This is a genomic window from Streptomyces sp. NPDC006384 (assembly GCF_042870695.1).
In the GTDB taxonomy this organism is placed as follows: domain Bacteria; phylum Actinomycetota; class Actinomycetes; order Streptomycetales; family Streptomycetaceae; genus Streptomyces.
This window is the reverse complement of the sequence record NZ_JBIAHR010000009.1, coordinates 132,350-180,680: the sequence shown is the minus strand read 5'-3', so window position 1 is coordinate 180,680 and position 48,331 is coordinate 132,350. Positions and strand designations below refer to the sequence as shown.

General features: G+C 72.0%; 41 protein-coding genes. 6 read left to right on the top strand and 35 right to left on the bottom strand.

The features are described from left to right. Nucleotides 1-225: 225 nt before the first annotated feature. The 7 genes from ACFYOJ_RS14690 to ACFYOJ_RS14660 all read right to left on the bottom strand — a co-directional run bounded on the left by ACFYOJ_RS14690 (nucleotide 226) and on the right by ACFYOJ_RS14660 (nucleotide 7,289). Nucleotides 226-891 (bottom strand): 1,4-alpha-glucan branching protein, encoded by a 666-nt coding sequence (locus ACFYOJ_RS14690; RefSeq protein WP_356551033.1) that lies wholly within the window; start codon nucleotides 889-891, stop codon nucleotides 226-228. Between the two features lie 268 nt (nucleotides 892-1,159). Beyond that, on the bottom strand, nucleotides 1,160-2,131 hold the full coding sequence (locus tag ACFYOJ_RS14685; protein WP_356551034.1) for a fumarylacetoacetate hydrolase family protein: 972 nt from the start codon (nucleotides 2,129-2,131) through the stop codon (nucleotides 1,160-1,162). Between the two features lie 108 nt (nucleotides 2,132-2,239). Beyond that, nucleotides 2,240-3,172 carry a VOC family protein gene (locus ACFYOJ_RS14680; RefSeq protein ID WP_356551036.1) on the bottom strand — a complete coding sequence of 311 codons (933 nt, stop codon included), beginning with the start codon at nucleotides 3,170-3,172 and terminating at the stop codon, nucleotides 2,240-2,242. Between the two features lie 4 nt (nucleotides 3,173-3,176). Next, nucleotides 3,177-4,184, bottom strand: coding sequence for an amidohydrolase family protein (locus ACFYOJ_RS14675; protein ID WP_356551037.1), 1,008 nt, complete (start codon nucleotides 4,182-4,184; stop codon nucleotides 3,177-3,179). Next, on the bottom strand, nucleotides 4,181-5,311 hold the full coding sequence (locus ACFYOJ_RS14670) for an FAD-dependent oxidoreductase (RefSeq protein ID WP_356551038.1): 1,131 nt from the start codon (nucleotides 5,309-5,311) through the stop codon (nucleotides 4,181-4,183). Before ACFYOJ_RS14670 ends, ACFYOJ_RS14675 begins: the two co-directional genes overlap by 4 nt. Before the next feature lie 23 nt (nucleotides 5,312-5,334). Beyond that, nucleotides 5,335-6,297, bottom strand: coding sequence for a cyclase family protein (locus ACFYOJ_RS14665; protein ID WP_356551039.1), 963 nt, complete (start codon nucleotides 6,295-6,297; stop codon nucleotides 5,335-5,337). After that, on the bottom strand, nucleotides 6,294-7,289 hold the full coding sequence (locus ACFYOJ_RS14660) for a fumarylacetoacetate hydrolase family protein (protein ID WP_356551040.1): 996 nt from the start codon (nucleotides 7,287-7,289) through the stop codon (nucleotides 6,294-6,296). Before ACFYOJ_RS14660 ends, ACFYOJ_RS14665 begins: the two co-directional genes overlap by 4 nt. A gap of 127 nt (nucleotides 7,290-7,416) precedes the next feature. Here ACFYOJ_RS14660 and ACFYOJ_RS14655 point away from each other — a divergent pair, with 127 nt between their 5' ends. Continuing rightward, on the top strand, nucleotides 7,417-8,331 hold the full coding sequence (locus ACFYOJ_RS14655; protein ID WP_356551042.1) for a LysR family transcriptional regulator: 915 nt from the start codon (nucleotides 7,417-7,419) through the stop codon (nucleotides 8,329-8,331). A gap of 79 nt (nucleotides 8,332-8,410) precedes the next feature. On the opposite strand, the gene ACFYOJ_RS14650 is transcribed toward ACFYOJ_RS14655, so the two are convergent. Next, on the bottom strand, nucleotides 8,411-9,436 hold the full coding sequence (locus tag ACFYOJ_RS14650; RefSeq protein WP_356551044.1) for a LacI family DNA-binding transcriptional regulator: 1,026 nt from the start codon (nucleotides 9,434-9,436) through the stop codon (nucleotides 8,411-8,413). Between the two features lie 125 nt (nucleotides 9,437-9,561). Between ACFYOJ_RS14650 and ACFYOJ_RS14645 the strand changes: the two genes are divergently transcribed. Beyond that, a complete protein-coding gene (locus tag ACFYOJ_RS14645) occupies nucleotides 9,562-10,629 on the top strand; it encodes a C45 family peptidase (RefSeq protein WP_356551045.1) in 1,068 nt (355 codons plus the stop codon). A gap of 140 nt (nucleotides 10,630-10,769) precedes the next feature. Beyond that, nucleotides 10,770-11,963, top strand: a complete 1,194-nt coding sequence (locus ACFYOJ_RS14640; RefSeq protein WP_356551047.1) for an MFS transporter — start codon at nucleotides 10,770-10,772, stop codon at nucleotides 11,961-11,963. Between the two features lie 60 nt (nucleotides 11,964-12,023). Here ACFYOJ_RS14640 and ACFYOJ_RS14635 read toward each other — a convergent pair whose 3' ends face one another. The 20 genes from ACFYOJ_RS14635 to ACFYOJ_RS14540 all read right to left on the bottom strand — a co-directional run bounded on the left by ACFYOJ_RS14635 (nucleotide 12,024) and on the right by ACFYOJ_RS14540 (nucleotide 33,095). Then, nucleotides 12,024-12,644: an MBL fold metallo-hydrolase gene (locus ACFYOJ_RS14635; protein WP_356551049.1), complete on the bottom strand. Its 621-nt coding sequence runs from the start codon at nucleotides 12,642-12,644 to the stop codon at nucleotides 12,024-12,026. A gap of 246 nt (nucleotides 12,645-12,890) precedes the next feature. Continuing rightward, entirely contained in the window at nucleotides 12,891-13,901 is a 1,011-nt protein-coding gene (locus tag ACFYOJ_RS14630) for an aspartate-semialdehyde dehydrogenase (protein ID WP_356551051.1), read from the bottom strand. A 29-nt stretch (nucleotides 13,902-13,930) separates the two neighbouring features. Then, nucleotides 13,931-14,437, bottom strand: coding sequence for a flavin reductase family protein (locus ACFYOJ_RS14625; protein WP_356551052.1), 507 nt, complete (start codon nucleotides 14,435-14,437; stop codon nucleotides 13,931-13,933). After that, nucleotides 14,421-15,734, bottom strand: a complete 1,314-nt coding sequence (locus ACFYOJ_RS14620; RefSeq protein ID WP_356551054.1) for a methylaspartate mutase — start codon at nucleotides 15,732-15,734, stop codon at nucleotides 14,421-14,423. The genes ACFYOJ_RS14625 and ACFYOJ_RS14620 overlap by 17 nt, the downstream gene beginning before the upstream one ends. Before the next feature lies 1 nt (nucleotide 15,735). Further along, nucleotides 15,736-16,230 carry a cobalamin-dependent protein gene (locus tag ACFYOJ_RS14615; RefSeq protein WP_356551055.1) on the bottom strand — a complete coding sequence of 165 codons (495 nt, stop codon included), beginning with the start codon at nucleotides 16,228-16,230 and terminating at the stop codon, nucleotides 15,736-15,738. Beyond that, nucleotides 16,230-17,510 (bottom strand): MFS transporter, encoded by a 1,281-nt coding sequence (locus ACFYOJ_RS14610; RefSeq protein WP_356551056.1) that lies wholly within the window; start codon nucleotides 17,508-17,510, stop codon nucleotides 16,230-16,232. Before ACFYOJ_RS14610 ends, ACFYOJ_RS14615 begins: the two co-directional genes overlap by 1 nt. Then, entirely contained in the window at nucleotides 17,507-18,751 is a 1,245-nt protein-coding gene (locus ACFYOJ_RS14605; protein WP_356551057.1) for an ATP-grasp domain-containing protein, read from the bottom strand. Before ACFYOJ_RS14605 ends, ACFYOJ_RS14610 begins: the two co-directional genes overlap by 4 nt. A gap of 44 nt (nucleotides 18,752-18,795) precedes the next feature. Then, nucleotides 18,796-19,869, bottom strand: a complete 1,074-nt coding sequence (locus ACFYOJ_RS14600) for an LLM class flavin-dependent oxidoreductase (protein ID WP_356551058.1) — start codon at nucleotides 19,867-19,869, stop codon at nucleotides 18,796-18,798. Between the two features lie 61 nt (nucleotides 19,870-19,930). Further along, nucleotides 19,931-21,178: an ATP-grasp domain-containing protein gene (locus ACFYOJ_RS14595; RefSeq protein WP_356551059.1), complete on the bottom strand. Its 1,248-nt coding sequence runs from the start codon at nucleotides 21,176-21,178 to the stop codon at nucleotides 19,931-19,933. Between the two features lie 30 nt (nucleotides 21,179-21,208). Beyond that, nucleotides 21,209-23,575, bottom strand: a complete 2,367-nt coding sequence (gene hypF, locus ACFYOJ_RS14590) for a carbamoyltransferase HypF (RefSeq protein WP_356551060.1) — start codon at nucleotides 23,573-23,575, stop codon at nucleotides 21,209-21,211. A gap of 31 nt (nucleotides 23,576-23,606) precedes the next feature. Then, nucleotides 23,607-24,638, bottom strand: coding sequence for a hydrogenase expression/formation protein HypE (gene hypE / locus ACFYOJ_RS14585; RefSeq protein WP_356551061.1), 1,032 nt, complete (start codon nucleotides 24,636-24,638; stop codon nucleotides 23,607-23,609). Further along, a complete protein-coding gene (locus ACFYOJ_RS14580; RefSeq protein ID WP_356551062.1) occupies nucleotides 24,635-25,222 on the bottom strand; it encodes an isochorismatase family cysteine hydrolase in 588 nt (195 codons plus the stop codon). Before ACFYOJ_RS14580 ends, hypE begins: the two co-directional genes overlap by 4 nt. Nucleotides 25,223-25,304: 82 nt before the next feature. Further along, a complete protein-coding gene (locus ACFYOJ_RS14575; protein ID WP_356551208.1) occupies nucleotides 25,305-26,171 on the bottom strand; it encodes an EamA family transporter in 867 nt (288 codons plus the stop codon). Continuing rightward, nucleotides 26,168-27,391, bottom strand: coding sequence for a hypothetical protein (locus ACFYOJ_RS14570; RefSeq protein ID WP_356551063.1), 1,224 nt, complete (start codon nucleotides 27,389-27,391; stop codon nucleotides 26,168-26,170). The genes ACFYOJ_RS14575 and ACFYOJ_RS14570 overlap by 4 nt, the downstream gene beginning before the upstream one ends. Then, entirely contained in the window at nucleotides 27,381-28,742 is a 1,362-nt protein-coding gene (locus ACFYOJ_RS14565; RefSeq protein WP_388596926.1) for an aspartate aminotransferase family protein, read from the bottom strand. Before ACFYOJ_RS14565 ends, ACFYOJ_RS14570 begins: the two co-directional genes overlap by 11 nt. A 200-nt stretch (nucleotides 28,743-28,942) precedes the next feature. Further along, nucleotides 28,943-30,157 (bottom strand): ATP-grasp domain-containing protein, encoded by a 1,215-nt coding sequence (locus ACFYOJ_RS14560; protein WP_356551066.1) that lies wholly within the window; start codon nucleotides 30,155-30,157, stop codon nucleotides 28,943-28,945. 77 nt (nucleotides 30,158-30,234) lie between these two features. After that, nucleotides 30,235-30,561, bottom strand: coding sequence for an AzlD domain-containing protein (locus ACFYOJ_RS14555; protein WP_356551068.1), 327 nt, complete (start codon nucleotides 30,559-30,561; stop codon nucleotides 30,235-30,237). After that, entirely contained in the window at nucleotides 30,554-31,339 is a 786-nt protein-coding gene (locus tag ACFYOJ_RS14550; protein ID WP_356551069.1) for an AzlC family ABC transporter permease, read from the bottom strand. The genes ACFYOJ_RS14555 and ACFYOJ_RS14550 overlap by 8 nt, the downstream gene beginning before the upstream one ends. After that, nucleotides 31,336-32,457 (bottom strand): pyridoxal phosphate-dependent aminotransferase, encoded by a 1,122-nt coding sequence (locus ACFYOJ_RS14545; protein WP_356551070.1) that lies wholly within the window; start codon nucleotides 32,455-32,457, stop codon nucleotides 31,336-31,338. Before ACFYOJ_RS14545 ends, ACFYOJ_RS14550 begins: the two co-directional genes overlap by 4 nt. After that, nucleotides 32,457-33,095: a 2OG-Fe dioxygenase family protein gene (locus ACFYOJ_RS14540; protein WP_356551071.1), complete on the bottom strand. Its 639-nt coding sequence runs from the start codon at nucleotides 33,093-33,095 to the stop codon at nucleotides 32,457-32,459. The genes ACFYOJ_RS14545 and ACFYOJ_RS14540 overlap by 1 nt, the downstream gene beginning before the upstream one ends. A gap of 811 nt (nucleotides 33,096-33,906) precedes the next feature. On the opposite strand from ACFYOJ_RS14540, the gene ACFYOJ_RS14535 reads away from it, so the two are divergent. After that, a complete protein-coding gene (locus ACFYOJ_RS14535) occupies nucleotides 33,907-34,611 on the top strand; it encodes a hypothetical protein (protein ID WP_356551073.1) in 705 nt (234 codons plus the stop codon). Next, nucleotides 34,590-34,850: a NucA/NucB deoxyribonuclease domain-containing protein gene (locus ACFYOJ_RS14530; RefSeq protein ID WP_388597005.1), complete on the top strand. Its 261-nt coding sequence runs from the start codon at nucleotides 34,590-34,592 to the stop codon at nucleotides 34,848-34,850. Before ACFYOJ_RS14535 ends, ACFYOJ_RS14530 begins: the two co-directional genes overlap by 22 nt. 298 nt (nucleotides 34,851-35,148) lie before the next feature. Here ACFYOJ_RS14530 and ACFYOJ_RS14525 read toward each other — a convergent pair whose 3' ends face one another. The 6 genes from ACFYOJ_RS14525 to ACFYOJ_RS14500 all read right to left on the bottom strand — a co-directional run bounded on the left by ACFYOJ_RS14525 (nucleotide 35,149) and on the right by ACFYOJ_RS14500 (nucleotide 43,665). After that, a complete protein-coding gene (locus tag ACFYOJ_RS14525) occupies nucleotides 35,149-37,305 on the bottom strand; it encodes a beta-galactosidase (protein WP_356551075.1) in 2,157 nt (718 codons plus the stop codon). A 30-nt stretch (nucleotides 37,306-37,335) separates the two neighbouring features. Continuing rightward, entirely contained in the window at nucleotides 37,336-38,262 is a 927-nt protein-coding gene (locus tag ACFYOJ_RS14520) for a carbohydrate ABC transporter permease (protein ID WP_356551077.1), read from the bottom strand. Next, nucleotides 38,259-39,173 carry a sugar ABC transporter permease gene (locus ACFYOJ_RS14515; RefSeq protein ID WP_356551078.1) on the bottom strand — a complete coding sequence of 305 codons (915 nt, stop codon included), beginning with the start codon at nucleotides 39,171-39,173 and terminating at the stop codon, nucleotides 38,259-38,261. Before ACFYOJ_RS14515 ends, ACFYOJ_RS14520 begins: the two co-directional genes overlap by 4 nt. A gap of 22 nt (nucleotides 39,174-39,195) precedes the next feature. Next, entirely contained in the window at nucleotides 39,196-40,584 is a 1,389-nt protein-coding gene (locus ACFYOJ_RS14510) for an extracellular solute-binding protein (RefSeq protein WP_356551079.1), read from the bottom strand. A gap of 79 nt (nucleotides 40,585-40,663) precedes the next feature. Next, a complete protein-coding gene (locus ACFYOJ_RS14505) occupies nucleotides 40,664-41,713 on the bottom strand; it encodes a LacI family DNA-binding transcriptional regulator (RefSeq protein WP_356551080.1) in 1,050 nt (349 codons plus the stop codon). Between the two features lie 479 nt (nucleotides 41,714-42,192). After that, on the bottom strand, nucleotides 42,193-43,665 hold the full coding sequence (locus ACFYOJ_RS14500) for a family 43 glycosylhydrolase (protein WP_356551082.1): 1,473 nt from the start codon (nucleotides 43,663-43,665) through the stop codon (nucleotides 42,193-42,195). A gap of 1,001 nt (nucleotides 43,666-44,666) precedes the next feature. On the opposite strand from ACFYOJ_RS14500, the gene ACFYOJ_RS14495 reads away from it, so the two are divergent. Next, nucleotides 44,667-46,571 carry an AAA family ATPase gene (locus tag ACFYOJ_RS14495; protein WP_356551209.1) on the top strand — a complete coding sequence of 635 codons (1,905 nt, stop codon included), beginning with the start codon at nucleotides 44,667-44,669 and terminating at the stop codon, nucleotides 46,569-46,571. A gap of 9 nt (nucleotides 46,572-46,580) precedes the next feature. Here the strand turns inward: ACFYOJ_RS14495 and ACFYOJ_RS14490 are convergent, their stop codons facing one another. Next, nucleotides 46,581-48,227: a translation initiation factor 2 gene (locus tag ACFYOJ_RS14490; protein ID WP_388597002.1), complete on the bottom strand. Its 1,647-nt coding sequence runs from the start codon at nucleotides 48,225-48,227 to the stop codon at nucleotides 46,581-46,583. Nucleotides 48,228-48,331: the final 104 nt, after the last annotated feature.

Below are 48,331 nucleotides of genomic sequence, written 5' to 3'. Positions count from 1 at the left end.
GCGGTCAGTGTTCGCTAGCACACCCGAGGTCGCGTCGCAATCCTTCGCCGCGCACGACCCGAGACGCCGTGGGCGCGTGGAGATACGTCTCGAGGGCATTGGTCGATCATATCGCCGGGCGAATGTCCGATCGGTCGGAGTCGTCGGCGAGCGACCCGGCACGGCGCCCGGCGTGACGGGCGCCGTCGCCCGCGTCCGGGCGGAGGGCCGGGCCGTGCGGCGGGGTCAGGCGTCCGTCCGCGGTCCGGTGTGCAGGACGGCGAACACGCCCCGGACGCGGGTGCCCTCCGGCGTCCGCCAGGAACCGGTGATGTGGCCGGCCGCTCCCCGCGCAGGGAGGGGCGGGCCGTCCGGAGCGGGTTCCAGGACCCGCCGCAGGCGGAGGACCGTGCCGTGCGGTGAGGTCAGCGCGGTGCCCTCCCGGTCGTCGACGGCGGTGAAGCCCGCGGTGTCGAAGCCCTCACCGGTGCGGAAGGCGACGACCTCCGGGTCGGGGGTGTGGCTGACGTTCTGGTCCTGGGCCTGCGCCCGCCCCTCGATCAGGGCCGCCAGCTGGGCGACCAGCACGGGGTCCTGGCAGCCGTCGTAGACCCAGCGCCGCCCCAGCACGCCGTGCTCCATGGTGCCGACCAGGGCGTGCTCCGCCCCGTCGAGCGGCGCACCGCGATAGGTGAACGGCACCAGATAGGTGACCGGGCGGGAGCCGGCGGTGTCGGTGGACACGATGAACTCGATCCCGACCTCGCCCTGCGGGTCGTCCAGCCGGAAACCACCGGCCGTGGTCGGCTCCGGTCCGGCCGCGTCACCGCGGTACCACGGCCGGGCGGGCAGCCAGGAGGCGAGCAGCTCCTGCTTGGTCGGCTTGAGGGTGGTGTGGTGGATGACGGCCATGTCCACGGTTTCCTTCTGTCGGGACGGACGACGCCGAACGAGCCGAACGGGTCGGTACGAGTGTTCCCTCTTTCGCGTGCGAGTGGCACGGACGGAGCGGTTCCCGGCCGCCGTCCCGTCCCGTCAGCGGGCGGCGGAGAGGCCGTCCACGCCGCCGTCGGGGCGGCCCGCCCGGGTGAGCAGTTCGGCCTCGGCGGCGCCCTGCCCGTGCGCCGCGCCGGTGACCACGACGGCCTTGCCGAGCAGCGCTCTCAGGAGGGCGGGCCGCTCACGGCCGCTCCCGGGTCCGGCGCCGGCCGACGGGCAGGGGGACGGGTTCGACGCCGGGGACGACGGTGTTGGTGAGGGTGCCGATGCCCTCGACGGTGAGGGTGACGGTGTCGCCGGGCTTCAGCGGCGGCGGGTTCTGTTCGCCGCGCCGGCCCCAGAGTTCGGCGAGGCAGCCGCCGTTGCCGCAGGTGCCCGAGCCCAGGACGTCGCCGGGGACGACGCGGGTGCCGCGGGAGGCGTAGGCGGTCATCTCCTCGAAGGTCCAGCTCATGTGGGACAGCAGGTCCTCGCCGACCTTCTCGCCGTCGACCTCGGCGGTCAGGGCGAGCCGCAGGAAGCCGTCGGCGTCCCGGTGGGGCTCCAGTTCGTCGGCGGTGACGAGGTACGGGCCGAGGGTGGTGGCGGTGTCCTTGCCCTTGCAGGGGCCGAGGCCCACCTTCATCTCGGCGGACTGGAGGTCGCGCGCGGACCAGTCGTTGAAGACGGTGTAGCCGACGATGTGGTCGCGGGCCTGTCCGGGGGTGAGGTCGCGGCCCTCGCGGCCGATGACGGCACCCACCTCGAGTTCGAAGTCGAGGACGGCCGAGCCGGGCGGCATCGGGATGTCGTCGTGGGGACCGTAGATCGCGTGCGGGTTGGTGAAGTAGAAGGTCGGGGCCGCGTACCACTGCTCGGGCACGCCGGCCGCGCCGTCGACGGAGCGGCGCACGCCTTCGACGTGCTCCTCGAAGGTGACGAAGTCCCGTACGGAGGCGGGTCGGAGCGGGGGGAGCAGCCGCACCTGGGAGACGTGCGGGCCGGGCGGGACGTCGAGTGCCTGCCGGCCGGCGGCGAGCAGTCCGGGCAGGCCGTCCGTCTCGGCGAGCAGCGTGGTCAGCGAGGAGACGCCCGGCAGCGGGAGGAGCGTGCCGTCCTCCTCCACGACGGCCACCCGGCGGCGGTGGCGTTGTTCGTAAGCGGCGAAACGCATGGTGTCGCTCCTGGCGGAGGGGAAGGGACGCGGAGGGGGGCCGGGGGCGCGACGGGGGGAGTCAGGGCGTGGACGCCACCGTCGCGTCCCCGGGGACGGGGTGCGGGATCAGACCGGCGGGGCCACGAACACGCCGGGGTCGGGGTCGTTGAAGGACTCCTTGGCGACCAGTTCGTTCATGGGGTTGGCGGTGCCCCACTGGTCGGTGACCTCGGGCCGGGAGAAGTCGTAGACGTGGGGGTGCCAGGTGTCCTCGTCCAGGCACTCCAGCTCGGTGGTGTACTCGACGGTGTTGCCGTGCGGGTCGAGGAAGTACGTGAACGTGTTGTCCCCGGCCATGTGGCGGCCCGGGCCCCAGATCTTCCTGAAGCCGGCCCGCATGACCCGGCCCGAGCCGCGCATGTACTCGTCGATGCCGCGCATCTCGAAGGAGACGTGGTGCAGCGAGGTGTGCGGGCCCCGCGCGATCGCCATCGAGTGGTGCTGGTTGCTGATCCGCATGAAGTGCATGACCTCGCCCATGTGCGGCGAGCTCAGCGTGTCGGACAGGGCGAAGCCGAGGTGGCGCTCGTACCACTCCCGGGTGCGGTTCAGGTCGGGGGAGTTGAGGACGACGTGGGAGAGCTTGACCGGGATGGACTCCTTCTCCTCGATCCTGCGGTGCTGCCTGACCTCCACGTCGGCGGAGACCTCGATGGTGCGGCCGTCCACGTCGAAGAAGCGGAAGCCGTAGCCGCCGCCGGGGGTGTCCACCTTGCCCGGCCGGGAGATCAGCCGCACGCCGCCCGCCAGGAGTCGCTCGGCGAGCGTGTCGACGTCGGCGGCGGACGCGGCGCCGTAGGAGACCAGGTCGAGGCGCTTCTCACCGGCCTTGCGCAGCCGTACGACGTACTGCTCCGGGGAGCCCTCGGCGGCCAGGAAGGAGATGCCGGAGTCCTCGGCGACCTTGGTCAGGCCCCAGACGCCGGCGTAGAAGTCGAGCTGCCTGTCGTAGTCGGGCACGGCGAGGTCGACGTGCCGCAGGTGGGTGAGCAGACGCATGGTGTCAGTCCTTCCGGAGGAGGGCGGCCGCGTTGCCGCCGCGGACGGCGTCGAAGTCGGCCTCGGACAGGTGTGCGGCGCGCAGGTCGCCGACCGGGTCCTCGGTGCCCATGTCGAAGGGGAAGTCGGAGCCGAGCAGCACCCGGTCGGCCCCGGCGGTGCGGACCAGCTCGCGCAGCACGTGCGGGTCGTGGACGAGGGAGTCGAAGTACAGCCGTTTCAGGTAGCTGCTGGGCGGGTGCGCGCAGTCGGCGCCCGCGTCGGAGCGGGCCGACCAGGCGTGGTCGGAGCGGCCGATGTGGGTGGGCAGGTAGCCGCCGCCGTGCGCGGCGATCAGCTTCAGCCCCGGGTGCCGGTCGAGGACCCCGGAGAAGATGAGATGGGACAGGGCGACGGCGTTCTCGGTGGGCTGGCCGACGGTGTTGGACAGGTACCACCGGTCGAGGCGCTCGTCGAGGGTGCAGCCGAAGGGGTGCAGGAAGAGGATCGCGCCCGTCTCCTCGGCCCGGGACCAGAAGGGCTCGTACGCCGGGTCGGACAGCTCCCGTCCCGGGGCGTGGCTGGAGATCTCCACCCCGTACAGGCCCTGTTCCAGGGCGTGTTCGAGGGCGGGCACGGCCAGGGCGGGGTGCTGGAGGGGAGCGAGACCGAGCCCGCGCAGCCGGTCCGGGGCGGCCGAGCAGTGCGCGGCCGTCTCCTCGCCGGCCAGGCGGTACACCTTCTCGGCCGTCTCCTCGTCCGCCCAGTAGTGGTAGTGCGAGGGAGAGGGGCTGACCAGCTGCACGTCGACGCCCTGGGCGTCCATCGCGGCCAGACGCACGGCGGGGTCGGTCAGCCGCGGGAGGCGCTCACGGACCATGGGCCCGCTGACGGCGAGGGCGGCGGGGCCGTTGCGCCGGGCGTCCAGCTCCCGGGCCCCGGCGTGGCCGGGCAGGCCGGCGACGAGCGCGTCGACCCCGGGCAGCAGGACGTGGGCGTGCACGTCGACGGTGGGCGTGTTCACGGCGGTCACGGCAGCTCCCGGAGCATCGTCATGGTGCGGCCCATCAGCCCGGGCACATCGGCGTCGCGCACCCCGTCCAGCTGCCACCGGCCGATCTGCACGGACGCCTCGACGACGGGCCGGACACGGGCGATGCGCCGCTCGTGGTACGCCTGGAACAGCGCGTCGTCCCAGTCGTCGGTCCCGGTCAGCATCTGGGCGAGCACCCACGCGTCCTCCAGGGAGAGGGCGGCGCCCTGGGCGAGGGTGGGCGGACAGCAGTGGGCGGCGTCGCCGACGAGGACGACCCGGCCCCGGTGCCAGGAACCCTCCACCAGCAACCGGTCGAACCAGGTGTAGTTGACCTTCGCCGGGTCGGTGATGTGCGCGGTGATCTCCGGCCAGAAACCGCCGTAGGCGGAGGCCAGCCGGCGCATCTCGTCGGCGTACGCGTCGGCGGGGATCGAGGCGCGGTCGCGGCCTGCCTCGACGACGTACGCGTACAGGGTCGTCTCGCTGGTGGGGCAGTAGCCGGCGATGTACGCCGGGCCGCCGTAGGCGAGGTCGGTGCGGACGACTCCCGCCGGGCGCGGGGCCGCGACCCGCCAGATGGCCATGCCCGTGGGCTCGGGCCTGTCGGGGATGCCGATCGCGGCACGGGTGGCGGAGCCGAGGCCGTCGGCGGCGACGACCAGGTCGTAGCGGGCCTCGGTGCCGTCGCCGAGGCGTACGGAGACACCGCCCGCGTCCTGGTCCAGGATCTCGGCGGTGGTGCCCAGGCGCACGGTGGCGCCGCTCGCCCGGACGGCGTCGATCAGGATCCGCTGGAGCCGGGGCCGCTGCATGCCGACGGTGGCGGGCAGGTCGTCGCCGCCGGTGCGCAGGTCGTCCTGGACGTGCAGGACGGTGCCGTCGGGGGCGGTGATGCCGACCGAGCCGAAACCGAATCCGGACGCCTCCACCTGCTTCCACACGCCGAGTTCGCGCAGCACCCGCAGGGCGTTGCCCTGGAGGGTGATGCCGGAGCCGGCGGTGGCGTTCCAGTCGTCCCTGGCCTCGACCAGGTCCACGGCGACACCGGCGCGGCGCAGCAGGATCGTCACGGCGTTGCCGGCCGCGCCGCCGCCGACGACGAGAACCGTGCGGGGCTGGGGCATGAAGAACTCCCTTGTTCCTCGGTCTACTTGACCGCGATCGGGTTGACGGGCGAGCCGACCGCTCCGGTGATGGGCAGGGGCGCCGCGGTGAGCCAGAAGGCGTACTCGCCGTCGGCCGCGCAGTCCTCGGCGAGGGACTCCAGGTCCCACATCTCGCCGATCAGCAGGCCGATGTGGGGGATGGCGACCTGGTGCAGCGGCTGGAAGGCGTGCGCGAACTCGTTGGGGCGTACCTCGAAGCCCCAGGTGTCGGTGGCGATCGCGGCGATCTCGGTGCCGTGCAGCCAGCCGGCCGTGGTGAACGACAGGCCGGGCGCGGGACCGCCCGCGTACTCGCCCCAGCCCTCCCGGCGCACCCTGGCCAGCTGTCCGGTGCGCACCAGCACGATGTCGCCGCGCCCCACGGTCACGCCCTGGGCCCCGGCGGTCGCGGTCAGGTGCTCCTCGGTGATCGCGAAGCCGTCGGGCAGCTCCCCGTCCTCGCCGACCGCGCGGCCGACGTCCAGCAGGACACCGCGTCCGGCGACGTGCGGGGCCATGTGCTCGATGCCGGTGACCAGGTCGCCGTCGGAGGTGACGACCTTCTCCGCCGGGCGCCCGTTCCACGCCCTGCCGTGGTCGAAGATGTGGCCGAGCCCGTCCCACTGGGTGGAGCACTGCAGCGGCATCGCGATGACGTCGTCGGCGCCGCCGAGGCCGTGCGGGAAGCCCTGGCTGCCGAGGGCGGCGTCGGTGCCGGTGTCGAGCATGGTGTGCACCGGGTTGGTGCGCCGCCGCCAGCCCTTCTGCGGGCCGTTCATGTCGAACCGCTGCGACAGGGAGAAGCTGGCGCCCCGCCGGATCAGCGCGGCGCCCTCACGGCGCTTCGCCTCGTCGAGGAAGTTGAGGGTGCCGAGGACGTCGTCCTCGCCCCAGCGGCCCCAGTTGGAGCACGCCTTCGCGGCGCGCGCTATCGAGCCCTCGGGGTCGGTGCGGTCCGGGGTCACCGGGCCGCCTCCGCCACGCAGCGGGTGCGCTGGGCGCCGAGACCGGTGATCGAGGCGTCCATGACGTCGCCGTCGCGCAGCAGCCGCCCCCAGTGCATGCCGTTGCCGGCCGGGGAGCCGGTGAGCACCAGGTCGCCGGGGAGCAGCCGGGCGGTCTGCGAGGCGTAGGACACCATCCGCGCCACGCCGAAGATCATGTCCTTGGTCGACTCGTCCTGCATGGTCTCGCCGTTCAGCCTCAGCGTCAGACGCAGGTCGCCCGTGTCCCCGACCGAGGCGGCGGGCACGATCCAGGGGCCGAGCGGCGTGAAACCGGGCGCGTTCTTGCTGCGCAGCCAGTCGGTGCCGATCTGCGGCATGTCCCGCCGGAAGACGGTGGCCCGGTCGGTGAGGTCGTTGGCGATCGTGTACCCGGCGACGTGGTCCAATGCCTCCTCGACGGACACCCGGTGGGCCGGGCGGCCGATGACCGCGGCCAGCTCCAGTTCCCAGTCGGGCTTCTCGGCCCACGCGGGCAGCACGACGTCGTCGTAGGGGCCGGTGATCGCGCTCGGCAGACCGATGAACACGTACGGCAGGTCCTCGGCCGCCCGCCGGTCCATGACGGCCGCCGCCTCCGCGCGCCGCTCCTCCTCGGGACGGTCGTCGCCCGGTGCCCGGTGCGCCACGTGCAGGTCGATCACGTGCTGCCGGTAGTTGGCGCCGGACTGGAACACCTGGCGCGGCTCGACCGGCGCGTGCACCCGGAACTCCGCCAGCGGCGCGCTCCCCGGGGCGCCGGCCAGCGCCGTCAGCCGCGGCAGCACCGCGTCCCAGCCGTCGAGGAGCCCACGCACGGTCAGACCGGCGTCGTCCAGGGCGAGTCGCAGGTCGGTCACCCCGGCGTCCGGGGTGACGAGGGCGGGGAAGGCGGGCTCCCCGGGGGCGGAGAGGGTGGCGAGGGCGAAGGGTCCGGCGAAGAGCGCGGACGCGGTTCCAGGTTTCACGGACATGTCCTCCTGACGGCGATGGCACTAATCTGGACCCGCCACTCGCGATCACGGAAATCGATTCCGTGGATGACAGCCATCCATGAGACGAATTACCGCAGGTCGTCGCCGGACAGCTAGGGAAAGCGCCGTGAATCTCAGTCGCCTGGACCTCAATCTCGTCGTCGCCCTGCGCGCACTGCTGGAGGAGCGCAACGTGACCCGCGCCGGGCAGCGCGTCGGCCTCAGCCAGCCGGCGATGAGCGCGGCGCTCTCGCGTCTGCGCAGGCACTTCGACGACGACCTGCTGGCCCGGGTCGGCGGCCACTACGAGCTCACCGCCCTCGGACAGGTCCTCCTCGACCGCGTGTCCACCGCGTACGACCTGCTGGAACGTCTCTTCGCCAGTCAGGCGGACTTCGACCCGGCCAGGGAGAGCCGTGAGTTCAGACTCCTCGCCTCCGACTACGCGGTCGCCGTCTTCGGTACCGAACTCGCCCGGGTCGTGCACCGGGAGGCCCCCGGCATCCGGCTGCGCTTCAGCCAGACGCCGAGCACCGTGGTGGACGCCACGGACGCCCTGCTGAGCACCACCGACGGTCTGCTCATGCCGCACGGCGTGGTGAGCGACTTCCCCGCCACCGACCTCTACCAGGACCGGTGGGTCTTCCTCGTCGACGAGAACCACCCGGGCGTCGGCGACCGGCTGACCAGGGAGGATCTGGTCCGGCTGCCCTGGGTCACCTACCAGCGCACCTACGACACCCCGGCCGTCCGCCAGCTCGGCATGCTGGGCGTCGAGCCCCGCGTCGAGGTCTCCGTCGACAGCTTCCAGGCCATTCCGCTGCTGGTCGGCGGCACCCGGCGCATCGCCCTGATCCAGGCCCGCCTCGCCCGGCTCCTCGCCCCGCTCGCCGCCGTACGGGTGGTCGACGCGCCCTACGAGGCGGTACCGCTGCGGGAGGCGTTGTGGTGGCACCCGGTGCACACCCACGACGCGGCCCACATCTGGCTGCGGGAGACCGCCGCCCGGGTCGGCGGCCGCATGGACGACGCGGCGGAGTGAGAGGCACGGTGGTGCGCGGCGGCGAGCGGAGTCCGGCCGCACCGGCACACCGCCGGCACCCGTCCGGGCTCTTCCGGACTCACCCGTGCCGTGGGCGGCTCGTCGAGGCGCGTGGCCGGAGACGTGACCGGGTCAGCCGCGGCGCGGGGGCGGTCTCCCCGGCGATGAGCGCCTGGAGGATGTCCAGCAGGGCGGCCGCGCTGTCGGCCGGGTTCCGCTGGACGGCGGTGATGGCGGGCCGGCTGGTGCGGGCGTGTTCGGAGTCGGAGCCGGTGGCCACCATCGTCCGCTCGGGGACGCGCACACCGTGCGCCAGGAGGCCCTCCTGGAAGCCGGCCGCATGCCGCCCGGTGAGGCAGACGACGGCGTCCGGCAGCCCGTCGCCGATCACCCGCGGAACGAGATTCCGTCCGCCCTCCAGGCCGTCGCCCTCGGGCAGCCGGTACACGCGCGGCGGAATCCTCCGCTCGGCGCACCAGCCGAGGTAGCCGGTCTCGTTGTCGTGGTTCCACGCGTTGCGGTCGGTGCCGCGCACCAGCACGACGTCGCGCGCGCCCCCGGCCTCCAGGTGGTCCAGCGTCAGCCGCATGGACGCCTTGTCGTCCTCGCCGGCCCAGTGGACGAAGTCCGGGCGCCCGGGGATGCTCCCCAGCGTGACGTAGGGGATGGCCCGCTGCTCCAGCAGGGCCACCACCGGGTCGTCCTGGTGGGGGCTGCTGACGATGTAGCCGTCCATGGAGAAGGCCAGGGGCGGCACCGGCCTGCGGGTGAGGTCGGGGACGAGGGTGAGGCTCAGCCCCCGGGCCAGTGCCTGTGAGGCCACCGAGCCCACGAAGTGCTCGAAGACGTCGACGCCCGCCGGCGTGTAGTCCCCGAGGACGTCCAGGGAGCGCAGCACCAGTCCCACCGCGCCCATCGGCGACCGCCGCAGGCCCCGGGCGAGGGCGTCGGCCTCGTAGCCCATCTCCTCGGCCACGCCGCGGATGTGCTCCCGCGTGGCGGCGCTCAGGGTGCCCTTGCCGTTGAGGGCGTGCGAGACCGCGGTGATCGACACTCCGGCCTGCCGGGCCACGTCCTTGATCGTGATTCCGCGTGTCCGTGCCATGGACCCTCCCCGGCCCGGGTGCGAACAATACGTGAGCAGGCATTGTATAAAACGTTTTACGTTCCTAGCGTGTTCCCTCGCCGCCCGGAAAACGTGACGGGCGTCACCCTGCTCGAAGGAGCGCGATGGAACTGCACACCCTCACCACCACCGAAGTGACCGCTCCCCGCGAGCGCGGGCACGTCCTCGGCACCCGGTTCGCCCCCCAGCTCCGCCGGGCCGCCGAGCTGTACCTGGACCACTTCTCCGCCCTCGGCATCCCGGCGGAACGGGTCCGCCGCATCGCCGAGCGCAGTCACGAGGCGCTGCGCGCGTGGGCACCGGAACTCGCGGAGGAGTCGGCGGCGTGCGCCGACGCCGCGGGCGTCGAACGGTGGAAGGCGGCCGCGGTGGGGGCGCGGACGGAGGTCCTCGCCGCCGCTCCGCGGCACAGGCAGGGCGAGTGTTCGACCGCCGTGTACGCCGCGCCCGGGAGCGTCCCGGAGACGGTCCAGACCTGGGACTGGAGCAGCACCCTCGTCCCCGAAGGCCTCCTGCACGAACTGTCCTCGCACGCCGGCCGCACCGTGAAGATGTTCACCGAGTTCGGCTCGGCGGCCAAGATCGGCGTCAACGACGCCGGCCTCGGGGTCCACTTCAACATCCTGTTCCACGAGGCCGACTCGGACACCGGCGGCGTTCCGGTGCACGCCGTCGCCCGCCGGATCCTCGACGAGGCCACCACCCTGGACGAGGCGGTCGCGCTGGCCTCCACCGCGGCCGTGAGCGCCTCCACCTCCCTGACCGTCGTCACCCGCGACACGGGCGCCGCCGCCCTCGAGCTCTCGCCGGCCGGCCTCGCGGTCGTCCGCCCGGGCGAGGACGGGTGGCTGCTGCACACCAACCACTTCCTCGACGAGACACTCGCCCAGGGGGAAGCGGGCAAGAACGAGTCGCGGACCCACGAGCGGATCGCCCACCTGCGGCGGGTGCGCACCTCGCTGCCCGGCCTCGGTTCCGCGGAACGGGCCAAGGCGCTGTGCGGCAGCGACGGAGCCGACGCGGTCATCTGCATGCGGCCGGACGTGTCGAAGCCCGTGCACGACCAGTGGGGCACCCTGCTCACCATCAGCCTGGACGTCGAGCGGTACGCCCTGGAGTACCTGGCCGGCAGCCCCGACCGGGCCGGGCAGCAGAGCTTCACGCGCTTCTGAGGCGCACCGGGCCGGCGCGCACGCCGACGGCTGCCGTCACGCCGTCACCCGGCGCAGTGGCCCCCATCCGTCATCGCGGGAACGGTCCCGCACCGAATCCGGCCCCGGGCGACGGCGCCCGGCGCCACGGAGGAGGAAACATGAGCAGTGCTCTCGCGCCTCTGGACCCACGGACGACCACGAGCTTCGTGGGAACGTCGGTGGTCGCGCTTCTCGCGGCCAACCTGGTGCCCGTACTCATCGGAGGCATGACCGCCGACCTGGACATGAGCGTGGCCGAGGCCGGGGCGGTGGCCACGGGCATGTCGCTGGGCACGGCCGCGGCCCTGTTCGTCGCCAACATGTTCGTGGCGCGGGGCGACCGGCCCCGCACCGCCCGGATCGGCCTGCTGGTGATGGCGGCCGGGTTCGGCTCCGCGGCCCTGACGTCGCAGACGGCCGTGGTGACGGGCGGCATCGTGCTGGGAGGCGTCGGCTGCGGGATCGTGAGCGCGGCGGGCACCGCCGCGGCCTCCGCCACGGTGGATCCCGACCGGACCACCAGCACCGTGGTGATCGGCAACCGGCTGATCGCCGCGATGTTCCTGGCCGTCCTGCCCTTCCTCGGCCACGGACTGCGCACCGCGCTGATCGTGCTGGCCGTCGCCGCGCTGGCCGGGACCCTCATCGCGGGTGCCCTCCCCAACATGCCGAACAGGCTGCCCGCCGCCCACCGCGACCAGCCGTTCGGCCCGACGGCGCTGACGCTGGCCGTCGTCTTCGGTCTCTGGTCGCTGACCGAGGACATGGTCTACTCGATGGCGGAGAACTTCGCGACGCAGCACGCCCACCTGAGCGTCGGCGCCTCGTCGCAGCTGCTCTCGCTGAAGATCGTCGGTGGTCTCGCCGGCGCCCTGGCGACACCGTTCCTGCTCAGGAGGGTCGGCCGTTCCCGGTCGATCCTGGCCATCCTGGTCATCGGCACGACGTGCAAGTTCCTCATCGTCACCGCGACGAGTCCGGCCGTCTACGGCACGGCGCTCGTCGTCTGGGGCGTCATGTACGGGGCCGTACTCGCGCTGGTGTTCGGGCTGGCGGCGAGGATGGCGCTGTCCGGACGGGTGGGCCTGCTGGTGCAGAGCATCTACATCATCGGGATCGCGTGCGCCCCCGTCGTCGGAGGCACCCTCTTCAGCCACGCGTCCCCCCTGGTGTTCGGCCTGACGGTGGCGGTGCCGAGCATCGTCACCGGCCTGATCCTGCTGGCGGTCTCCCGCCGCAGCGGGGTGAGCGAGTACGGCGGAGAACTCGCCGTACCGGCCGGCCGGACCCCCGAACCCCTGCCCCGCACCTGAGCGTGCGCGACGCCCGCCCGGCGGTGGGCGGCCCCGCCGCCCTCGCCCGGCCGGCACCGCCTACAGGTCGACGCTCTCCCCGGGGCGGAGCCGCCGGACATCGGCACCCGCCCGCTCGGCCTCCCTCGCGAGAACGTCGTCCAGGACCTTCAGGCCCCACTCGTTCAGGAGCCCGTCGTGGACGGCGTACGCGCGGCGCGGTGCCGTCCGGCGCAGGTAGCCGATCATGTCGGGCACCGTCAGCCACGGTGCCTGGCCGGGCACCAGCAGCGTCGGCGCGTCGACCACGGTCAACGCGTCACCCGGGTGGAAGACCTCTCCGTCGACCAGGAACCCGACATTGTCGACGGGAGGCACGTCCGGGTGGCTGAAGTGGTGCCGGTCGCCCGCCACCGACACCTCGAAACCCGCGACGGAGAAGCTGTCGCCCGCACGGACCACGTGCACGCGCCCGCCGGACCCGTCCAGGTGCCGGGCGACCCCGGCGCAGGTGTAGACGGCCGCCGGGACCTGGCGCAGGCGCTCCGGATCGAAGTGGTCGAAGTGCTCGTGCGTGACGAGGACCGCCTCGGCCCCCGCCAGCGCGCCGGGCTCGGGCGTCATGACGCCCGGGTCGATGACGATCGCCCGGCCGTTCTTCTCCAGCCGCACACACGCGTGACCGAACTTGGTGATCCTCATGGCCCTCATCCTGCCGACCGGCCCGGCAGGGGACACCCGCGTTCGCGGTGAGCCGAAGCGGGCCGGGGGAGAGGACCACCGCGGAGCCGCAGGGCGGCCGGCCCCGGGGCCGGACCTTCATTTTCCGCACCTGCGTGCCCGTCGCCGTCCTGCCGGCCCGGTGGCCGTCGCGCGGACCGGTCCGGTGCGCCGGGCCGCGACCGGTCCGGTGCGCCGGGGCCGCGGTGGCCGTGCGCGGCCGTCGGGTCAGACGATGCCTTCCGCCGCGGCTCGTTCGGCGATCTGCAGGGCGTTGAGCGCGGCCCCGATGCGCAGGTTGTCGGCAACCAGCCAGAACAGCGCGCGGTGGGGCTGCTCGGGGTCCACCCGGACCCGTCCGACATGCACGTGGTCGGGGCGGTCGGACACCGTCCGCGGAGTGGGCACCTTGCCGTTCCACACCTCGACCTCCGGCTGCGCGGCGAACAGAGCCTCCAGTTCGCCGGCCCGCAGGGGGCGTTCGCAGTCGACGACGACGGCCTCGCTGTGGCCGTTCTCCACCGGCACACGGACGCAGGTGGCGACCAGGTCGAGGTCCGGCAGGCCGAGGATGCGCCGCGACTCCTGGCGCATCTTCTGCTCCTCGAGGGTGAAGCCGTCGTCCTGGAACCGGTCGATGGCCGGGACCACGTTGAAGGCCAGAGGCTCGGGGAACCGCTCGGCGGCCGCGGACCCGCCCGCGAGCACCCGGCGTGTCCCCTCGCGCAGTTCCTCGATGCCGCTCTGTCCGCCGCCGGACGCCGCCTGGTACGTGGCGACGGTCACCCGTCGCAGGCCGTACGTCTCGTGCACCGGCCGCAGCAGACGCACCAGCGGGATCGTGGAGCAGTTGGGGTTGGCCACGATGCCCGAGACCGGGCGCTCGCCGAGCAGCCCGCCGTTGACCTGGGGCACCACCAAAGGGGAGTCCCGGTCCATCCGGAAGGCGTTGGTGTTGTCGATGACGAGGGCGCCGGCGGCGGCGGCCTTCTTCGCCCACCGGGCGCTCACCGGGGTCCCGGCCGAGAAGAAGGCGATGTCGGTGCCCGTGAAGTCGGCGGTGGCCAGGTCCTCGACCACCGTGGTACGGCCGAGCGCGGTGACGGAGGTGCCGGCCGAGCGCGCGGAGGCGAGCAGCCGGAGCCCCGAGACGGGGAAGGCACGTTCCTCGACGAGCCGGAGCAGGGTGCGGCCCACGGCACCGGTGCCACCGGCGACCGCGATGCGGGGGGCGTTCACGCGGGGTCCTTTCGGTCGGGCGGCTCGGGTCAGGCGACGGAGCCGGCGTACTGCGGCTGCCACACGCCGTAGCAGCCCTTGCGGTGGAGCAGGGGCGGGCGGTGGAAGACGGCGGCGCCTTCCACCCGGGCGATGAAGAGCCAGTGGTCGCTCACCTCGACCGCGCGCTCGACCCGGCATTCCGCGTGGCCGAGCGAGACCCCGGTGAGCAGGGGCGCGCCCTGGGCCAGGGACGACGGCTCCCACTCCACGTGCGCGAACTTGTCGGCCGCCTTGCTCGCGAACACCTGCGCCGCGTGCCGGCCGGCCGCGGAGAGGAAGTTGACCGCGAAGGCCTGCGACGACGCGATCGCCGGCAGGGTGCGGGACTCCTTGCCCACGGAGACCAGCAGCGTCGGCGGGGCCGCCGAGACCGCGCACACCGAGTTGCTGGTGAACCCGAACGGCTCGCCGTCCGCGCCGAGGGACGTCACGATCGCGATCGATGTCGGAAAGGAGCCGAACAGCTCGCTGAAGCGCTCAGAACCTGCGGTCATGGAGTTCCTCCCCGGAGCGGCTCATGGTGCGCCTCCCGAATGGGCCGTTGTCGTAGCGATCGGCCACGTAGTTGAGCATTCTGTACAGTTCGTCGGATCCGACCGGAGCCGTTCCACCGCGCCGGCCGCGGCCGCGGAACGGAAGGTTCCCGGTACCGGCCCACACAAGGGCCCCCCGCTCGTCCAGCGTGCAGGTGGCCTCGCCCCGGTTGTCGCGGTGCAGGCAGAAGGGGATGTCGAGGATTCCGTTCTCGAAGGCCTTGACCAGGGCCCTGCCCACATCGGCGTCGAGATCGAGGACGGCGTCGACGATGCACCGGGCCTCCGCCAGGATCTCGGAGAAGTACTCGTCCGCGTGGCGCGTCTCCGTCCCGTGGCGCGTCCCTTCCGCCGCGGACTCGGGAAGGACGCCGGCGGCCAGCCTCAGCGCCCGCACGTTCTCCGCTACGCTGGGGATCTGCCACGCCTCCGAGACCGTCTTCACGATCAGGCGTTCACAGCCCGCGTCCCGGGCGAGCCGCGCGCTGTCGCCGATGAGGCCGATCGCGCCCGCCTCGGTCCGCGGGAACAGCCCCATGTAGGTGTAGAGCACCACGTGCCAGGTGGCGTCCCCGAGGTACCGCGCGGCCAGTTCCCGCAGGGCCCGCAGCGCTCCCCGGTCCTGGCCGCCGTGCGTTCCCTGCGCGTAGCTGAGCGACATGTGCCGCACACCGTGCTGGAGGAAGAACCGCCCCTCCAGCACGGTCACCGCGATGAGCAGGGACGGCGGGCAGAGCTGGCCGAGCAGGCACCCGCCGAAACTCTCGATGTGCCCGCGCTCGGTCGTGTCGGCCAGGAGACGGCAGCCCTCGGCCCAGGCCTCGACCGCCTGGGCGATCGGGAGCCTGCTGTAGGGCAGGCAGTAGGAGACGGGACCGCCCTCGGTGGTGTCCAGGCCCGCCCGCACCAGAGCCGCGATGACCTGCTGCGGCAGTGCCGTGCCGTGCCGGACCTGGACGGGGAACGACGGTCCGTACAGCCCGGCCAGCATGTCGCGGGTGCGCTCCGGCGGGTGCGTGACGATGGGGTACCCGTTGATCTCCTCACCCGCCCGCAGCCGGTGGAGGGGGCTGACATGGTCGCCGACGCGGGTGTAGCTGTCGACGGTGATGGTGCCGACGGCCGGGAGGCCGAGGCCGGCGACCTCGCGCAGGCCCGCCCGCATCGTGTCGACCGCCCCGAAGCCCATGCGCGGCTGCACCACCAGCTCCCCCCGGCTTCGCGCCTCGGCCACGAACCGGTCCAGATATCCGGACACGTCACCGTCCTGAGCCGGTGTTCAGAACGTGCGCGGCACCGTCCCACGGCGCGACCACCGCGGCGTCGGCCCGCCACTCGGCGAAGCCGAAGCGCGCACCGAAGCGCAGGAATCCGCGGAAGCGCTCGATGGCGTCCCCGTCGACGAAGACATCGGTGTACCCGTGGGCCAGCAGGTCGCGACGCACCCGGTCGTTGTCCGACGCGGCCGTGGTGAGCCGGCCGCCGACGACGCACGGCACGTCGAGACCGGCGCGGCGGATCCGCGTCAGCAGGTCGCGGGCGCCGTGGTAGCCGTGGCCGTTGATGCTCGACACCACCAGCAGGTCCGGCCTGCGGGCGGCCAGTTCCTCGACGACGAGCCCGGCCGGGGTGCAGCCGCCCAGGTTGTCGACCACCGCTCCGTGCTCTTCGAGGAGCTTCTCGAGGTAGATGAGATTCCAGAAGTGCGAATCCGATTCGACCGTCGTCAGGAGGCAGCGGAATCCTCCGTCCATCACCGCACCCCCGCCGAGGATTCCCCGGATGCCGGTATCGCACGGTCGAAGGCGCGGACGGTCAGCGGCAGCATGACCGCGCCGAAGGCGCTGAGCGCCACCGCCAGCGCGGCGACCAGGGACTGCGGCCCCCAGCTCGCGCCCACACCGGCCACGAGCAGACCGCCCAGCGGCAGGGACAGCAGGTTGAGGAGGTAGAAGGGCCCCATCACCTTCCCCAGATGTTCCTTCGGCACGACCTTGATCCGCTGGGTGCGGTTGAAGATGTTGAAGTAGGTCACCCCGACCATCGCGGCCACGAACGCCGGCCCGTACAGGAGGATCGAGGGGGCGAACCCCAGCACGGCCAGGCTGACGCAGACGAGCGCGAGGCCGAAGAGCCCGAGGGCGCGCACGTCGAAGTGCCCCAGGAGCAGCGGAACCACCAGGAGATTGACGACTCCCAGGACTCCGACGCCGATGTTGAGCAGGGCGTACGCGGACTCGGGCGCGTGGAACACGTCCGTGACCAGTGCGGCGTTGGCGCTGAGCACCGTGGCGAAGACCAGGTTGATCGAGAAGTTGAGCACGGCGAGGAGCACCAGCGGCCGGTTGCCCACCAGGAGCGACCAGCCCAGCCGGAGATCGGCCAGGTTCTCCCGCACACCGCCTCCGTCGTGCCCCCGTGCCCCGCGGGGCAGCGGCAGCCAGCACGCCGCGGCCCCCAGGAACGCCGCGGCCGCGCAGCCGAGGAGCCAGAACTTGCCGACGAAGGCGACGCCGAGGAGCGCGAGGGCGGGGCCGACGGCCATCGCCGACACCTCCATCGTCTGGACCAGGCCCTGGGTCCTCGCCAGTTCGGAGCCCTGGGCCAGCTGGGGCACCACCTTCTCGATGGACATCCGTACCGGCGCCATCAGGAGGGACAGCAGGGCACCCGCGGTCATCAGGATCGGGGTCAGCAGGGAGGGCGCGACCAGACAGCCGACAAGGGCGCCGCAGAGGACGGCCGCCCGGCCGGCGGAGACCCGGGAGAACAGCCGGGCACCGCCGTCCCGGTCGGCGAGCAGCCCCGCGAAGGGGTAGGCGAGCAGCGCGGGGAGCCACTCGATGGCGTAGGCGAATCCGAGTGAGGAGACCTTCTTCGTGTCCTCGAAGATCAGCAGGGGCACCGAGAACAGCACGATCTGTTCGGCGACGATGCCGAGCAGGACACCGCAGCCGAAGAGCCTGCGGTGCGCCGGCCGGGGAGGAGTCGTGGCGTCTGTCTGCGTCGGTTCCGCAGCGGGCGGCGCCGTCATTCCGTCACCGGCTCGGTCTCGATGCGGAAGGCGGCGATGATCCGGCGGATGTCCTCCTCCACCGCCGCCTCGTCGCCGAGCAGGATGTAACGCCCGCTGTGCACCGCGTCGTAGCTGCCGCCCGGGAGCATGACCTCTCCCGGGCTCGGGACCAGTTCGCGCCACACGGTGGCGACGGAGTCGCGCAGGGAGGTCACGGTGGTCACCCGCGCGGGCAGCCGGTCCGGCTTCGGGATGATCAGCCAGCCCCCGGACGGATCCCCCTGCTTCCGGGGCAGCGTCACCGTCCCCTCGCACAGAGCGTTCAGCCACACCTGGCAGAGATTGACCCCGAAGAGGCGGTGTGTCAGGTACGGGACCTCCGCACCGCCGATGCGTCCCGCGATCTCCAGGAAGACCAGCTCCCCGGTCCCGGTGACGAAGAGTTCCAGGTGGAACGGCATCGACTTCATGCCGAGGGCCGACACGCAGGTGCGGGCGAACTCCTCTATGCGGGAGCGCAGTCCGGACGACTGCAGGACGACCGACCCGAGCGGCTCACCGCCCGCCTCGAACGAGAGGCAGTCGTTGATGTAGCGGGAGACCGCCTGGAACGGGATCCCCGACTCGTCGTCGGCGAACCCGTCCACATGGTGGATCGTCCCTTCGATGAACTCCTCGAGCTCGTAGTCGGCCGCGTCGACCTCGTCGAGGAGCGCCCGGAGCGCCCGCTCGTCGTCCACCCGGTGCACGCCGATGCTGGCCGCCCCCGCGACCGGCTTGAGGATCAGCGGGTACCCGACCGACCGCGCGAAGGCGAGGGCCGACCCGGTGTCGTCGCACGCCGTGTGACGCGGTACGCGCACCCCGGCCTTCGCGACGAGCTCCTTCATCGTCAGTTTGTTGCGGTAGACGGCCACGTCCTCGGGGCGCGGGCCGTCGATGTCCAGGGCCTCACGCACCTCCGCGGCGATGCCGAGGGTGAATTCGGACAGCGCGACGAGCCGGTCGACGGGCCCGACCTCGGCCGCGACCTTCCGCACCGCCCCGCAGAGCGCGTCGAAGTCGTTGACGTCCTCGATCTCGACGAGACCGGCGATCCGTGCGGGATCCGCCAGCACGCCGGTCCGGCCGACCGCGTCGACGACGTAACTGACACGGTGCCGGTCGTGGTCGATGAACTCGTCGAAGCGACTGAGCTCGTGGTCCCAGCGGCGCGCGTCGGAGAACCGCGGCCAGCGGTTGATGACGACTATGTGCATGAGCTGTTCTGTTCCTCGGGCTCGGATACGGGCAGGTGCGGTGGTCACGCCACGGAGGTCCCGGACTCCGCGCGTTCGAGGTCGCGGATCAGGGGTGCCACATGGGTGAAGAAGTTCCGCATCTCGTCCCGGGTCGGCCAGCCGGAGAAGATGAACTCGCCGACACCCGCGGCCTTGTACCGGTGGAGGTACTGCGCGACCTCTTCGTAGCTGCCGACGACGCACAGCGCGGAGCCACCGCGGTAGGAGACGGCACCGGTCCAGATGAACGGGGACAGCCATTCGCCCTCGACCTGTTCGGCGAGCCGGTAGGACGACTTGACCGCCTCGGAGTCCACCGTCGCCACGAACTCGCGGATGTACGCCTCGTGCGCCAGGTCGGGGTTGCGCATCAGGTGGGCGAGTTCCGCCACCGCCTCTTCGCGGGTGGGCCGGGCCAGCACGTGCATCCGGGTGCCGACGCGGCGACCGCCCTCGACGAGCGGCCGGCTCGCCCGGGCGAGGCCCTCGGGGGTGTCCCCGTACCGCAGCCAGCAGTCACCCAGGTCGAGGGCCGTCTGCTGCGCCACCTCCGACGCGCCGCTGATGTAGATCTCGGGCCGGCCGCCGCCCTTGTAGCCGAGGCCCAGTTGCGCGTCCTTGACGGTGTAGTGCTGTCCGTCGTAGCTCAGCGGCGACTCGCCGCCCCACAGACCGCGCATGATCTCCAGGAACTCACGGGTGCGCGCGTACCGCTCGTCGTGGCTGAGGAAGTCGCCGTAGCCCGCCTGTTCGGCCGGCGAGATCCCCGCGACGATGTTGAGGGAGATCCGGCCGTCGGACATCCAGGAGAGCGTGTTCACGACCTGCGTGAACAGGGTCGGCGACAGCAGACCGGGGCGGTAGGCGAGCATGAACTTGACCCGGTCCGTGACCTGCGTGAGGGCACCCACCACGGGAAGCGGATCGGGCAGGTAGTGGCCCATGCCGAGCAGCAGGCTGTCGACGCCGAGTTCCTCGGCCTCCTGGACGAAGTCGACGACCTCGCCCATGTCGAGCGTGCCGATCCTGTACTTGTCCGTGGGCGTCGCCTGACCCGTGTCCGGCGGCGAGCACCAGTGCATGCGCAGTGGCTCCATGTCTCCCATTCCTCGGTGTGCGTGGGCGATGCCCTGATCGGTTTCCTGGTCCGTGCGGACGTCAGTCGGTGAGCACGCGTACGCGGTCGCCGATCTCCGTCCAGCGTTCCTGCGCCTGGGCGGGGGAGTCCGCCGTGAACACGACGACGGCGATCCTGCAGCGGTAGTCCGCCTCGTCCGTCCGGACGGCCGCGCCGGGTTCGATGAGCACCTGGCTCGCCACCACCCATGGTTCGGCGGTGAGTTCCTCCCAGCCTTCGAGCCGGGTGTACGTCCCCGACCCGCCCGCCGTCAGGAAGCGGATCCCGGCAGCCGCGGCGACGGGCTCGCGGCAGGCCCCCAGCTCCTGCGGGTCCAGACCGGTGGCGGTCGCGAGGACCGTCCGGGGCAGCACCAGGCCGGTGGACATCTCCATCAGCTCGGTGATCCTGTCGCCGGGGAGCCGGGCGGCGATCTCCATGAGCACCGGGCGGCCGTCGCCGTCCAGCCGCAGCTCGCAGTGGAAGGGGCCCACCGTGATCCCCACCGCCTTGGCGACGGCAGCGGCGTACTCGGTGATCTCCCGGCGGGTGACCTCGTCCAGCGGGGCGGGAGTGAGATGCCCGATCTCCAGGAAGCGCGGCTCGGGACCGAGCAGCTTGCGCGTCACCGCCACGACGACCGCCTCGCCGTCGCGCACGTAGCCGTCGGCGCTGTACTCCGGGCCGGCCACGTACTGCTCGAGCAGCGCGTCGGTGTCGAGCGGCCGGTCGAACTCGAGCTCCTCGTCGGCGTACATGACGTCCAGCGCCGCCCGCGCCTCCTGCGGGGTGTCGACCCGCGACACATGGATACTGCCCCCGGACTCGACGGGTTTGAGGACCGCGGGGAAACCGACGTAGGCGCATGCCTCGTCGAGTTCCGCCGGATCGCGGACCACGGTGTGCCGGGGCACCAGGAGCCCGGCGTCGGCCACCGCCCGGCGCATGGCCGGCTTGTAGCGGACCCGGTCCACCCCGGCGGGGTCGAGGCCCGCCACCGCGAGCCGCTCGGCCAGCCGCGCGGCGGCCGGCACGTAGAACTCGCCTCCGGCGACCACCGCGTCGAACTCGGCGCGCCGGTGGGCCTCGTCGACGGCGGCGGCCAGGGCATCGCCGTCGTTGGTGTCCACCGTGATGATCTCCGTGGCGAGGGCCCGCACGGGTTCCGCCACGACACGGCTGCCGGCCTCGTGGGAGGCCACGACGACCTCCCAGCCGAGGGCGTGGGCGTGGGTGACGTAGGCGATCGCGGAGAACGCGGGCTGCACCAGCAGTACGCGACAGGGCATGGTCTTTCCTCGCAGCTCGGTTGTGTGCACTCAGTTGTCCGCCGGACGGGCCCCGGCCGGCCGGCGGGCTGCGCGGCGTGCGCTCGCCACCATGACCTGGCCCAGGGAGATGCCGCCGTCGTTGGTGGGCACGAGCCGGTGGCAGTAGGCCTCGAACCCGGCCCGGCGCAGCGCGACGAGACAGTTGACGAGCAGGAACTCGTTGAGGAACACCCCGCCCGACAGGGCGACCTGGGTGACCCCGTGCCGTTCACGGACGGCCTCGCACTCGGCGACGACCATGTCGACGATCCCCGTGTGGAACCGCCGGGACATCAGGTCCGGCGCGGCCCCGGCGGCGACGTCCGCGGCGAGGGCCCGGACCAGCGGCCGCCAGTCCAGCTCGACCGCCTCTTTGCCCGGCTGCCTGTGCACCTGGTAGGCGGCCGACCGCTCCACCCGCAGGTCGCGCCGGAGCAGACCCTCGAACTCGATGGGACCCTGCGCCTCGTACTCGGCGTGGGTGCAGACGCCGAGCAGCGCGGCCGCGCCGTCGAAGAGGCGTCCCATGCTCGAGGCGAGCGGCGAGTTGATGCCGCGGGCCGCCATCACGGCGTACACGGACCGCTGCTGCTCGTCGAGCACGCCCAGCGCGGGGAACGCCGCCACGGCCGCGTCCTTCCCGCCGAGCGCGTCGAGGGCGAGCGCGTAGCCGGTGCGGACCGGCTCCCGTACCGCCTGGTCCCCGCCGAGCAGCGGCAGCCGGCGCAGATGGGCGACGCGCTCCACCGAGCCGTAGTCGCCGAGCAGGAACTCGCCGCCCCAGACGGTCCCGTCCGGGCCGTAACCCGAACCGTCGAAGACCACACCGATCGTGGTGCCCGTGAGCTGGTTCTCCGCCATGCACGCGGACATGTGGGCGTGGTGGTGCTGGACCTCCACGACGTCGTCGCCGTAGCTGTCGCGGGCGTACCGCGAGGCCCGGAAGTCCGGATGCAGGTCGCAGGCGGCCAGGGCCGGCGTGAGCCGGTGGAGCCGTGCGAGGTGGTCGGCCGCGGTGCGGTGCGACGCGAAGGTCTCGTCGTTCTTGACGTCGCCGATGTGCTGGCTCATGTACACGCTGCGCCCGCGGCCGAGCGACACCGTGACCTTCAGCTCGGCACCCAGACCGATCACCGGGTCCAGGTCGGCCGGGACCTCCAGGGCGTACGGGGCGTAGCCGCGGGAGCGCCGCAGGAACGAGACCAGAGGCTTGTCCAGGCCGGGGTGTTCGGAGGTGCGGACGACGGAGTCGTCCACCCGGGTCTCGATGCCGCGGTCGTGGTGCAGGACGAGGTCGGCCACCTCGAACAGGCGGGCCAGCGCGTCCTCGTTGCGGAACTCGATCGGGTAGCCGGACACGTTGCCGCTCGTCATGACGAGCACGTCCAGACCCTCGCGGTCGAGCAGCAGATGGTGCAGCGGGGCCGACGGGAGCATGACTCCCAGGCTGGGGTTGCGGGGCGCCACGTTGTCCGGCAGCACACCCCGGTGGCTTCGCAGGAGAACGATGGGGCGGGCGGGGGAGAGCAGGAGTTCGTCCTCGGCCGTGGTGTGGAAGGCGATCTTGTCGACCGCGGCGAGGTCGCTCACCATGACGGCGAACGGCTTGCTGTCGCGCCGCTTGCGGGTCCGCAGCAGGGCGACCGCGTCGGCGTTGCGCGCGTCGGCCGCCAGGTGGAACCCGCCGACGCTCTTGACGGCGACGATCCCGCCGCGCTGCAGCACGTCGAGCGCCGCGTCCAGTGCCGCCTCGCCCTCCCCGGCCGCACGCGTCCGGCCGTCGCCGTCCCGGACCGAGGCGGTCAGCCTCGGCCCGCAGGCGGGACAGGCGATCGGCTGGGCGTGGTAGCGGCGGTCGAGCGGGTCGAGGTACTCGCGCTCGCAGTCCCCGCACAGGGGGAACACGGACATCGTGGTCGCCGGCCTGTCGTACGGAAGGCCCCGGATGAGCGAGTAACGCGGGCCGCAGTGCGTGCAGTTGACGAACGGGTACCGGTAGCGCCGGTCCGCCGGGTCGCGCAGCTCGGCCAGGCAGTCGTCGCAGACGTGCGAATCGGCCGGCACGACCGTGGTGGCCGCGCCCGAGTCCTCGCTCCGCGCGATGACGAAGCCCTCGGCGTCGGGCGAAGGCGACAGCCGTTCGCGCACCGACACCTCGCTCACCCTGGCCAGCGGAGGCGCCTGTGCCGACAGCGCGGCGGTGAAGGCCTCCAGATCCGGCAGGCGCCCCTGGGCCTCCAGGAACACCCCGGCGCTGTCGTTGTTGACCCAGCCGGTGAGCGCGTGCTCGTGCGCCAGCCGGTAGACGAACGGCCGGAAGCCGACGCCCTGGACCACGCCGGTCACACGGACACGCCAGCGCTGCGTGCTCTCCATCGTTTTTCTTCCCTCCCCCGCCCGGACCGGCTCAGCAGAGCCTGGGCAGCTCGGCTCCGGCGAGTTCGGCGAGCGTCTCGCGCCGGCCCTCGGCGTCCTGCAGCAGGACCCGCGGCTCCGGTTCGTCGGTGACCTCGCCGATCACCGCGGCGCCCGTGCCGTAGGGGTGGCTGCGCAGCGTCTCCATGACGGTGTCCGCCACCGACGGGTCGACGAACAGGCAGACACAGCCCTCGTTGGCGGCGTTGAGCGGGCTGACACCGAGCATGTCCATGGCCATATGGGTCTCGGCCTGCACCGGAAGCGCCGGTTCGTCGACCAGGACGGTCCTGCCGAGCAGCGACGCGTACTCGTTGAGCACGGCGTTGAGGCCGCCGCGGGTGACGTCGCGGACGGAGTGGACGCCTTCCCCGCCCGTGGCTTCGAGCACACCGGCCAGCATCCCGTTGAGCGGTGCGCAGTCGCTGAGCACCCGGGTCTCGAAGCCGAGGCCCTCGCGGATCGAGAGCAGGTGCACGGTGTGGTTGCCGATGGGGCCGCTGAGGATCACCTTGTCGCCCGGCCGCACGTCGCGCATGCGCAGCGGTGGACGCTCGAAGACGCCGACCCCGGTCGTGTTGAGGTAGATCTGGTCGGCCTCGCCCTTGCGGACGACCTTGGTGTCGCCGGCCACGATCACGACGCCGGCCTCCTTCGCGGTGTCCCGGATCGAGGTGAGCACGCGCACCAGGGTGGACAGGGGAAGCCCGTCCTCGAGGATCATGCCGAGGGTGAGGTAGAGCGGGCGGGCACCGGCGACGGCGAGGTCGTTGACGGTGCCGCAGACGGCGATCTTGCCGATGTCGCCGTTGCCGAAGAGGATCGGGTCCACGACGAACGAATCGGTGGTGACGGCTATCCGGGAACCGTCCACGGACAGGATCGCGCTGTCCTCCATCTCGCCGGTGTAGGCGTCACCGAGGGTCGCGGCGATCAGTTCCACGAGCTCCCGGCTGCGCCGGGCGCCGGTGCCGTGGTCGAGGACGACGGTGTCCACGTCGGACAGAGCGGGTGCGGCGGTCACGGGGTCACGACCTCCTTGCGCGGGAGCTCGCCCTGGGCGTCCAGGATCCGCAGGATGTCCGCGGAGTCCGACACCGTGGCGCAGTAGCCGTCCAGCCATTCGAGGGCACGCCGGCGGTCGGCTTCGTGGGCGGAGACGACACAGTCGGACGGGACCCAGACGTTGTAGCCGCGGAAGAACGCGTCGGCCGCGGTGGTCTGCACGCAGATCTGGGTCTGCATGCCGGTGACGATCACGGTGGACACGCCCAGCGCCTGGAGACGGTCGTGCAGGTCCGTCTCGTAGAACCCGCTGTCCTTGTGCTTCTCGACCACGATGTCCGAATCGTCGAGGAACTCGGTCATGATCTCGGCGCCCGGCGTGCCCTTCTCGACCGGCAGGTAGCCGTCGGCCCAGCGCTCCGCGTTCGGGTCGTCCGGCAGGTTGACGATCTGCAGGTGCACGACGTGGTGCCCGCGCTCGCGGATGCCGGCGAGGAACGCGGTGAAACGGGGAATGGACTCCGTCACGGCGCGCAGCCGCTCCGGGTTCTTGTTGACCAGCTCGTACTGCAGGTCATTGGTCAGAACAGCCACTTTGCTCATGGCATTTCTCCCTTGCTTGAGACGACTTGACGTGCTTGCCGGTCACTTGACGTGCTTGGTGACCGCTCGGCGCGGCCGGTGGTCACCGGGCGGCGGCAGGAACCGGCCCGCGCCGCACGCTGAGCTGGTTCACGCAGAGCCCGAGGACGAGCAGCCCGCAGGCCACGGCCTTGGGCAGGGTGATCCGTTCGTCGAAGATCAACATCGACGACGCCAGACCGAAGACGGGGACGAGCAGGGTGAGCGGCGCGACGCGGCCCGCGTCGTACCGCTGCAGAAGGACGTTCCAGAGGGAGTAGCCGATGACCGTCGTGGGGTACGCGATGAAGAGCAGCGCCCCGAAGGACGTCCAGCTCATGTCGTGCACCGACGACTCGATCGACTCGTAACCCTCGACGGCGAGCGCGCAGGGCAGCAGGATCGCCGCCGGCACCGGACTCGACCACACGATCAGGGCGAGCGGGTCCGCCCGGCCCGCCTTCTTGACGACGAGGTTGGCCGCGCCCCAGGACATGGCCGCGCAGACGACCAGCACGAGGCCGAGGACGGTGACCGTTCCCTCGTCGATCGCGCCGACCAGGACCACGCCGGCGAACCCCAGGAGAAGACCCGCCACCTGGCCTCGGGTCATCCGTTCCTTCAGGGCCAGGGCGCTGAAGGCGATCGTGAAGAACACCTGGAGCTGCAGCACCACGGAGGCCAGGCCGGGGGAGAGCCCCGCCTTGATGCCGAAGAACAGCAGGCCGAACTGGCCGATCCCGAACGCGAGACCGTAGGCGACGAGCACGCGCGCCGGCACCTGCGGGCGCCGGACGAAGAACACCGCCGGCAGGAAGCACAGCACGAATCTCAGGACCAGCAGGAACAACGGGTCGAAGGTCTCCTGCGCGATCTTGATCATCGAGAAGCTGAGGCCCCACACCGCCGTGACGAGGAGGCCGAGCATCATCCGCACGGCCGCTCCCGGCCCGCGGCGATGAACGCGTCGGCGTCGACGGCCGAGCCGGGTGCGCCGAGCAGCAGACCGCTGTACCGCGACCGCGCCTTGGACGGCACCTGGCTGTGCCCCGGGAGCGCGGACGTTCCGTGGATCTCCTCGTGCAGGGAGCGGACGGTGCTGTCGACGGCGTCAAGGGCGACGAGCCGTCTTGTGACGGCACCGTCCGGAGCCACCACCGAGACCATGCCGAGGCCGTCGACCGGTTCCGCGTCCAGGCCGGACTCGGCGAGCGCGCGGCCCGGTTCCTGCCCGACGGGGAACGCGAGCAGGGTGGTGCCCCGGTGCTCGACGGCGTGTGCCAGGAGATTGACGTCGCTCAGGTCCGATATCGCCGCGGCGATGTCGCGGCCCGGGGGCAGCCGGTACAACCGGACCCGCGCATCGCCCACGACGGCGGTGTCTCCCGGCCCCGCGCCCACGGCGGTGCCCGGTTCGTCCCCTCCCGAGAGCGCCGCGGCCACCTGCCGGCAGCGGATCACGACGCCGTGCTCCTGCGCGTACCGGACGGCGCCCCAGTGCAGCACCTTCGCGCCCGACTCGGACATCCCACGGCACTGGCGGTAGGTCAGCTGCGGCATCAGCCGGGCCGACGGCACCACGTGCGGATCGGTGGTGAACACCCCGGGCGTGTCGCCGAAGATGTCGCACCGTCCGGTCCTCAGTCCGGCCGCGACCGCGACCGCGGTGAGGTCCGAGCTGTTGCGCCCGAGCATGGTGATGCGGTTGCCGGCGTCCATCGCCTGGCCGCCGGCGACCACGACCACCCGGTGCGAGGCGAAGGCGTCCAGGAGCGGTCGGGGGTCGACGGACACGATCCGGGCCTGAGCGGCCACGCCGTCGCTGTGGATGCCCGCCTGCGGCGCCCACAGATCGGTGGCCGGGCAGCCGGCCGCGTGCAGCGCGGCCCGCAGGAACGACGCGCTGACCATCTCGGCCGTGGCCAGCACCTGGTCCTGGACCTGCGGCTGCAGGTGCGGATCGATGCTCCGGGCGGCTTCGAGCAGCCGCCCGGTGCTTCCCGACATGCCGCTCACCACGACGGCGATCCTGGTGTCGGCGCAGGAGAGCATCCTGGTCAGGAAGGCGGCGACGGTCGTGTAGTCGGACAGGTCGAGGAACGAGGACCCGCCGAACTTCAGCACCTTCAGGTGCTTCGGGTCAGTGTCCATCGTGGCCTCGCGGGGCCCGGGCCGGCTCCGCCGCTTCCGCGACGGCGGCCGTCAGGATGTCCAGCGCCTCGTCCGCCTCTTCCCGGGTCAGGTTGAGCGGGGGGAGGAGGCGGGCGACGCAGCCGCCGCGTCCGGCGGGCTCGAAGATCAGCCCCCGCCGGAGCGCGGCCTTCCGGACGCGGTCGACCACTTCGCCGGCCGTCCAGGGGCCGAGCGGCGCGAACTCCATGCCGAGCATGAGGCCGAGACCCCTGACCTCACCGATGAAGCCGTACCGCTCCTGCAGCCGGCGCAGGCCCTGCTCCAGGTGGGCGCCGACCTCGCGGACGTTGCCGAGAACGCCGTCGCGCTCCATCACGCGGATCTGTGCCGCGCCTGCCGCGAAGGCGAGCTGGTTGCCGCGGAAGGTGCCGGTGTGCGCGGCCGGCTGCCAGCGGTCGAACTCCTCCCGGTAGAGGATCACCGATACGGGGTGGCCGCCGCCGAGCGCCTTCGACGAGACGATCACATCGGGTTCGATGCCGTACTGCTCGAAGGCGTACCAGGTGCCGGTGCGGCCGCATCCGGTCTGCACCTCGTCGACGACCAGCGGAATGCCGAGTTCGTCCGTCAGATCTCTGAGCCGGCGGACGAACTCCGGGCGCGCCGGAATGACACCGCCCTCGCCCTGTACCAGTTCGAGAATTACCGCAGCAGGCCGCGGGGTTCCTCCGTTGGGGTCGTTCAGCATGTTCTCCAGATACTGGATGCAATTCACCGAACAACTGTCGGGGGAGAGTCCGATCGGACACTTGTGGCAGTACGAGTACGGAAAGAAGGAGGAAATGGACGGATTCCCCGGAAGGTCCTTCGAGGCCCGCAGACCGGTCAGTCCCAAGGTGCTCTGTGTACTGCCGTGGAATCCCCCGTGGAAGGAGACGGCGCCGCTTCGTCCCGTGTGCGTCTTGCACAGTTTGAGCGCCGCCTCGACCCCGTCCGCTCCGGTGGGACCACAGAAGTGGATCCTCGTCTTGTCGCGCATCGGCTCGGGCAGCATCCGCAGGAGTGCCCGGGTGAAGTCCTGTTTGGCCTCGGTGGGGAAGTCCAGCGCGTGGGTGCTGACCTGGAGCTGGTCCTGCGCCGCGCGCAGCAGCTCGGGGTGGTTGTGGCCGAGCGCCAGCACACCCGCGCCGGTGAGGAAATCCAGGAAGACGTTGCCGTCGGCGTCGGTGAGGTATGCGCCCGACCCGCCGGCGACGGCGATCGGCGTGAGCCGCGGATAGGCGCGCGCCGAGGATTCGACGGCGGCCTGTTCACCGAGCAGTTTCCTGGAGGCGTCACCGGGGATCTCGGTGAGGACCTGTGCCCTCATGTCGCGTCGGCCGTTCGTGCCGGCCGGTGTGCGGCGACAGATGCCCGAAACATGGGTAATTTCGACAACGTCTCCCCCGATGGTGTGCCGATCAAATACGGCGATGCCGCCGCGCAAGCTTCGGAGATCCCCGTAAGGCGGTGATCCGCGATGAAATTACCGGGCGCCGCAGGCGCTGATCAATAAAGCTCTCGAAATTCTCAGATGCTGGGACCTGAATCCCGTCGCGGCCCGTCCTGCCGGGTCCGCACGTGCAGCGTGCCGCGCACGTCGTCGAGCGCGGACCGCAGCGTCTGCGCATCCGGTGCCCGCAGCAGGACGTGGCCGACCCGGCCGGCGGACGACCTCAGCGGCGCCACCTCGTCGCCCGGGGCGACGCTCACCGCCGCCTCCACCACGTGCGGATGCGCCAGGACCTCGTCGAGCCCCTGGATCCCGGTGACCGTTCCCGGCCGTGCCGAGGGCAGGTAACTCGCCGTGCGGCACGAGGCGGTGGGCGGTTCGGGCAGCTCCCTGCCGAGCGCCGCACGGATGACCATCTCGTACCAGTCGACGCCGTACGCCATCCCCAGCAGGTCCATGAGCCGGTCGCCCGGGGTGCGCACCGCCACCTCCATGACCGCCGGCCCGCTCGCGGTCAGCCGGAACTCCAGGTGGACCAGGCCCGTGTCGACGCCCATGGCCTCGATGACGTCCGCGCCGAGCCGAGCCACCACGTCCTGTTCGCCACCGGACACGTCGGCCACCGTGCGGTGCGCCGTCTCGACGAAGTGCGGCGGGCCGGTGGTCTCCTTCGCGGTCAGGTTGGCGCACCACACCTTGCCCTCACGGACGAGCGCCTCCCAGCTGTACTCCGGTCCGGTCACGGCCCGCTCCACCAGAAGCCTGCCCTCGCCGTCCCGGCGTACGGCGGCTTCGTCGTACGCGGCCGGGTCGGCCACGAGCTCGACCCCCGAACTGCCCGCGGAGGACAGCGGCTTGATCACCACGGGCATGTGCTCGGCCGCCCACGCGCGGGCGTCCGCCGGCCGCTCGGTCACCAGGAAATCGGGCTGGCCTATCCCGGCCGCGGCGAACCGCGCCCGCTGCAACGCCTTGTTGCGGGACAGCGCGGCGGCCCTCAACGAGGGCCCGGGCAGGCCGAGTTCGTCCGCGATCAGCGCGGCGGCCAGAACATGCGGCTCGCTGAAGGCGACCACACCGTCGGGCCGGGCGGTGCGCACCGCCTCGCTCACCGCCTCGTACCACGCCTCGTCGGACATGCCGCGGGACACCGTGAGGTCGTCGGCCTCGCCGGTCAGCGTCGCGGCCTGCTGCTCCGTCTCCACCACGTGGAGACGCACCCCGAGCCGCCGGGCGGCGGCGACGTAGGGCCGTCCGGTCAGGCCCACCCCTACGAGTAGCAGTCTCTGCATCAATCAGCCCTCCTGTGACGGCGTGCGCACGCGGAGCCGTGCGCGCCGGTCGGATCGAATCGGTACGACCACGGCTCTCAGGCCAGGAAGTGGAGCAGCGCCATGTGGGCACCCGTTCCCAGCACGATCGCGAGGAGGGGGTTGCCGCGCCAGTGGTAGAGACCGGCGCACACGGCGATGCCGGCGATGGCCGGCAGGCCGTACGGATAGCGGTCGAACTCCACTCCGCGGACGGTGTAGACGACGAGGATCACCATGATCCCGGGAGGCAGCGCCGTACTGAGGTAGCCGAGCAACGGCGACGAGGAGACGTTCCTGAGCAGCAGGAACGGGGCCGACCTCAGGGCGAGGGTCACCACGGCCATCACGAGGACGGCCCCCATGACGTAGGAGGTCTCAGGCACGGGGCCTTCCTCTCACGGCGAAGTCGAGAGCGAGCAGGGCCAGGAAGACGACGACGGCGACGGTCAGGAACTGGTCGCCGCCCAGCACCCAGGCGACGGCCGAGGCCAGCAGACCGTATGCCACCGGCCTCCGGTTGACCCGCTTGCGCACGTGGTCCCAGGCCAGGACGACGAACAGCGCGGTGAGGGCGAACTCGACCCCCGACACCTCGTCGGGCAGGGCGGTCGAGGCGAGCGCTCCGGCGAGGCTGCCGCCTATCCAGTAGGCGTGGCTGAGCAGTTGGATGAGAGTGACCCTGCGGCCGTTCGCCGCGGCCTCGGGCCGGCTGGTGAGCAGCGAGTACGTCTCGTCGGTGAGCGCGAACACTCCGTACGCCCGCTGCATCCGGCCGGTCAGCAGATGCAGCGGGAACGACAGCCCGTAGAAGACGTGCCGGAAATTCACGAGGAACGTGGTCAGCGCGATGGCGGGGAGCGCCAGACCGGACGTGATCATGGTGACGGCCAGGAACTCCAGCGAACCCGCGAACACCACCAGGGCCGTGACGGGCGCCCAGAACCAGGGCAGCCCGGAGCTGACCAGGAGCAGTCCGAAGGCGGCGCCGAGCGGCAGGTAGCCCATGGCCACCGGCACCGTGTACCGGAGCGCGGCGGCCAGGTCCGCGCGCAGGCCGGAGCCTTCGGCGGCGGGCCGGCCCGGCGAGCCGGCGGACGGCTCGCCGGGCAGCAGGCCCGTCGCCTCGCGCTCCGCGTGAGAGGGGAGGTTCTCCGTGCTCACCGGAGGTCTCCGAGTTCGGCCGAAAGCCGCTTCAGGCCCTCCTCGAGCACCTCGTGGGGCCGCGCGAAGCTGATCCTCAGACCGTGCCGGGCACCGAAGACCTCAGCCGGCATGACCAGCATCCGCTGCCGTTCGAGGAGCCGTTCGGCGAACTCGGCCGACTCGACGGACGGGTCGAGATGGAGCCAGGCGAAGGGGGTGGTGGCCGGCTCCACCAGCTCGACCAGGCCCTCGTGCGCGGCGGCGAACTCGCGCAGCCGCACGAGGCCGGGCCCGACCAGGCCGTGGTACCGGGCGAGGTGGCGCTCCCGGTCCGCCAGGACCAGTGCGGCGGCTCGCTCCCAGGCCAGGGAGTTGGACACGGTGGTGTAGCGCTTGTAGTTGACCATCCGCTCGATCAGCTCGGCGGGACCCGTGGCCCAGCCGATGCGCAGGGCGGGGAGTCCGTAGACCTTGGAGAGCCCGGAGACGGACACCGACCGCGCGTAGCGGTGTACGACGGAGGCCGAGAAGTCGAGGAGGTACTCCTCGTCGTTGACGACCCACAGGCCGTGCTCGCCGGCCACCCGGAGCACTCCTTCCCACTCCGCCTCGCTCAGCGAGCGGCCCGAGGGATTACCCGGGCTGTTGAGGATGAGCAGGCGCGTGCGCGGGGAGACGGCGCGCGTCAGGGCGTCGACGTCGAAGGGGGTGCCGGGCCGCTGGTCGAGGACGGTGACCTCGCAGCCCATGTGGGCGGGCACCTCCCACGCCTGCTGCCAGCCGGGGGCGGTCGCCACCACGTGGTCACCGGGCGACAGGAGCGAGCGGTAGAGGAGGTACAGGGCCTCCTGGGCACCGTGCGTGATCATCACGTCCCGGCCGTCACCTGCCGGGTACCCGGTACTGCCGTACACCGCGGCGACCCGGGCGCGGAGTTCGGGCGTTCCCCGGTCGAGGCTGTAGTCCAGCTCCCAGTCGCCATCCAATGGCAGGTCCCTGACATGCTGGAACTGCACGCCGCTCTCGGCGAGATCGAGGTCGAAGCGGCCCTGGGCACGGCTGAACAGCCACTCCTGGATGGTGTAGGTGGCGATCCGGCCCGCCGGGTCCTCCGGCGTCCGCTGCGCGCCCGGCATCAGTGCTCGCCTCCGAGGGCGAAGGTGGTGACGAACACGTCGCGGTGGGCGGTCTCCCCCGGGATCTTCGGGGTGACGGGGCTGACGTAGTGCACCACTTCCCGGTCGGCGAGGAACAGCACCTCGCCGGGGGCCATGACGCGTTCGACGATGACCTCCTCGCTGTCCCGGTCGCGGACGAGGGAGATCCCTCCGCTGACGTTCGTGGTCCCGATGCAGGCGACCGCGATCAGGTCGAACCCGTCCTGGTGGAAACCCTCGGGCGCGGGCAGGCCGACCGTCTCGTCGTCGGCGGTGATACGGATCTGGTGGCAGCCGATCCGGAACTCCTCCTCCGCCACCAGCGCACGGGTGGCGGCGGAGTTCACCAGCGCCTCGGCGAATGCGCGGCCGGCCTCGGGCAGCGGGGCGAACCGGCGTTCCACCCCTCCCGCGTAGCCGTTGACGTTCTCGCTCTGGAAGAACGACCCGGGTTCGTCGTCCCACAGGAAGGACCGGCCCTTCACCGTGGCCTCGCCGAAGGCGCGGAACCGGAAGCAGCGGTCGTGCTGCAGATAGGTGTCGGCGGGCAGGGTCGCGTAGCTGGCTGTCAGCCCGTCCGAGATCTGGCCGAGGGCGGACGCGAGGGTGTATCTCACTGCTTCTCCTGGAGCGTTTCTCAGTCTTCCGGAACCGGGGCACAGGCACATCGGCCGGTGCGCGGACAGCGGCACATCCTGCTGCTGTCGGCGCGCGGCGCCGTGCGCGGGCACCTCGGCCGCGGCGCACGAACGCGGCGGGGCGGCGTCGTGGCGGGGCATCGGTGCGGCGGGGCGTCGGTGCGGCGGGACTGCGTCCGGCTCTTCTCCGCGGAGCGCGGACCGTGAGACGGCGGGACGTGTGCGCGACACCTCCGGCAACGGCCGTGCGGCGGGCGGCAAGGCCCCGCGGACACCCGGCGGCAGGTACGTGAGTCCCGGTGTGAGCACATCTGAGTTCCGCATGAGCCCCCCGGCGAACAAGACGGTCCGACACCGGTGCGGGCTGCCGCACCCTCTGCTGCGCGGCCGGATAGGCCTCAAGTAGCGCCGGGGCTGGCCGAGTTGGGTGGTCGGTGCCAGGCGGCGCCAGTACGTTGGCATCCGCGGCGGGAAAGATCAAGTCCGCCTCTCCGCCCCTCCCGCGCGACCGGGGTCTCCTCGCAGGTCAGAGGCGTATTGCGGGCACCCGCAAGGGCGTCCAAGGAATGGACAGCCCCTCCACGGCCCCTTGGGCGGTCCCGTCCCGCCGACGTCCGGACCCCGGAGGACACCCGTCCCGCCGGTGTCGACCGTTCGTGTCCCCGGCGGGAGTCGACCGCCGCTCGTCGGCCTTTGATCCGCCTTTACCTCGCCTGATTCTCTCGCCTGGGGTCCTGCGGCTGTGCGCCCCGTGCACACCAGGCGGGATGACAACCCTCAAGGGAGATACGTGATTTCACGCAAACGCGTCCGGACAGGCATGGCCATGGCGGCGGGTCTGATGCTGCTGCCCGCGCCCACGGCCGTCGCCGGAACACCCGAGCCCGTACCGTCCTCACCGAGTGCCCGCGCGCTCGTGCCGCTGCAGGCGACGACCGCGGTCGAGCCGGTGAAGGTGACGTTCGAGCTCACCCGGAAGCAGATCGAGGAAGCCCGTGACCGGGCCCGCGCCAAGAAGTCCGGCAACGCCCCGGTGGCCGCGCCGCCGACCGGGTCCTCCGGAGTGCCGGCGATGTCCGCGGGACACCCCATCGGCACCGCGCCCCCGGCCGACCTGGCCGGGCAGTGCTTCGCCCGGTCCGGCACGTTCAGCGTCTACTTCGACCGGTACACGCACTGTTCCCGTGTGCCGATCACGGCGGAGTACTACGAGAAGGACGAGATCACCGGCCGGCGCGGTGACCACCTGGGCACCACCACCACCCGCAGCCCCGCAACCCTGATGTGGGGCAACTGGAACAACAACCTGCTGTGGAACTACTGGAACGTGAACAACCTCGCCTCGTCCGGCACCGGGCGTGACAAGGTGTCCGCGAACGGCGCGCACATGGAGTTCTTCACCGACGACGCGAAGTACGACGTCGGCGAGCCGGGAAGGACGGCGCCTGCTACGGCACGGGCAAGTACGCCACCCTGTACGCCGCCAACGGGCTGAACCCGCGGCCGGACACCAGCACTCAGCAGTGCGACGAGTTCCCGTTCCGGGCGACCCGCGAGGGCGCGGCGAGCGCGGACTGGGACTTCTCCGTGCGGGCCGTCACCAGCTCGCACAACTCCTCCGCCGGCGGAATGCTCCCCTGGTACTTCAGGGACGACCGGATCCTGGCGTGGGACGCGGGGCTGCCGTACCCGGACCACAGCAACGACAAGTTCTACGTGCGGATCGCCGACTAGCGGTCACGGCGGTGACCGGCGGCGCACCCCCGTACCTGTGCGACGGTCGCGCCGACGGGTGTGGGCGAGGCGCTGGCCCGCATGGCGGTGCGGTCGCCCGAGCCGGGTGAGGCGGCCCTCGCACCAGGCGTTCCCCGACCGGACCGGGCTCGTCGTCCGGCAGCCGGTGGAGAATGCCACCCGTCGGGTTGCAGCCGTGCGCGGTCGCCGGCGGCAGGGCCAGGAGCGCGGCGACGGCGGCGAGGACGGTTTCGGTTCTGCGGAGGGTTTTTCGCACGGTGTGCCCCTCTGCGGGGTGTCAGGCGGATCGGTCGGTGAGCACCCGTACGTCCCAGGCGCCGAGCGTGAGGTCGGTGCCCGCGGGGAGGGCGGTGCCGTCCAGGACGTCGGTCAGGTCGGCGGGGACGGCGACGCGGGCCGGCTCCCAGCTCCAGTTGTGCACGATGTGGACGCGGGACGACTCGGCGCGGCCCGTGGACACGGTGACCGTGGGCGGCAGGTCCCCCCAGCCGTGGCGGGCGGCGGGGGCCAGCCACGCGGCGAGCGAGCGGGCGAGCGCGCGGCCCGGGACGGTGCCGACCACGGTGACACGGCCGGCGCCGTGGCGGCGGGTGGTGGCCGCGGGCCAGCGGCCGAAGTGCGGGTGGGCGTAGGTGGCGAGCACGGTGGTCCCCGGGTCGGTGACGGTGAGGCCGTCCACCCAGCGCGTCGCCGTCGACCCCGCGGGCAGTTCGAGACCGCCGCCGGACTGCCGGACCGGCAGAGAGCCCTGGAGGTTGCTGAATTCGTCGTAGGTCACACCGGCCGCGGCGGCGAGCGGGCCGCCGGGTGCCGGCTCACGGCGGGCCCGCGCCTCCTGATCGGCGTAGCCGGTGCGCGGCCCGAGCACGAGGTGCCCGCCCGCGTGGGCGTAGGCGGCGAGCCACTCCAGGGTCGAGTCGGCCGTCAGGTACAGCGCGGGTGCGACCAGCACTGGGTGACGGTGTGCGGCCGCCTCCGGTGTCATGCCGGGACGTTCGCCGCGCGGGTCGTGCAGCCGGCGGGCGTGGACGATGCGGACCTGGCGGCCCGCGTCGAAGGCGCCGCGGTGGAAGGGGTCGAGGATGCGGTGGTACGCGGCCGGGTCCGGGCCGCCGTCGGGGGCGGCCAGCGGCGGGTGCTTCTGCATCAGCCACTTGCTCGGTGTGGAGTACACGAGCGTGATGTCATGGTCCGGGACGAGTCCCGCGACGAGCGGTCCCGCGGTCTCGAACTCGGCGCCCAGGCGGGCGAGCTCGGCGTACGTGCGGCCCGGCCGCCCGGTGTGCGGCAGGACACCGCCCCAGTACGTCTCGGCGCCGAAGTGCAGGGTGTGCCAGTGCCAGTACTCGATCATGCGGGCGCCGCGGCCGACGAGCGCCCAGGCCGCCTGACGCCACTGGCCGTCGAAACCGGGCCGGTTCTCCCAGGGGCCGCCGATGGACTGGGCGTTGGTCTCCGTCACCAGGAACGGCTCCTGGCGCGAGGCGAACATCCGGTCGGCGCTCTGGTGGAGCGCGTGGACGCCGGACGTCTGCCACCGGTCGCCGTGGCCCGAGTCCTGCTCCGGCGGTGCGGGCAGCGCGAGGCCGTCCTGCATCGCGTAGTACGGGTTGCCCGCGGCGATGTCGAGCCGGTCGGTGAGCTCGTCGTCCTCGACGGCGGGGCGGGTGTAGGAGATGCACGTGGTGACGAACTGTCCGGGGCGGGCGTACTCGCGCACGAGTCCGGCCTGCCAGCCGATGAACTCCGTCACCTGCCGGGCCTGGAACTCCCGCCAGGCGACGTCGTACTGGGGCTGCGCGTTGCCGTCCGGAGTCCACAGATCCGCCCAGGTGGACAGGCGGTGCGACCAGTAGACCAGGCCCCACTCGCGGTTGAGGGTCTCCACGTCGCCGTACCGGTCGCGCAGATGGTCGACGAAACGCTGGAACACGCCGTGGTTGTGGAGCAGTTCGAGCCCCGGTTCGTTGTCGACCTGGAAGCCGATCACGGCCGGGTGGCCGGCGTACCGGGCCGCGATCCTGCGGATGACGCGTTCGGCGTGGAAGCGGAAGGCCGGGTGGGTGAAGTCGGCCTCCTGCCGTGCGCCCCAGCCGATGCGCTGCCCGGTGGCCCGCTCACCCGCGATCTCCGGGTACTGACGGGCCAGCCACGGCGGGACCGCGTAGGTCGGCGTGCCGAGGATGACGGAGATGCCGCGCTCATGGGCTCCGTCGAGGACCGGCCGCAGCCAGTCGAGGTCGAAGCGGCCGTTGTCCGGCTCCCAGGTCGACCACACCGACTCACCGACCCGGATGACGGTGAAGTGCGCGTCGGCCATCAGATCGAGATCGGTCCTGAGACGTTCCTCGGAGGCCTCGTGCGGCTGGTACTCGTAGTAGTAGGCGGCACCGAACAGGACCCGGTCGGGCAGGGCGGCGTGCACACGCTTCACAGAACTGAACCTCCGTACGGGTAGGGGGAGTCACTGCTTGACGCCGCCGGCGGCCAGGCCGCTCTGCCAGTACCGCTGGAGCATCAGGAACGCCACGACGAGCGGCACGACGGAGATCAGCGAGCCGGTCACCACGAGCGCGAGCATCTCGCTGCTGGCCCCGGCGCCGCCGTTCTGCGCCTGGGCCGCCCAGGAGGAAAGCCCCACGGTGAGCGGGTACTGGCGCGGGTCGTTGAGCATGATCAACGGCAGGAAGTAGTTGTTCCACGTCGCGACCAGCGTGAACAGGACGACGGTCACCAGGCCGGGGGCGAGGAGCCGGAGCGCGATGCGCAGGAAGATGCGCAGCTCGCCCGCGCCGTCCATCCGGGCGGCCTCGACGAGGCTGTCCGGCACGGCGTCCTGGGCGTAGATCCGCATCAGGTAGAGACCGAAGGGGCTGACCAGTGACGGCAGGATGACGGCCCAAGGGGTGTTGACCAGGCCGAAGTTGGCGAAGAGGAGGTAGGTGGGGATGGCCAGGGCCGTGGTGGGGACCATCACCGCGCCGAGCACGAGGTTGAAGGCGAGCCGGTCGCCCCGGAACCGGTACTTGGCGAACCCGTACCCGGCGGCCGCGGCCAGCAGTGCCGCGCCGAGCGCGCTCAGGCCCGCGTACCAGGCGGTGTTGAGCAGCCAGCGCACGAAGACACCGTCGTCGTGGGTGAGGGTGCGGCGCAGGTTCGCCAGCGGCTGCGGCGAGTCGGAGAACCACAGGCCGAAGGAGCCGAACAGGTCCTGGGTGCTCTTGGTCGAGGCGATCACCAGCCAGACCAGAGGGATCAGGAAGTACGCGAGGACGGCGAGCGCGGCGATGGTCAGCGGGGTGCTGCGACGGGAGCGGGCCCGGCGGAGAGGACGCGGGCCCAGGGGACCGGCCGCCTCGGCGTCCTCGGCCCGCACGGCTGTCGTGGTCATCGCTTGCTCCTGCGGTGGACGGTGAGCAGGACGGCGTAGGAGACGACGACGGTGACCAGACCCAGGAGGAAGGACACCGTGGCCGCGTAGTTGACCTGCTGGCCGGTGAAGGCGAGGGAATAGGCGTACAGGTTCGCGGTGTAGGCGCTGTCGATGACGTTGGGCGCCACGCGCTGCAGCAGGCTCGGCTCGTTGAAGAGCTGGAAGCTGCCGATCACGGAGAACAGCAGGCACAGGCCGAGGGCCGGCCGCAGCGCGGGGAGCTTGACCGACCAGGCGATCCGCCAGGCACCCGCGCCGTCCATGGCGGCGGCCTCGTACAGCTCCTGCGGCACCGTGCGCAGCGCCGCGTACAGGATGATCATGTTGTACCCGGTGAACTCCCAGGTCACGATGTTCGCCAGACTGCCGAGCATCCAGGAGTCGCTGAGGAGGTCGGGTACGGAGACGTGCAGGTGGCGGCCCGCCTGGGCGATCGGTCCGAAGTCGGGGCCGTACAGGTACCCCCACATGAGGGTCGCGATGACACCCGGGACGGCGTACGGCACGAACGCGCCGAGCCGGACGGCACGGGCGAACCGCAGGAGTCCGCTGTCGAGGACGAGCGCGAGGGCGACGGCGAGCAGCAGCATCACCGGCACCTGGAGCACGAAGAACAGGGCGACGCGGCCGACCCCCTCCAGGAACAGGGAGTCCTGGAGCGCCGTCGCGTAGTTGTCGAGGCCGACGAAGACCGAGCCGCCGATCAGACGCTCGCGGAACAGACTGAGATAGGCGGCGTAGCCGAGCGGCGCCAGGAACAGGAGCAGGAACAGCACCAGGAACGGGGCGACGAACATCGGGCCCGCGGTGCGGGGGCGGTGCCGTCGCGAGGGGGGCCCGGTCGTGCGGGCCGCGGTGGTGACGCTCATCGGCGGGCCTTTCTGCGGGTGGTCAGGAGGTGGCGGTGGCGACGGTGAAGCCCTGGCCGCGGGCGTACGCGGTGATGCGGGACTGCCAGCGGGCGAGCGCGGGGACGGTGCCGGAGCGGTCGGCGAGCGAGGTGCCGACGGTCTCCACCCAGTCGGTCGTCACCTGGTCCAGGAACGGCGGCCACTGGAAGGCGGGGTCCACGGTGGCGGAGATGTCGGCGAAGACCTTGTTGACGTGCTGGCCGCCGTAGAAATCGGGGGCGTCGCCGGTGAAGGAAGGGTCCGCGAGCAGGGCCTTGGTCGCCGGGAAGAAGAACTGCTCGGTGGTGAACATCCGGGTGCTCGCCGCATCGGTGTTGAGGAACTGGGCGAACCGGGCGGCGGCGACGGGGTGCCGCGTCGTGCGGGTGACGGCGGTCGTCGAGCCGCCCCAGTTCCCGGAGACGGACGCCGAGGCGTCCCACTGCGGCAGCGGCGCCGCCCGCCACTTGCCGGCCGTGCCCTTCGCCGACCCGGACAGGAACACCGGGCCCCATGCCGCGGTGATCCAGGTGGCGTAACGGCCCTGGTCGAGCGCCGCGTACCAGGCGTCGGTGAAGTCCGGTGTCGTGCCGATGACGCCCTCGCGCACCAGGCCGTCCCAGTAGGCGCCCAGCTCGCGGGAGACACGGTCGTCGACGTTCACGGTGATGTGGCCCCGTCGCCCGGATCGCGCGTACGGGCGCGCTCCCGCCTGCCACATCAGGCCGTGCCAGGCCGCCGTCTCGTTCGGCGCGACGTTGGTCAGCTGCACCCCCGGGTCGGCGCGGTGCAGGACGCGGGCCGTCTCGGCGAACTCGGCCCAGGTGCGCGGGGGCCGGAGGCGGTGCCGGTCGAAGATGTCCTTGCGGTACAGCATCCCCATCGGCCCGGTGTCCTGCGGGATCGCCCACACCTCACCGCCGGGCCCGGTGACCTGCCCCCACGCCGACTCGGTGAAGGTGTCGCCGAGCCGTGACGCGCCGTACGGGGCGAGATCGAGGAGGCTGTCGGTGATCGTGAAGGACGGAATGGCCTGGTACTCGATCTGCACGACGTCGGGGGCGCCGCGGCCCGCCCGCAGCGCGGTGCGCAGTTTGGAGTAGTGGGTGGCGCCCTGTCCCGCGTTGACGACCCGGACCTTGATCGCGGGGTGCTTCTTCTCGAAGAGGGCGACCTCCTTCTCGATGCCCGGCACCCACGTCCAGAACGTCAGCTCGGCCGGTTCGGTGAGGGCCTCGGCGATGTCGGACGCGGAGAGCGGGCGCGCCGGGGGATCGACGGGTTCGGCGCGCCCGCACGCGGCGAGTGCGGCACCCAGGGGGACGGCGGTGGCGGCGGCGAGCAGGCGCCTGCGGCTCGGCGACGCAGGGGAGGGGGAGGTTCCGGGCATGGCGAACTCCAGCCGGGGCTCGTCGGGACGGAGGAGGAGCGGCGAGGGGCGCAGCCGGCTCGCCGTGGTGCGAGGGGTGTCACGCGGACACGGCGGGCGGTGCCGGGGGAGCCGTGGACGCGCGTACCACGAGGTCGACGGACGGATCGCACACCGGCAGCGGGGCGGCGTCCGGACTCTCGATGGCGTGGACCAGACGCTTGAGCCCGTCCTGTGCGACCGTGTCGAAGGGCTGCCGCACGGTGGTCAGGGGCGGTGTCACGAACCCGGCCACCGGGCTGTCGTCGAACCCGACGACGCTGACGTCCCGCGGCACCTGCCGCCCCGCTTCGGTCATCGCCCGGATCAGGCCGATCGCCATGTCGTCGTTGGCCGCGAACACCGCGGTCACCCGGGGATCGGCGGCGAGGACGCGCCCGGCCTCGTACCCGGACGCGGCCGACCAGTCGCCCTCGACGATCGGCGGCTCCTCGCGGCCGTGCGCATCGAGGGCCGCCCGCCAGCCGGCCAGCCGGTCCCGTGCCGCGTACCACCGCTGCGGGCCCGCGACGTGGTGCACCGTCAGATGGCCGAGTTCCAGCAGGTGTTCCGTCGCCACCCGCGCCATGGTGTCGGCGACGGAACCCGCCGTCACCAGGCTGGGCGCGGTGAACGGCGCGGGCGCGCCGAAGACCAGGGTCGGCACCTCGACGCGCATCGGCATCTCGCCCTCGTCGATGGGTTCGGAGATGACGATCCCGTCCACGCCCTGGTCGAGCAGGGTGTGCACGGCCCCGGCGATGCCCGCCGGGTCCCCTTCGACCGTGTTGACCACGCGCAGCGCGTACCCGCTGTCCCGAACGGCCCGCTCGATGCCCATGAGCAGGGAGGCCGGTCCGTACAGGGCCGTGCCGAGGGTGACCACGCCGAGGGAGCAGGTCCGGCCCGAGGCCAGGGCCCGGGCCGCGTTGTTGCGCCGGTAGCCGAGCGCCGCGGCGGCCTCCAGGACGCGTCGGCGCACGTCGGCGGAGACGTATCGCTCGCCGTTGAGGACGCGCGACACCGTCTTCTGCGACACACCGGCCAGACGTGCCACATCCGCACTGCGCGGCGCGGGGGAACTGCCGCTCCGCGGTTCCGTTCGTGTCATGGAGCCTTCCCGGATCCGACGGCCGTCCCGTTCCGGCGACCGTATGACTGCGCTGTCATGTCTGCGCAGTCATATCTAGACGGTCGGGCGGACGACGTCAATACGTTGCGCACGGACTCGACTTGCCCGGAAACCGGGGCTGATCGTGGTGATGACCGGGCCGGCGGGCGGCGTCGTCACGGAGTGTGCTCCGGGCCGGTGACGCCGACCGCGGGCCGGGCGGTCCCGCGCATCGGAGAAACCCCTGATGGACGGGTTCTCGGCCGGGATCACCCGTGACCGGGCCACGATCGGCGACTCCCCTTCCCCCGGTGCCGAGTTCGATGCCTTGCAGCAGCGACACGAGCACGGTGTCGGGTTCGGTGCGAGGCGCCCGCGTGGCGGGGCGTAGGTGACGGCGGGGCCGGTGCACGGGGCGCCCTCGGGACGTGCGGTCGCTTTCCCGTTCGGGGCCGGCCGCCCGTGGCCGAGCGCGGGGGTCAGGTGAGGCTCCATTGCTGGGCGTTGTTGCCGTTGCAGGTCCATTGGCGGACCTCGGAGCCCGGTGCGGTGGCCCAGTTGTAGTTGTCCAGGCACAGGCCGCTGTGCCGGTTGGTGAGTGTGGAGTAGCCGTCTGCCGCCGGTGTCACCCGCCACTGCTGGACCGCGGTGCCGTTGCAGGTCCATTGGCGGACCTCGGAGCCCGGTGCGGTGGCCCAGTCGTAGTTGTCCAGGCACAGGCCGCTGTGCCGGTTGCGGATCTGGTGGTACCCGTCACCGGCGGGTGTCAGGGACCAGTCCTGGACGGCCAGGCCGTTGCAGGTCCATTGCTGGACCGGGGAGCCGGCCGCGGTGGCCCAGTCCTTGTCGTCCAGGCACAGGCCGCTGTGGCGGTTGCGGACGACCAGCGGTGCTGCCGCCGGGACGGCGGTCTCGCCCGAGGGACCCTGGAGAACGGCCGATGTCGACACCGGGGCGCCGAGGTTCGGGGTGCCGTCCGCGTTCCAGGAGATCTTCTGCACCCGGGTCGTGCGGGTGGTGCCGCAGCCTTGGCTCGCCGAGGAGTTCGCGTGGTAGGCGATCCAGGTCTCGGTGCCGTCGGGGGAGGTGAAGAACGAGTGGTGTCCGGGACCGAACACCCCGGCGGCGTCGTTGCGCTGGAAGATCGGTTCCGGGTGCTTGGACCACGAGGCCGCGGCGAGCGGGTCACCGCCGCGGTACTCCAGCATGCCCAGCTTGTAGTTGGGGCCGTTGCAGTGGCTGGCCGAGTACGTCAGGAAGGTGCGGCCGTTGCGCTGCAGGGCGAACGATCCCTCGTTGACCGCTCCGTCCTGCCGTTCCCAGGCGAGCGTCGGAGCCGAGATCCGCGTTCCGTACGCGCCGGCCGTCCACGGGTTCGTCATCGGCGCGATGTAGAGCGACTGCAGGTCGTCCTGCGGAGAGAACGCGGAGAACGTCATGTAGAGACGCCCGTTGAGGCGCAGCAGGCTCGCGTCGATCGCCCATCCGTTGTCGGGCATGAGATTGACGATGCCGCGATCGGTGTACGGGCCGAGCGGATCGGACCCGGCGCTCTCCAGGACGTGCGTGCGGCGGGGCGCGCAGCACTGCTCCACCGAGTAGTACAGGTACCAGCGGTCGCCCACCCTCTCCAGGTGCGGCGCCCACATCTGTGTCCCGCCGGTGCGGAAGACCACCCGCTCCGGGGCGCTGCGCAGACCGGCGACGGTCGGCGATCTGCGCATGACGACGTCGGACGACCAGGTGGTCGCCACGTAGTAGTAGAAGCCGTCGTGGTACACCAACGTCGGATCGGCGCTGTTCGGCACATCGACCACGGGGTTGGTGAAGGAGGGCCCGGGCGCGGCTTCGGCCCGAGAAGTGGCTATCAGGTTCATGCCAATCGCGGTGACGAGGGCGAGGGCGAGCAGGAGAAGCCGCCGTACCGCCTTCGGGTACTGAGTGAATGACACCTGTCCTCCTGGGATGGGGCGCCTGTACGGAGTCGCGCGAACATGACGTACGGCGTCTTGCGCGTGCGCTACCGGCAGCGGCCGCAGAGATCGGTGCGGCACACGGGCCGTGTCTGCTGTCGGGGGCTGGGGCGGTCACGTGATCACACAGAACAGCAAGTACGAGATGTCGAACATGGTTCTCGTCGCCGAGCGGGGAGGACGATACAAGCGAACGAAGCGCGGAGCCATAGTTCTCACACGCTCGCTCGCACGGGAGGCACGTCCCCGTGCGGCGCCGGCGGTCGCGGCGTACGGGGCGCCTCACCGGCCGTTGGGCCTCTTCGGAGGACCTCGACGAGCGCGTCCCGGCATGACCGGCGTCGAGGCGAGCGACGAGTCCGTGCCTGCCCGAGACCGCCGACGGCGGCCCTTGTCGTGGTGCAGCCGATCACGGTCAGGGAGCGCCCGGGGGCGTGTGCCGGTGACCTTCGCGCCCTGCCCGCAAGGCGGGCCATCGCCGACGCGGTCCGCGCCCAGCACGACCGCGCAACCTGCCTGCACGAACACGGAGCCCGCCACTCGACCGTGGTGAAGCGGAACCACCCCGGACCGCACGAGAAGGTCCGGAGCCTGCCCTGGCGGGACAGCCGCCTGGACCACTGCGCACGCGGACGCGGCCCCCGCGACGGGCCGGAGGGGGAGCGTGCGCCGGAACTGGCACCACTGAGTGCCTGTCGTGAGCGAAGTCGGCTGGAGAAGCAGCTACTTGGTCCTGTGCTCATCACTTCGCCCTTAAAGTGGGGCGTCAGGCGAACGAGGCGCTCAGGCGAGGACGCTCCGGAGCGGAGCCTCTTTCGGTCGCGCCTTTGGATGACCGGGACGACAACGCGAAGGGCTGGGACGGACCCATGAGAGTGCAGCTTCCTCCTGAGCCGGCGTGTTTCGTCGACCGCGACGAGCAGAGAGAGCGCGTGCTGCGTGCGGTGAGGGAGTGGACAGGGCGTTCCCGACCCTTGCTCGTGACGCTCAGCGGGCCGCAGGGCATGGGGAAGACGGAGCTGGCCCGTCTGTTCGCCCGCGTACTCCGTGACGAGTTCCCCGACGGGGTTCTGTCCGTGGACCTCGACGACTTCCGGGTGGGTGGTGCGGCGGATCCCGGTGACGTGCTCGCGCAGTTGCTGGAATCCCTCGACGTGGAGCCGGCCTTCGTCTCGACGCAGTTCAAGGCGCGGTGCAACCAGTACTGGAGCAGGACCGCCGAGGTGCGGCTGATCCTGATCGTGGACAACGCGCGGTACGCGTCGGAGATCGTCCCGCTGCTGCCGGCGTCGGGCGAGAGCCTGGTGATCGTCACCAGTCACAGCCCGCTGCGTGACCTGGAGGACGGAGCCGCTCTCGGGATCACACTGCCGCCGCTGGAGGAGTGGGCGGCGACCGAGCTGCTGGAACTGGTCGTGCAGGATCCCAGGCTGGCGGCCGATCCCGAGTCCGTAAGGACGCTGGTGCGCCTGTGCGAAGGTATGCCGGCGGCGCTGCACGTCGCGGGCGGGTGGGTGCGCAGGCATCGGCTGAGGCCGCTGTCCCGCCTCGTCCCGCAGTTGCAGAACGAATGGGAGGAGAGGGGCGTCCCCGGCGTGGAGCGGTTCTGGGACACCGTCTACGAGGGTCTGTCCTCCACCGCTGCCCTGCTCTACCGCCTGCTGCCGCACCATCCCTCGACGACCTTCACGCTGGATTCCGCCACGGCGCTGCTGGGCCTGGGGCCCGAGGAGTGCGAAGGCGCGCTCGAGGAACTGGACAGAGCCGGTCTGCTGGACCTGAGCGAGATGCTGTCCTCGTCGGACGGACGGATGCGCCTGCCCGGTCCCCTGCGCGCTCACGCCGTGCGGCGGTCACGCCGGGATGCCGAGGAGGGTGAGGCGGAGGAGGGGCTCAGGAGGCTTCTGCGCTGGCTCGTCAGGCAGTTCCAGCGGGCCGACCGGTTCGCCGCCGGTCCCCGGCTCATCGTCGGTGACGAGTTCGCCGCTCTGGCCGAGGCACCGGACGTTCCGTTGGAGGATCCGAGGGGGACGGCCGACCCCACGGAGAAGGCCGCGCGTTCCGACCGGGCGTCCGCCTGGCTGTACGAGGAGCGCCATGTGCTGTTCGCGGCCCTGCGCATGGCCCACGAGCGCGGGATGGACGCCGAGGTGGTGGCTCTGTCCGAGGTCGTGTGGACGTACGCACTGGACCATCCCCATCAGTCCGATGTCATCGGGGTCTTGAGGCTGGCCGTCGCGTCCGCGGTCCGCGACGGCGCCCGGCCGGCCTGGTCGGTGCGCACGCGATGCCAGCTCGCCCGTCACCTGTGGGAGGCCGGCCTGGTGAGTGAGGCGGAGGACCAGCTCGACAACGCCGAAGCGGCGCTCGGGGGGCTCGGAGACGGCGAGCGGGACCGCAAGCTCGCCGCATCACTGGTCGAGTTCCGGGGCATGCTCGACGGAGCCCGGGGTGAATGGGCCTCCGCCGCGGCCGAGTTCGCACGGTCGCGCCGGATGCACCTGGCGATTCCCAACCCCTACGGTGCCATGCTCCAGACATATCGGCTGGGTGAGGCCAGAGCGAAGCTCGGTGAGCTGGAGGAGGCGTACGAACTGCTCGCCGAGGCACACGGCCTGGCCGTGGCGCAGGAGCGCGAGAGGATGACCCGTCGTACGGGCTTCGCGCTCGCCGGGGTGCTGTGCCGCCTCGGCCGTACGGCTCAGGCCCGCCCGTTGTACGAGGAGTCGCTGCGAGCCGCCCGCCGGCGGCGGTCGGGCTTCGACCAGGCCCGTGTCCATGAGGCGATGGCCGAGTTGGCGCAGAGCGAGGGGCGGAGCGCCGAGGCCGCGGAGCATCGTGCTGCCGTCCGTGACATCCGGCGGCACAACGGTCTGGGCGAGTAGACGGCTGGATCAGAAGGGCTCCGCCGCTTCGGCGCCCGTGGCCGGGCGCAGGACGAGGGCGAAGGCGCGGTTGCCGATGACGCAGCTCAGACGGCTCGGAGCGACAGGGGCGGCGGGGGAGCGGCGCAGAAACCAGGCGTGGACTGCCGACGCCGCTGCGGCCGGGTCGACGCGTGTCACTCGGCCGCCTTCGTACCGGGGCTCTGCCTGGACGGCGTATGCCTCCGCGTGTCCGCGTGTCCGGAACAGAACCAGGCCCGAGGACAGGATCGCCGCGGCCGAACGGCAGCCCGGATACGCGGACAACACGTGCCGGGTCCACCCGTCCGAGGTCCAGGACTGCCCTGACCGGGTGTCGGAGAGGGGGAGCGGGCGCCGGTACAGCAGCCCCGCCGAGCGGACGAGCGCTTCGCTCGCGGCTCCGTACTCCGCGGTCAGGTGATGTCCGGGCGAGCCGATTCCGACGGGGCGCCGGGCGATGCGGAGGCTCTTGCCGTTCACGTCGGCGTCCACGTCCACGTCGAACGCCGCGGGTGCGCGGTCGGCGGGGCCAGGTGGGGGCAGGACCCGGGGCGGACCGGCAAGGGCCGGGGGTGTCAGGCCGAGGAGTGCGTACAGTTCGGTCCGCAGCAGGGACAGTGCTCTTCCCTGGTGTGCGAAGGCCGCCCGAGCGACCTCCTGGCCTGTGCCCGGCCGGTAGGCACGGAGGTCCTCCTCCAGTGACTCGGCGGAGCCCAGCCGCGGTATCCGGCGCAGGAGCGCGTGCATGGGACTGCCCGGTATCAGCTCGATCCCGTCCTGGTAGACGCTCACAGCGGGCCGGTCCTCCGCGGCGCAGTAGTACAGCGCCGCGGAGCCGTGGTCGGTGACCAGCGCATCGGCGGCGATCAGGAGGGACGCCCACTCCTCGTGGGGGCTCGCCAGGACCATGCCGGCGTCGAGGGCGGGTGCGAGCCGCTCGGCCAGTTCGTACGTGCCGAGCAGACTGTGCTCATTGGGGTGTACGACCAGTGCCAGTTGGTATTCGTCCTGGGGAAGCCGGGCGGCCAGCCGGACCGGCAGATCAGGGTGCCGCCGCAGCAGCGACTCCGGCCCCCAGGTGGAGACCAGCACGACAAGCCTGCGTGCTCCCGTACCCAGTGCCGCACGGTAACGCTCACGCAATGGGCGAGAGGCGAGGACACGCTCCAGCGTGGGGTCGCCGACGACCTTGGCCCGGTCGGCGGCTCGCCGGTCGACCGCGGCGAGCCGCGCGACCTGGTCGGGATGGGCGACCGCGTGGAGGGCTACGGGCGCGGCAACACCGCCGTCACGGAGGAGGAACGCGGGATCGAGCCCGGACGCCGAGTCCGAACCCTCCCCGGGAATCGACTTGTTGTACCCGGCACCATGCGGCAACAGCACATGCCGGCCGCGGAGCAGATGCAGGTCGCCTTTCGGGCTGGCCGCGAGGACCAGGTCGTACGAGCGTGAACACGCCTCGCTCCAGGGCACCAGCCTCCCGCCGACGTCCTCGATGACGGAAAGTACGTCGACCCCGAAATCGGAGCCCGGCATGAGGGTGAAGAGCCGAGTGATCCGGTCATCACCCGACAGCGCGGGGAGAGTGTCCAACAGGCGGTAGAGGGCCACCGCTGAACGGGCGGCAAGCAGCACCGTCGCCCGTCGCCCGTCGCCCGTCGCCCGTCGCCCGTCGCCCGTCGCCCGTCGCCCGTCGCCCGTCGCCCGTCGCCCGTCGCCCGTCGCCCGTCGCCCGTCCG

Excerpts from the sequence above, each read along its gene's own strand:
- ACFYOJ_RS14565 (WP_388596926.1), bottom strand. The coding sequence starts at position 28,742 with ATGAGGGCACAGGTCCTCACCGAGATCCCCGGTGACGCCTCCAGGAAA.
- ACFYOJ_RS14615 (WP_356551055.1), bottom strand. The coding sequence starts at position 16,230 with ATGGACGGAGGATTCCGCTGCCTCCTGACGACGGTCGAATCGGATTCG.
- ACFYOJ_RS14660 (WP_356551040.1), bottom strand. The coding sequence starts at position 7,289 with ATGTCCGTGAAACCTGGAACCGCGTCCGCGCTCTTCGCCGGACCCTTC.
- ACFYOJ_RS14545 (WP_356551070.1), bottom strand. The coding sequence starts at position 32,457 with ATGCCGGGCGCGCAGCGGACGCCGGAGGACCCGGCGGGCCGGATCGCC.
- ACFYOJ_RS14580 (WP_356551062.1), bottom strand. The coding sequence starts at position 25,222 with ATGAGCAAAGTGGCTGTTCTGACCAATGACCTGCAGTACGAGCTGGTC.
- ACFYOJ_RS14505 (WP_356551080.1), bottom strand. The coding sequence starts at position 41,713 with ATGACACGAACGGAACCGCGGAGCGGCAGTTCCCCCGCGCCGCGCAGT.
- ACFYOJ_RS14595 (WP_356551059.1), bottom strand. The coding sequence starts at position 21,178 with ATGCCCTGTCGCGTACTGCTGGTGCAGCCCGCGTTCTCCGCGATCGCC.
- ACFYOJ_RS14680 (WP_356551036.1), bottom strand. The coding sequence starts at position 3,172 with ATGCGTCTGCTCACCCACCTGCGGCACGTCGACCTCGCCGTGCCCGAC.
- ACFYOJ_RS14650 (WP_356551044.1), bottom strand. The coding sequence starts at position 9,436 with ATGGCACGGACACGCGGAATCACGATCAAGGACGTGGCCCGGCAGGCC.
- ACFYOJ_RS14600 (WP_356551058.1), bottom strand. The coding sequence starts at position 19,869 with ATGGAGCCACTGCGCATGCACTGGTGCTCGCCGCCGGACACGGGTCAG.
- hypF (WP_356551060.1), bottom strand. The coding sequence starts at position 23,575 with ATGGAGAGCACGCAGCGCTGGCGTGTCCGTGTGACCGGCGTGGTCCAG.
- ACFYOJ_RS14640 (WP_356551047.1), top strand. The coding sequence starts at position 10,770 with ATGAGCAGTGCTCTCGCGCCTCTGGACCCACGGACGACCACGAGCTTC.
- ACFYOJ_RS14560 (WP_356551066.1), bottom strand. The coding sequence starts at position 30,157 with ATGCAGAGACTGCTACTCGTAGGGGTGGGCCTGACCGGACGGCCCTAC.
- ACFYOJ_RS14520 (WP_356551077.1), bottom strand. The coding sequence starts at position 38,262 with ATGACCACGACAGCCGTGCGGGCCGAGGACGCCGAGGCGGCCGGTCCC.
- ACFYOJ_RS14625 (WP_356551052.1), bottom strand. The coding sequence starts at position 14,437 with ATGACCGCAGGTTCTGAGCGCTTCAGCGAGCTGTTCGGCTCCTTTCCG.
- ACFYOJ_RS14570 (WP_356551063.1), bottom strand. The coding sequence starts at position 27,391 with ATGGACACTGACCCGAAGCACCTGAAGGTGCTGAAGTTCGGCGGGTCC.
- ACFYOJ_RS14645 (WP_356551045.1), top strand. The coding sequence starts at position 9,562 with ATGGAACTGCACACCCTCACCACCACCGAAGTGACCGCTCCCCGCGAG.
- ACFYOJ_RS14515 (WP_356551078.1), bottom strand. The coding sequence starts at position 39,173 with ATGAGCGTCACCACCGCGGCCCGCACGACCGGGCCCCCCTCGCGACGG.
- ACFYOJ_RS14575 (WP_356551208.1), bottom strand. The coding sequence starts at position 26,171 with ATGATGCTCGGCCTCCTCGTCACGGCGGTGTGGGGCCTCAGCTTCTCG.
- ACFYOJ_RS14670 (WP_356551038.1), bottom strand. The coding sequence starts at position 5,311 with ATGCCCCAGCCCCGCACGGTTCTCGTCGTCGGCGGCGGCGCGGCCGGC.
- ACFYOJ_RS14510 (WP_356551079.1), bottom strand. The coding sequence starts at position 40,584 with ATGCCCGGAACCTCCCCCTCCCCTGCGTCGCCGAGCCGCAGGCGCCTG.
- ACFYOJ_RS14635 (WP_356551049.1), bottom strand. The coding sequence starts at position 12,644 with ATGAGGATCACCAAGTTCGGTCACGCGTGTGTGCGGCTGGAGAAGAAC.
- ACFYOJ_RS14685 (WP_356551034.1), bottom strand. The coding sequence starts at position 2,131 with ATGCGTTTCGCCGCTTACGAACAACGCCACCGCCGCCGGGTGGCCGTC.
- ACFYOJ_RS14690 (WP_356551033.1), bottom strand. The coding sequence starts at position 891 with ATGGCCGTCATCCACCACACCACCCTCAAGCCGACCAAGCAGGAGCTG.
- ACFYOJ_RS14610 (WP_356551056.1), bottom strand. The coding sequence starts at position 17,510 with ATGACGGCGCCGCCCGCTGCGGAACCGACGCAGACAGACGCCACGACT.
- ACFYOJ_RS14605 (WP_356551057.1), bottom strand. The coding sequence starts at position 18,751 with ATGCACATAGTCGTCATCAACCGCTGGCCGCGGTTCTCCGACGCGCGC.